Below are 50,611 nucleotides of genomic sequence, written 5' to 3'. Positions count from 1 at the left end.
CCCCCCCCCCCCCCCCCCCCCCCCCCCCCCCCCCCCCCCCCCCCCCCCCCCCCCCCCCCCCCCCCCCCCCCCCCCCCCCCCCCCCCCCCCGCCGCGGTGAATCACCGTGCTGTGCACGGGCTTTGGGCCCGTGGGGCAAGGAGCAACGGATCACTCCGGTGGTGTGGCCCACGCTCCGGGCGGCGCGAGTGCGGTCGCGACCTCGCACGCGATGTCGACGGCCCTGGCGGCGAGCGGGGAGCGGATGCGGCCGGCCCGCCAGTGCAGGTAGATCTCCCGTGGCGGCAGGGACGGCCGCAGCTCGTGGATGCGGAGCCCGTCGTCGGACGGGATGTCGGCACCGCGGACAGCGAGCCAGGGCAGCACCGCCGATCCCAGGCCGGCTCGCACCATCGCCAGCAGGGTGTCGTTGACCGCGGTGCGGAACACGATCCGCGGACGGGCACCGCTGCGGGCGACCGCCTGCTCCATCACGGGCTGATCGCAGGTCAGTGGCCAGGCCACCATGGGTACGCCGTCGAGCCGCTCCAGCGAGACCGGGCCATCGGGGAAGGTGCCGGCCCTGGCCACCAGCAGATACGGATCGTCGAGCAGCTTGCGGCGCTCGACGTCGCCGTCGATGCGGCCGTCGTAGAACAGCAGGTCGAGATCGCCGATCCGGGGCTGCTCCGGCTCCTCCTCGAACAGCCTGATGTCGCAGCCGGGTTGCTCGTCCCGCAGCCGGCGTACGACCGCCGGCAGGATCACGCTGGACACGCTCTGGAACGTGCCGATGTCGATCCGGCCGCCCCCCGCCTTGAAGCGGTCCACGGCGTGGGCCAGTGCCTCCGCGCGCTCCAGCAGTGCGCGACCGTGCTCCAGGACCAGGGATCCGAGCGGTGTGAGCCGCACGGCCTTGGGGCCGCCCGGCCGGTCGAACACGGCACCGCCGACGGCCCGCTCCAACGCGGCGATCTGCTGGCTCACGGTCGACTGGGTGTACCCGAGACGGGCGGCCGCGCGGCCGAACGAGCCCTCCTCGGCGATGGCGGCCATGGCCGCCAGATGGCGCAGCTCGACGTTGCTCACGTGTTCAGCGTAGCCATGCCTATTGCCGCAGGCGATCGAATCGATCGGAAATCATCGCTTTTCACGATGGACCCACGGGTTCTAGCGTGCTGGACATGACCTCACATCTCTCTCACGGCGAGCAACTCCTGAAGATCAACGGCGTCGAGCTGTGTGTCGAGACCTTCGGTGACCCCGCGGCCCCGGCGATCGTGCTGGTCGCCGGGGCCGCCGCCTCGATGCTCTGGTGGGACACCGACCTCTGCGAACAGATCGCCGCCCGCGGGCGGTTCGTGGTCCGCTACGACCATCGCGACACCGGCCGCTCGACCTGCTGCCCGCCGGGACGGCCGGCCTACTCGTTCGCGGACCTGACCCACGACGTGCTCGGCGTCCAGGACGCCCTGGGCATCGAGCGCGCCCACGTGGTCTGCCAGTCGATGTTCGGCGGGGCCGGACTCATCCTCGGTGTGGACCATCCGGACCGGCTCGCGTCCCTGACGTTCCTCTCGAGCACGACCGGTGCCGACGACCTGCCCCCGCCCTCCGGCGACCTGGCCATGGCGACCGAACCGGACTCCTCCGACGCGGCCGCGGTCGTCGAGTACGTCGTCGCCGGCGCCAGGGCCTACGCCGGTGGCTCGCCGTACTTCGACGAAGCCGCGATCCGAGTGCTGGTCGAGCATGACGTGGCACGCGCCAGGAACTACGCGGCAACCCTCGTCAACCACTACTCCGTCGAGCCCGAACGGCCGGTGCGAGGCGGTTTCGGCGACATCGCGACGCCGACGCTCGTGGTCCACGGTGACCACGACCCACTGCTGCCGTTGCCGCACGGTGAGGCGCTGCGCGACGCCGTCCCCGGTGCGGAGCTGCTGGTGCTCAAGGGGGCCGGACATGACCTGCCGAGGCCGGTGTGGGACGACTTCGTGGCGGCTCTGGTCCGGCACACGGAAGGGCGTCGGCCGTGAACCGGCTGCGCTCGGCGCTCTGGCTGCCCCTCTTCGACGACCTCGCCGACCCGCGGGTGGTCGCGCGTCTCGCCGCCGAGGCGGAGGAGGCCGGATGGGACGGCTGTTTCGTGTGGGACCAGCTGTGCTGGCGGACTCCGGTCCGGCAGGTCGCCGACCCGTGGATCGCGCTGGCGGCGATCGCGACCGCGACCGAGCGGCTCAGGCTCGGTCCGATGGTGTCGGTGCTCGCCCGACGACGGCCTGCCAAGGTCGCCCGGGAGACCGCGACACTGGACCGGCTCAGCGATGGCCGCCTCACCCTCGGCGTCGGCCTCGGCAGCGACCGGTTCGCCGGCGAGCTGTCCAGGACCGGCGAGCAGCTCGACGACCGGAGGCGAGGGCGGATGCTCGACGAGTCCCTGGCGATCCTGACCGCGGCGTGGTCGGGAGAGCCGGTGCGTCATCGCGGCGAGCACTACGTGGTCGACGACATCACGTTCCTGCCGCGGCCGGTCCAGCGGCCGGGTGTGCCGGTGTGGGCCGCCGGATTCCCGGGCAACGTCAAGCCGATCCGCCGTGCCGCCCGGCTCGACGGCTTCTTCCCTGCCAATCTTGAGCACCCGGACCAGCTCGCGGAGGCCGTGGGCACCCTCTCCGGTCTGCGCCGGGGCGAGATGACCTCGTACGACATCGCGGTCGGTCTGCCGCTGGGTGTGGATCCCGCACCGTATGCGAGAGCGGGTGCGACATGGTGGCTGCCGGAGCTGGATCCGGGTGTACGGCTCGACACCGTCAGGGGTGTACTCCGTGACGGTCCCGTGAGATGAGGAAGAGGTCGCATTGTTCGACTACGACTCGGAGCTCGTCCGGTACCACGAGCGGCTGTCACAGGCCCTCGGCGTCCGGCCCGGAGATCGTGTCCTCGATGTCGGCTGCGGCACCGGTCGGACCACCCGGGAGGCGGCCCGGGACGCGGCGCCTGGGAGCGCGCTCGGCGTCGACGTCTCGGGGCCGATGCTGGCGCGGGCCCGCGAGCTGGCCGAGACCGAGGGGACCCGCAATGTCCGGTTCGTTCAGGCCGATGCCCAGGACCATGAATTCCGGCCGGCGTACTTCAGTCTCGGCGTCAGTCGGTTCGGGACGATGTTCTTCTCCGATCCGGTCGTCGCGTTCGCCAACATCGGGCGAGCCCTGCGACCGGGAGCGCGCTTCGTGCAGCTTGTCTGGCAGGCCGCCGACCGCCAGGAGTGGCATGTCGCCGTCCGCGCGGCGCTCTCCGGTGGCCACGCGTCAGCGACGTCGGCCCCCGCCCAGGGCGACCCCTTCACCCTGGCCGATCCACATGTCGTCACCGATGTCCTGACCTCGGCCGGCTTCACGGCCGTGGACGTCGTCGACGTGCGCGAACCCATCTGTTTCGGGCCGGACGCCGAACGTGCACACGCTGCCGTGCTGCAACTGCGCATGGTGAAGGAACTGATCGCCGGTCTCGATGCCGCGTCCGCCGAGCGCGCACTCGGCCGGCTTCGCGTGACGCTCGACGCGCAGGACACGGACGACGGCGTGTGGTTCGACTCCCGCGCCTGGCTGGTCATCGCACACCGCCCCTGACCGCCGACAGCATCACGTCGGTTTCGCGGACCGCCGACCCCACGCCACGCAGCACGCGCCACGCGGCACAACGGTTTTAGCCGAACAGGCGCCGCTGGATCTCCCGCCGGTAGTCCTCCAGCGTCCTGTCCAGGTGCACTGCCGTGGCCTCGCCCGCCTCGTCGGGGCGGCCGTCCCGGATGGCCCGGTAGATCGCCTCGTGCTCCTCGACCGCCGACGCGGTGTGGTCGCTGAACGTGTCGTGGATGCCGATCGCGCTCGACTGTCGCTGCAGACGTCGCGCGTCGCGCACCGCGCTGACGAGGAAGGCGTTGTGCGAGGCCGCCGCCACGGCCATGTGGAAGTCCTCGTCCCCCTGGTTGAACACATCGACCTGACCGCTCGCGAACCCGTGCCGGCACTGCTGCATGGCGACTTCGACGGTGCGCAGTTCGGCGGGCGTGGCCCGGGTGGCCGCCAGGCTGCTCGCGGCGACCTCCTGAACCCTGCGGAACTCGAACAGCATGAGGACGTGATCGAGGTCCACGGGCCGGAAGAATCCTCCCCACCGGCTGGTGATCAGCATGCCCTCGTCGTCCGCGACGAACAGTCCGCGTCCCTTGTGGGCCCGGACCCGGCCGAGCGCCGAGAGGATCTTCACCGCCTCGCGCACCACTGCTCTGCTGGTGTCCAGTCGCTGGGCGAGATCGTTCTCCGTGGGCATCCGGTCGCCCGGCTCCAGCCGCGACTCGGCGATGAACTCGAGGATGCGTTCCGCCACGATCTCGTACCCGGGCCGGTAGTCACGCCGCTCTTCTTTCTCGTCGGTCTGCACAGCCGCGGCGGGAGGCGCCTGCGCAGGCAGGGCCGCTTCAGTCGCGGGCGGGTTGTCCATCTGTCCTGCCTCCGGGTGACTGCGTCGAGAGCGGCGGACCGCCGCTGAAGCCGTAGTCATCGTACCCCAGCTCATAATGTGTCGTACTCATAGGTGCCTTCCTTGCTCACGGAAACCAGCTCGGCGGTGCCCTATAAAGCGTCTTACTGGATCTACACGGGCAAATGACACCGCATGATCGACTACAAGTGGCCCAAAAGAAGCGACACATACCCTTGACGCGCCCCGCTATAGGGCGGCTAATTTCTTGGCAGCGGCAGCGCTTCAGTTGTCCGCGGTACCGACGCCCGACCGGGACGGCCCGGCGTCACCCCATCCACGCGCCACCCTCCCGATCACTCGGGGCGCCTGCAAACCAGTGGAGTCGCTCATGTCCGTCAACACCTCGCCCGGCACGACAGTGCCCAGCAGGAGACGTCCGGCCATGCTGGCCGCCTGTGCCGCCACGGTGCTGCTGGCCGTGTCCGCCTGTAGCAGCGGCACCAGCGCGACGACGAGCAAGGACGGCTTCGCCCAAGCAGCGCAGAAGGACGGCGCGTTGACCGTCTGGGTCGACTCCACCCGCCTGGCTGCGGCGAAGCAGTACCAGTCCCTGCACCCGGACGTGAAGCTGGACATCGTCAGCTACGACGGTGACGCCAACGGCTCGAACTACCTCCAGACGAAGGTCCAGCTGTTCAACCGCACCCACAAGGGCTGGCCGGACGTCGTCTTCAGCTCCCAGAACAACGAGGCCAGTTGGGCGGTCGACGCGGGCTTCGCCGCCCCCCTCAACAAGGGCCTGATCCCCTCGGCGACCCTGGGGCGGTTCGCCGAGGGCGCCAACGACGTCTGCACGGTCGACGGCACCGTCTACTGCCTGCGCAACGACCTCTCCCAGGCGGTGCTCTGGTACAACGCGCCGCTGCTGAAGAAGTTCGGCTACGCGGTGCCGACGACGTGGGAGGAGTACCAGGCGCTCGGCGAGAAGGTCGCCAAGGAACACCCCGGCTACCTCGTGGGTGACGCCGGAGACTCCTTCACCCCCGAGATCTACCTGTGGGCGAGCAAGTGCGGCGCCAACCACATCACCGGCCCCAAGGCCGTGTCGGTGAACACCACCAGCGAGGCCTGCACCAAGATGGCCACGCTCATGGACGTACTGATCAAGAAGAAGTCCATGTCCATCAGCGGCGTCTTCAGCACCGACTTCGCCAAGAACGAGGTGGACAAGGTCCTGCTGATGCCGGGTCCCGCCTGGTTCGGCGGCGCCGTGTTCAGGGACACCCTCAAGGTCCCGGCCCAGCAGATCGCGGCCGCGCCCATCCCGCAGTGGCAGGGAGACACCTCGCCCTCCACCGGCAACGTCGGCGGCGGCACCTGGCTGCTGTCCCAGCACTCCACCCACATCAAGGCCGCCACCGACTTCCTGACGTGGGTCACCACCGACAACGCCTACCAGGGCGAGAAGGCGCCCGGCTACCCGGCCTACGCGCCCGCCGCCGAGAGCTGGCTGAAGGCGCAGGACGCCGCCGGCTACTTCACCGGCGACCTCGGCGCGCTCAAGGCCGCCGCCTCCCAGGTCTGGCCGCAGTGGGGGTCGGGCCAGTTCAGCCAGGAGGCCATCTGGGCCGCCACCGTCAAGCCGGGCATGACGCAGGGCAAGTCCATCGTCTCGCTGCTGCCGGCCTGGCAGGACTCCATCGTCAAGTACGCCAAGTCCAACGGCTACAAGGTCTCCCAGTGACACTCAGCCACCCCACGGCCGGTTCTGCCCGCCGGCGCCCTCGCGGCGCCGCTCGGCAGAGCCGGGCCGGCGTCGCCTTCGTCGGCGCCTACGTACTCCTGCTGATCGCGTTCGGCATCCTGCCGACCGGTTACGCGATCTACTTCGCCTTCACCGACGCCGGGGGCACGTTCACCGGCTTCGCCAACTTCGTCAGCACGGCGCAGGACTTCCGCTTCATGGAGGCCGTGAGCCATGTCGCCCTCTACCTCGTCTTCTGGCTCATCTCACTGGTCGTGTTCGTCGTGGGTCTGGCGCTGCTGCTGCACCGCCTGGCCTCCGGCCCGCTCAGCCAGGCGCTGCGCTTCCTCTACTACATCCCCGGAGCGCTGGCCGGCGCCGCGAGCGTGCTGGTGTGGCTGTTCATGCTCGACCCGACGGTGAGCCCGGTCAGTTCACTCCTCGGCACGCTGGGATTCCACACCTTCGGCGAGGTCATCGCACCCGGCAACCTGGCCCTGCTGTTCACGATCGTCGCGTTCTGGACCGGCGCGGGCGGCTGGATCGTGGTCATGTACGGGGCGCTCAACAACATCCCCCAGGACGTCATGGAGGCCGCGCGCATCGACGGCGCCAGTGCCTGGCAGACCGCCTGGCGGGTGCAGATCCCCATGCTCCGCAAGTGGATCGTGTACATGGTGATCCTGGCCTTCGCCGGGGGTGCCCAGCTCTTCGTCGAACCGCAGCTGCTCTCCCTCGCCAGTGTGGGCGTTGCCGGACGCGACTACTCGCTCAACCAGCTGACGTACGACTTCGCCTTCCAGATGAACAACATCAACGGCGCCGCCGCGGTGTCGGTGGAGCTCCTGGTCGTCAGCGTGTCCGCGGCCTCCCTCTTCGTCGCACGGTCGGGATTCTTCGATGCCGACTGAGACCTCTTCCACGCCGGCCGCAGCCGGGGCACGTACGGAACGGGAGCCGAGCCCCATGAGCCAGACCTCCCACCGGGTTCCGAGCCGGCCCCGCCGCCCCGTCGTACGGCACCTGCCGTCCCGGCTGCTGGCCGGTTCCGTCCTGGTCGTGTTCGTGGTGTTCTTCGTGTTGCCGGTGCTGTGGCTCGTCCTCGCGGCGACCAAGACCGATCAGCAGCTGGTGCACGACAACCCGCTCTCCTTCGGCTCCTGGCACGCGCTCAAGGCCAACTGGAACGCGCTCACGGCGTTCCAGGACGACGCCGTCCTGCTGTGGCTGCGCAACTCCGCTGTCTACGCCGGGATCTCGCTGGCCATCACGCTCTGCGTGGCCGTACCTGCGGGATACGCGCTGGCGATGACCGAGTTCCGCGGCCGGCGCGCCCTGCTCATCGCGACCCTGGTCGTGATGCTGATGCCGAACGCCACGCTGGTGGTGCCGCTGTTCCTGGAGCTCAACGCCGTGCGGCTGATCGGCACGATGTGGTCGATCATCCTGCCGTACTCGTTCTATCCGTTCGGCGTGTATCTGACGTACATCTACTTCACCACCGCCGTGCCCAAGGACCTGCTGTCGGCGGCTCGGATGGACGGCTGTTCGGAGTTCGGGGTCTTCCGTCACATCGCGCTGCCGCTGGCCACACCGGTCGTCGCGCTCGTGGGCTTCTTCAGCTTCGTCGCCAACTGGACCAACTACTTCCTGCCGTACGTGATGCTCCCCGAGAGCGACCAGATGCCGATCCAGGTGGGCGTCGGCAGTCTGCTCAGCAGCGTGCCGCAGTTCAATCCGACGGTCGGCGACCTCGCGATCGAGCGGCCGCAGCTGGCCCTGGCGACATTGGTGGCCATCACACCGGTGCTGATCGTCTTCCTGTTCGCCCAGCGCTTCCTGGTCAGCGGGATGCTCGCCGGAGCGACCAAGGAATGACGCGCACGCCACCACCCCGAACGGAGAACGCTTCCATGCCCCACAGATCTGCCGACCACACCTCGGGGGAGGACGTACCGGCCTCCTCACCCGAGGTCCGGGCCACGGTTCCGCTGCTCGAACCACCCGGCTGGGCCGTGTCCCAGCGGGCCCTGTTCGACCTGCTCGACCACGCCTGGCGCCGCTTCGAGCAGGACTTCACCGGCCCGGACGGACGGCTGAACTACACCGGCCCGCTCACCACCCGTGACGGGGCGGACGACTTCTACGAGGTGTTCTTCAACTGGCCCCAGCTGTACCTGCTCGGCGGCGCCGCCGATCTGCTGCCCGCGAGTGAGAAGCACTGGGAGGGCGTGACCCGTCAACTGACCGAACTGGGCATGCTGCACGACGAGTTCGAGCGCGGCTACGACTGGTTCCACCAGGGCGAAAGCCTGCTGCTGCTGTACTTCCTGTGCATGGCCGCCCCCGAGCGCTGGTCCGAACGCGCCCTGCGCTTCGCCGAGTTGTACGTCGACCCGGCCAAGGGCAACTACGACCCCGAACACCGCGTCATCACCCGCCCGCACAACGGCAGCGACCCGGACCGCCAGGGCCTGTTCGACGATGACGTGTACCCCTGGCTGCTCAAGGAGGCGGAGACGTACGGCTATCCGCTCGACTGGATCCCCGAGGCGGCCGGCGGCCCGTTCCCCCTCGACGCGGACCCACGTCTCGGAGCGCAGATGCGCGAGCGGATGGGCGTAGGCGACACCGCGGTCAACCTCGCCGCGGCCGGACTGGTCCTCAACGCCTGGATCCTGACCGGCGAGCAGCGCTACCGCGACTGGATCGTCCAGTACGTGGGCGCGTGGCGCGAGCGGACCGAGGCCAACGGTGGGATCGTCCCCGACAACGCCGGGCCGGACGGGGTCGTCGGCAGCCTGCTGGAGGGCCGCTGGTACGGAGGCCACTACGGCTGGTCCTGGCCGCACGGCTGGCACAGCGTGGGTCACGCGGCCTGTGTGGCGGCGCTCGCGGCGGCGACGGTCACCGGGGACGACGGTCACCTCTCCATGGTCGCCACATCACTCGACGCGCTCATCGCCCGCAGCAAGGTGATGCCCCACACCGAGGCGGACTCCAGTCTCCCCTCCAAGTGGGCTGCCGAGCTCGGCCCGGACGTCCACACACCCACCCCGCACCTCCCGTTCCGCCACAACGACGAGGGCTGGTTCGACTACAACCCGGCCACCCCGCCCGTGCCGGTGGCCCTGTGGCACCACACCGCCTCCGACGCCGACCGGGCCCGGCTGGAGCGGCTGCGCGAGGCCGACGGCATCGACTGGCGGACCGTACGGCCGTTCCGGGCCAAGGAGGAGTCCGGTCACGAGAAGGCGTGGTTCGCCTTCCTCGCCGGTGACGACCCCGGCTACCCGGAGCGGATCCTCGCCGCCGCCCAGGCCCAGGTCCGGCACCGGCTGCGGCGCATCGACCGGTACCGCGACCTGGAGGTGGACGAGCCCGACATCCACGTGTGGCAGCAGTGCAACCCCGTTGCCACCGAGGCCCTCGTCCAGCTGACCTGGGGCGGCCCCCAGGTGATGTACCAGGGCGGTCTGCAGCAGGCGCGAGTGCGCTACCACGACGCAGACGCACGCCGGGCGGGCCTGCCGCCGGACGTCGCCGCGCTGGTCACCTGCATCGACCCCGAGGCGACCACCGTCGAACTGGTGAACCTCTCCCCCGGCGCGGACCGCACGCTGATCGTCCAGGCGGGCGCCTTCGCCGAGCACACCATCACCGCGGTCCGCCACACAACCTGCGTCGACGACGGCTGGATCGGGGACCTGTACGACTACGGTCACACGGAACCGGAGGTCACCGAGACGGAGACACCCTGCGACAGCGCCTACCTGACGGTCCGGCTCCCCGCGTCCACCCGCGTACGGCTCACTCTGCGGCTCCGGTTGCGCGCGGCGGCCCCCAGCTACCGCACGCCGTTCGACACGTCCCCCTCGACGACCGATCCCGGCAACTGATCCCGAAGACGAACAGGGAAGCCCCGTGAAGCGCATCGCCCAGACCATCAAGCTCCGGCCCGAGCACCGCGAGGAGTACCTGCGGCTCCACTCCGCCGTCTGGCCCGGAGTCGAAGCCGCCCTGCGCCGGGCGAACATCCGCAACTACAGCATCTTCCTGCACGGCGACATCCTGTTCGCCTACTTCGAGTACCACGGCGCGGACTTCGAGGCCGACATGGCCACCGTCGAGGCGGACCCCGAGACCCAGGAGTGGTGGAAACTCACCGACCCCTGCCAGGAGCCCTGGCCCGACCGGGGAGAGGCCCGCCAGTGGTCGGACATCCCCGAGGTCTGGCATCTGAGCAGCCCCGGCGACGACACCACCGCCTGACACATCCCGTACCGGACCGACCCGACTTGGATCCCCCAGTGACCTCGACTCCCGTACTCGTCGACGCCCACCACCACCTGTGGGATCTCGATCGGCGTCCGCAGCCCTGGCTCGACGACCCCGCCCTGGCCTCGATCCGCCGTACGTTCACCCCCGACGACCTGCGCTCCACCGCCACCCACCGCATCGCCGGCCGTCGGCTGCACACCACAGTGGCCGTGCAGTGCGTGGCGGAGGTGCCGGAGACCGGGGACCTGCTCGCGCTCGCGGAGCGGGACACGCTGATCGGGGCCGTGGTCGGCTGGGCCGACCTGGCCTCCCCGGCGATCGGCGACGTACTGGACGCACTGCTCGCCGGGCCGGGCGGCCGGTATCTGCGATCCCTGCGCCACCTCGTCCAGAGCGAGACGGATCCGGGCTGGCTGCAACGCCCCGACGTGGAACGCGGAATGCGGGCGGTCCAGGACCGCGGACTCGGCTACGACGTGCTCGTGCGCAGCCACCAGCTCGACCAGGCGATCCGGCTGGCCGAGCGTTTCCCCGACCTGCCCCAGGTGCTCGACCACGCGGGAAAGCCGTCCATCGCCCGCGGCGACCTCGCGGACTGGGAACGCGGTGTGCGTCAACTGGCTTCTCATCCCCAGGTGACCTGCAAGGTGTCGGGGCTGATCACCGAGGCCGACCACGCCACCTGGACCACCGCCGACATCCGCCCCGTCTGGGACACCCTGCTCACCTCCTTCGGGCCCGACCGGCTGATGTTCGGCTCGGACTGGCCGGTCGCCGACCTGGCGGGCGGCTGGAACCGCTGGGCCGCCACCGTCGACGAGCTGCTGGGCGCCTGCAGCGAGACCGAGACCGAGGCGGTGCTCGCCGGCACGGCGACCGCCTTCTACGGTCTGCCGCCCGTCGCCGGGGCGGCGGCCCACACCCCCACCGCGGCCCACGGCACCTGACGACACCGTCCGCGGAGCCCACGAAACCCACGACCCACAACCGGACACAGCGCCGCTGCCCTGCCACAGGGCAGCCGGCCGGCTGTGCCCGCACTGAAGGGACCCCGAGCGCACCATGCCCCTCGCCGCCCGCTACACCTCTGCCCGCACCCTGGACACGGCCCCCGTCCCGACTCCCCCGCCCGGCCCCGGCGAGGTGGAGCCGGCTCCCGCATACATCGGTATCTGCGGTACCGACCTGCACATCTTCCACGGGGACATGGACGCCCGGACGGCACGGCCCACGGCGCCCTGGTCATGACCACCCCCGGGGACGTCTCCATGGCCACCCTCACCGAGTTCGAGGCACTGGTCGCGGGCGGCTCGGCCCACGTCCGACGCTGACCGTCTCTCTCACCCGTCCCAGGAGCACGTCTTGCACCACCAGAAGATCCAGAACACGTCGGTCGCCGTCTCCGAACTCGGCTTCGGCGCCTCGGTGATCGGCAACCTCTACCGGGTGACTCCCGCCCAGGACGCGTCGGCCGCCGTCGACGCCGCCTGGAACGCGGGCATCCGCTACTTCGACACCGCACCGCACTACGGACTCGGCCTCTCCGAACACCGCCTGGGCGCAGCCCTGCGCGACCGGCCGCGCGAGGCCTACGTCGTCTCCTCGAAGGTGGGCAGACTCCTCGTCCCCAACGAACACCCGAGGGGCGTCGACGAGGAGGGTTTCGTCGTGCGCGACGACCTGCGCCGCCAGTGGGACTTCAGCCGCGAAGGCGTCCTGCGCTCCCTCGACGACACCCTGCGCCGTACCGGCCTCGACCGCCTCGACATCGTCTACCTCCACGACCCCGACGACCACTGGCGACAGGCCGCCGACGAGGCCATGCCCGCGCTCGCCGACCTGCGCGACCAGGGAGTGATCGGCGCGATCGGCGCCGGCATGAACCAGTCGGCCATGCTCGCCCGTTTCCTGCGCGAGACCGCCGCCGACGTCGTGATGCTCGCCGGGCGCTACACCCTGCTCGACCAGTCCGCACTGGACGACGTGCTGCCCGCCGCGCAGGAGCACGGCAAGAGCGTGGTCGCGGTCGGCGTGTTCAACTCCGGTCTGCTCTCCCAGGACCGGCCCGCCGACGGAATGAAGTACGACTACCAGGACGCCTCGCCCGACCTGGTACACCGCGCACTGGCGATCGCCGACGTCTGCGAACAGCACGGCACCACCCTGCCCGCCGCAGCGATCGCCTTCCCGTACACCCACCCCGCCGTCGTCAACGTCACCCTGGGCATGCGGACCCCGGAGCAGGTCGAGCGGAACGTGGAGCTCCACCGCCGGGTCGTCCCCGACGGTCTGTGGGACGCCCTCCGCGCCGAGGGACTGATCAGGCCGGACGTGCCGCGGTGACGGTCCCGGCTGATGGGTGGGCATGCCTGTCCTGTCGGACTTCTCGCAGGGGACCGGCAGATGCTCGGCCTGATCCCGGCTGTCGGTTCCGCCGGCTCCACCATCGGCAGGACGCCTCCGTGGGAAGCGCCGGAAGCTGCCCCCGCTGTAGCCGCAGGCATCCATCTGTCACGCCTTCTGAGCCTGCCCCGCTAGATCTCGGAGTTGAGCCGTCCTGAGCGGAACGGCTCGATCTGGTACGGCAGTTCGGCGAAGCCCGCTGCGGCGAGTGCTCGGGCGATCTCCGGGAGCTGCGTGACCCGGTCGACGATCGAGGCGTCGACTTCGAGGCGGGCCGTGTCGCCCAGGTCGCGGACCCGGAGGTCGCTCACGTTCAGGCCGGCGTCGGCCAGGAGCGCGCGTACGGCCACCTCGGCCCGGTCGACGCGGGCCAGGCGGTGCGGGGTGACCTCGACGCCGTAGCGGATCCGGCTGGCCAGGCAGGGGGTCGCCGGTTTGCTCCAGGTCGGCAGCGCCCAGGACCTGCTGAGTCGGCGTACGGCCGCCTTGTCCAGGCCGGTGTCGAGGAGCGGGGTGTGGATCGCGCGCTCCCGGCCGGCCCGGATGCCCGGTCGGTGGGGGTCGCGTGCGTCGTCCGCGTTGGTTCCGGTGGCCACCTGGTCGAAGCCGTGGTCGCGGGCCAGGGCGCCGATGGTGTCCAGGACCGTCGACTTGCAGAAGTAGCAGCGGTCGGGGCCGTTGGCCCGGTAGCCGGGGCTGGCGAGTTCCCTGGTGCGCGGCGTCAGGTGGGTGACGCCGAGGCCGTCGGCGAGGAGGCGTGCTCGGTCGAGTTCGCCGTCGGCGAGGCTCTCCGAGACGGCGGTGACGGCGAGCACCCGGTCCGCTCCGAGGGCGCGTACAGCGGCGGCGAGGACGAGGGCGGAGTCCGCGCCGCCCGAATAGGCCACGGCGAGCGGGCCGATGGCTCGCACACGGTCCAGCAGGCGTTGTGCCGGGCTCTGTTGTGTCATCCGTTGTCCTCCTGCTGCGCGGGGCCTCGATCACGGGCCGGCCGCAGGCGCAGGGCGCGGGCGGCGACGGCTCGCAGGGGCAGACCCAGCCTGGTGGCGGCGGCCGCGACGTCGTCGTGCTCGGGCTTGGAACCGTGGGGGCCGTGTTTGATCCGCACCGGATGACCGTCGACGTGGACGGTCTCGAAGGTGCGGGGCAGCGTGGTGCGGGTGGCGCTCACGCGGCGGATGCCGAGGCTGCCGGTCTCGGCCAGGACGAGGTCCCGCAGCCGCCGTTCCCGATGCGGAGTGGTCAGCACGTGCAGGATCTGGGCGGGACGGCCCTTCTTCATCACGGCGGGTGTGGCCCAGGCGTCGAGGGCTCCGGACTCCATCGCGCGGGCGATGGTGTGGCCGAGGACTTCGCCGGTGACGTCGTCGAGGTTGGTCTCCAGGACGACGACCTCCTGCGTCCGTTCGGCCTCCACGGGGTGGCCGAGGGTGACGGAGGCGACGTTGGGGCGGTCGGGGAGTCTTCGGGTGCCCGCCCCGTAGCCGGTGGGGCCCAGGGTCATGGCCGGCGGTGGGCCGTACGTGGCTCGGCAGGCGTGCAGCAGCGCGGCGCCGGTCGGTGTGACCGTCTCGCCGGGCAGGTCGGTGCCGGTGACCGCTGCTCCGGCGAGCAGCGCGAGGGTGGCCGGGGCGGGGCACGGCAGGACGCCGTGAGCCGCGTCGATGCGTCCCCGGCCCAGGGGCAGGGGGGAGCTGACGACCTGGGTGACGCCGAGGGCGTGCAGGGCGGCTGCGGTGCCGACGATGTCGACCAGGGTGTCGTGGCCGCCCAGTTCGTGCAGATGGACGGTGGCGGGTTCGGCGCCGTGCAGGCGGCCCTCCACTTCGGCCACCGCGCTCACGGCCGTGACCGCGAGGGCCGCCACGGGTTCGGGGACGGCCCGGGAGGCCAGTTCGATCACCTCGGCGGCCTGCCGTTCGGCGTGGGTGTCGGTGACGTTCACGTGGACGCGGGTGGCGGTCAGTCCGTGGTCGGTGACGCGCTCGGCGGTCAGGTCCCAGCCGGTCAGGCCGGTGGCGGTGATCGCCGCCCGGATCTCGTCGAGGGGTGCCCCGGCGTCGATGAGTGCGGCCAGCAGCATGTCCCCGGCCAGCCCGGTGAAGGGGTTGATCCAGCAGATCACCGGGCGCCTCCCCGGATCTGGGCGATGCGGTGGACCGCCATGGCGGCCGAGAAGCCGGAGTCGATGTTGACCACGGTCACTCCGGCGGCGCAGGAGGCGTGCATGGCGAGCAGTGCGGTGACGCCCTCCAGGGAGGCGCCGTATCCGGTGGAGACGGGGACCGCGACGACCGGTGCGCGGACCAGTCCGCCGACGACGCTCGCGAGGGCGCCTTCCATGCCGGCCACGACGATCACCGCGTCGGCAGACTGGAGTCGGCCGCGTACCTGGAGGATCCGGTCGAGGCCGGCCACGCCGACGTCGTGGACGGCCGTGGTGTCCAGCCCGACCGCCGAGGCCACCGCGACGGTCTCGGCGGCGACCGGGCGGTCGGACGTACCGGCGGCGGCGACCATGACGGCGAAGTCCCCGGTGGCGGCAGGACGCCACACCAGCAGCCGGGCCTCGGCGTCGTAGCCTCCCTCGTCCACCTGTGCCAGGACGGCCTCGGCGGCTTCCGTTTCGATGCGCGTGACGAGGACCGGTCCGGTGTTGTGCTCCAGCAGCCCGGTGACGATGCCGACGATCTGCTCCACCGTCTTGCCGGGCCCGTAGACCACCTCGGGGAGTCCCTGCCGTGCCTCGCGGGCCAGGTCGAGGCGGGCGAAGCCCAGGTCCAGTACGTCGTTCATGACCGGGCCCCTTCGATGTACGGGATGGTCTGGGGGCCCTCGGGCAGGACGCACACCCGGGCTCCGGGTCCCGCGGCCGCCAGTGCCTCGGCCACGGTCGCCGAGATGTCCCGGGTCTGTTCCAGATGGGCGGTCGCGAGGTCGGCGTCGCTGAGGAAGCCGGTGTGCATGACGACCCGGCTGTTCGACTGGATGCGTGCCTGGATCTGCACCTGCCACTGGTCGGGCACGGTCTGGGTGCGGGCGCTGATGTCGTCGAACAGCGCCTGTGGCGAGGCGGCGGAGGCCAGCACTTCGCGGTAGGAGCCGTGGTCGGGGAATCCGTCGCGGCACTCGGCGGCGCAGACGATGGTCCCGCCGGGCCGGACCACCTGGTAGGCGGCGGACATGCCCTTGACGGCCTGGTAGAGGTTCTGGTCCAGCGGGAAGCCGGAGTTGGTGGTGACGACGACGTCGAACGGCGCGTCGACCGGCCGCATCGCCATGCGTCTGGCCGTCGCGGTGGCGGCCTCGTGCATCGACGGCAGATCGCCGCCGAAGGCGGCCACGATGTCCTTGTCGCGGTTGAGCACCACGTCCAGGGAGAAGGTCACGCCGGTGGCCGCGGCGATGGCGCGTACGTCGTCGTGGACCGGGTTGCCGTGGATGACGCCCCAGGTGGCGCGCGGGTCGCCGATGCGGGCCGCGTCGTGCAGGACCAGCACGGTCTCCAGCGCGGCGAGGCCGGGGGCGACGAGTTTGGGGCCGCCCGAGAAGCCCGCGAAGAAGTGCGGTTCCACGAAGCCGGTGGTGATCCGGACGTCCGCCTCCACCCACTCGCGGTTCAGCCACACCGGTACGCCGTCGCCGTACGTCCCCATCCAGGTCAGCCGGCCGGGGTCGCGGGCGTCGTGGTTGACGATGCGTACGCCGTCGACGATCTCGTCGCCGAACATCTGGCGCAGTTCGCTGTCACTGTTGCCGCGGTGGGTGCCGGTGGCGATGAGGATGACGACGTCCTCGGGGCGGACGATGCCGTCCAGTTCGTCGAGGACGGCCGGGATCATCAGGTGGCGTGGCTGGGGTCTGGTGCCGTCGCAGGCCGAGATCGCCACGGTCTGTCCCGGCCGTACCCGCTCACGCAGCGGCGGCCCGGCGACCGGGGAGCGCAGGGCCGCGCGCAGTACGGCTCTCTGATCCGCGGCGGCCTCGTGGTGGACGGGTTCGACGACGGTCGCCCTTCTCGGGTCCACGTCGATGTCCAGTCCCGAACGCCCGTAGGCCAGACGTACGTTCACGGTGTGTCCTTCCGGGGGGCGACGTCACGGCGTACGACGGCCAGGGCCAGGGCCGGGGTGGCGAGCCTGCCGTGCGTGCGGGGGCTCAGTCCGTCCGCTGCCCGGGGCGAGGCGGCCGGGCGCGCGATGTGGTGGTGTGCGTCGATCCTGGTCATGGGCCGTCCGCTCCGAGGGCGTCGAGTTCGTCCCACAGGTCCTCCGGGATCGCGACGGTGGCGTGGGCTGTGTTCTCGGTGACTTCCCGCGGGCTGCGCGCGCCGACGACCACGCCGGTGACCGCGGTGTTCCGGAAGGGGAACTGCAGCGCGGCGGCGGCCAGTGGCACTCCGTGCGCGGCACACCGCTCGGCGAGGGCCCGGGCGCGTCGGAGCACGGCCTCGGGTGCCGGGGCGTAGTCGTAGGTGGCGCCGCGTGCGGGGGCTGCGAGGATGCCGCTGTTGAAGACCCCGCCGACCAGGACGGACACTTGCCGCTTGACGCACTCGGGCAACAGCTCGTCGGCCGCGCTGCCGTCCAGCAGGGAGTAACGGCCGGCCACGAGCACGCAGTCGAGGTCGGTCTCGGTGACGAGGCGGGTGAGCATCGCCGTCTGGTTCATGCCCGCCCCGATCGCCCGCACAGCGCCTTCGGACCGCAGCCGGGCGAGGGCCGGGTACGCTCCGCCGACCGCTTCCTCCCAGTGGTCGTCGGGATCGTGGATGAGGACGGTGTCGAAGGCGTCGAGTCCCGAGCGCTCCAGGCTCTCCGCCAGCGAGCGGTAGACGCCGGCGGTGCTGTAGTCGCGGATGCGTACGACCCCCGGCTCTCCGTGGAACGCCTCGTCGCCCGGGGCCGCTTCGCCCGCCACCAGCAGGCGGCCGACCTTCGTGGACACGGTGAATTCCCCGCGCGAGCGCTCGGGCCCGGCGAGGAATTCGCCCAGCCGTCGTTCCGCGAGCCCCGCGCCGTAGTGCGGGGCGGTGTCGAAGTAGCGGATTCCGGCGGTCCAGGCGGCGTCGAGGGTGGCGGCGGCCTGCTCGGCACCGACCGCCGAGAACAGGCCGGCCAGGGGCGCGGTGCCCAGGCCGAGACGGCTCACGGTGACGCCGGAGCCGCCGAGCGGGACCCGCTCGGTGTACCAGGGCGGGCCGGGGGAGGTCATCAGGCCTGTCCGATGACGTGCCGCTGACGGCCGAGCCGGTCGATCTCCACCTCGACGACGTCGCCGGCCCGCAGATACGGGAAGTCGTTGGCGCCGAAGGCCACGCCGGCCGGGGTCCCGGTGTTGATGACGTCGCCGGGGTCCAGCACCATGAACTGGCTCAGGTACCAGACGATGTGACGCACCCCGAAGATCATGTTCTTGGTGTGGCCGTCCTGGCGCAGCTCGCCGTTGACCCACAGCCGCGTCGCGAGCCCCTGCGGGTCCCCCACCTCGTCGGGGGTCACCAGCCAGGGTCCGAGCGGGTTGAACGTCTCGCAGGACTTGCCCTTGTCCCACTGCCCGCCCCGCTCGTGCTGGAAGGCACGCTCGGAGACGTCGTCGGCGACGGTGTACCCGGCGATGACGCCGTCGGCGTCGTCCGGGGAGTCGAGGTAGCGGGCGGTGCGGCCGATGACCACGGCGAGTTCGATCTCGTAGTCCGTCTTGGTGCTGGTGCGCGGGATCAGCACGGTGTCGTCGGGGCCGACGACGGTGTTGGAGGCCTTCATGAAGACCACCGGCTCCGCGGGCGGCGGGGTGTCTGTCTCGGCGGCGTGGTCCACGTAGTTGAGGCCGACGCACACGACCTTGCCGGGGCGGGCGACGGGTGCGCCGATCCGCTGCCCGGTGATCTCGATGCGCGGCAGCAGCCCTTCGCCGAGGGCGGTCCGGGCCCGTTCAAGGCCACCGTCGGCGAGAAAGGCGCCGTCGATGTCGTCGGTGAGCGAGGTGAGGTCGTGGGCGCCGCCGTCGGCGTCCAGGACGGCGGGGCGCTCCAGGCCCGTCGGGCCCACACGCAGAAACTTCATCGGGTACTCCTGAATGCTCAGAGCGATCGGACGAGTTGAGAAGGCACGGGTCCCACGCGCGAAGGCGAGGTCGACCGGGTCAGCGGTTGCCCCCGGCGGCATCCTGCGGAAGGGCGTTGGCCTCGCGGTCCCAGTGCTCGCGCAGCCACCGCTCCGTGGTGGTGACGTGCAGAAGCGCGGCGGCCTGCGCGAGTACGGCGTCCCGGTCTGCCAGCGCCTGGTAGATGGCCTCGTGCTCGGCGACGGTGCGGGCCGCGACGTTGTCGTCGACCAGTCCTCGCCAGATGCGGGCGCGCACGGTGCGGCTGGAGATGCCCTCCAGCAGGGTGGCGAGGGTGGCGTTGCCGGTGGCCGCGATCACCGTGCGGTGGAAGGCGGCGTCGTGCTCGTTGAGCCGCTCGACGTCGTCGTGGGCGGCGCGCATCGCTTCGAGATGCCGTCCCACCTCGGCGAGCTGGGCGGCCGAGATCCGGGGCGCGGCCAGTGCCGTGGCGAGCGGTTCCAGCAGCCGGCGTACCTCGGTGAGCTCCAGCAGGGTGTCGCCGTGCAGCAGTTCGACTGCCGATCCGATGCCGCTCAGCAGCAGTTCCGGTTCCAGGCTGGTCACGTAGGTGCCGTCGCCGCGCCGGATCTCCAGGACCCGCGAGACGACCAGCGCCTTGACCGCCTCCCGGGTGAGGTTGCGGGACAGCCCCAACTCGGCGGCGAGCAGCTGCTCGGGCGGCAGCTTGGCACCCGGGGACAGCTCACCGGACTGGATGAGCTCCCTGATGCGGTCGATGGCCTTGTCGGTCAATGACATACGTGGCTGTTCCCTCCGGTGCGTGCCCACGGCACCGTAGCAATACATCCCATGGATCCGGAAGAGATGGGACGGCTCGCCCCGTCGTCACCATCGTCTCGTTGTTCACATAACCGCAGGTCGTGCGAGTTCGCGCCAACAATCTTCACTCCGACTATGGACATCGACGTCGAACCCACCCTTAAATCCATCCCATGTCCGATACCTGTTGTTGCGCAGGGGACATGTCTACGACTCATGACGACAGGTGGTTTGCCATGACCCCGAACAAACCTCGCGGCCCCCGGCCCGGAACGGCCGGGCACCATGACTGAGCTGATCAGCTCCGTCGAGGCGGTGGACGTGCGGTTCCCGACGTCACTCGAACTCGACGGTTCCGATGCCATGAACCCCGAACCCGACTACTCCGCCGCCTATGTGACGATCCGTACGACCGGCGGCGAGGAGGGCCACGGACTCGCCTTCACGGTGGGACGCGGCAACGACGTCGAGGTCGCCGCCGTACGGGCCCTCGCCCCCCTGGTGGTGGGCCTGCCGGTGGAGGAGGTCCTGGGTGATCTCGGCGCCTTCTCCCGGCGGTTGACCGGCGACAGCCAACTGCGCTGGCTGGGACCGGAGAAGGGCGCCATTCACATGGCCGCGGCGGCGGTCGTCAACGCCGTGTGGGACCTGTACGGGCGCCGGACCGGCAAGCCCGTCTGGCAGCTGCTGTCCGAGCTGTCCCCGGAACAGCTGGTGGACCTGGTCGACTTCCGCTACCTGGAGGACGCCCTCACCCGTGAGGAGGCGCTGGACATCCTGCGCCGCGCCGAGCCCGGTCGCGCGGAACGCACCGCGCACCTGCTGGAGCACGGCTACCCGGCCTACACCACGACTCCCGGCTGGCTCGGCTACGACGACGAGAAGCTGGTGCGGCTGTCCAAGGAGGCGGTCGCCGACGGTTTCTCGCAGATCAAGCTGAAGGTCGGTGCCGACCGCGAGGCCGACGTACGCCGCATGCGGCTGGCCCGTGAGGCGGTCGGACCGGACATCCGGATCGCCGTCGACGCCAACCAGGCGTGGGGAGTCCGGCAGGCGATCGAGTGGATGCGCGCCCTCGCCCCCTACGACCCGTACTGGATCGAGGAGCCCACCTCACCCGACGACATCCTCGGGCACGCCGCCATCCGCAAGGCGGTGGCGCCGGTCAAGGTGGCCACCGGCGAACACACCCACAACCAGGTGATGTTCAAGCAGCTGCTGCAGGCCGAGGCGCTCGACATCCTGCAGATGGACGCCAGCCGTACCGCCGGCGTCACCGAGAACGTCGCCATCCTGCTGCTGGCCGCCAAGTTCGGCGTCCCGGTCTGCCCGCACGCCGGCGGCGTCGGTCTGTGCGAGATGGTCCAGCACCTGGCGATGTTCGACTACGTGGCCGTCAGCGGAACCACCGAGAACCGCGTCATCGAGTACGTCGACCATCTGCACGAGCACTTCACCGACCCGGTCCGCATCCGGGACGGCCACTACCTCGCGCCGGCCGCCCCCGGTATCGGTGCCGAGATCCACCCCGCCTCCGTCGCCGCACACCGCTACCCGGACGGGCCCGTGTGGCAGGAGACGACCGCCTCATGAGCCTCATGACCCTCACGAGCAGGGACGAGTTCTCCGGTCTCAAGGCCGTCGTCACCGGCGGCGCCTCCGGCATCGGCCTGGCCACCGCACAGCTGCTCGCCGGCCGCGGGGCACACGTCGCCTGCCTCGACCTGAAGCCCGACGACCTCCCCGCACCGCTGGCCGGCGTACAGGCCGACGTGACCGACGACGCCGGCGTACGGTCGGCGATCGACGAGGCGGCACACCTGCTCGGCGGGATCGACATCCTGGTCAACAACGCCGGGATCGGCGCCCAGGGCGCGATCGAGGACAACCCCGACGACGAGTGGCGCCGGGTCTTCGACGTCAACGTCTTCGGGATCGTCCGGGTCACCAGGGCCGCCCTGCCCCATCTGCGCCGCTCCCACAGCGCGGCCATCGTCAACACCTGCTCCGTCGCGGCGACCGCGGGACTGCCCCAGCGGGCGCTGTACTCCGCGACCAAGGGCGCCGTCCTCTCCCTCACCCGGGCAAGCGCCGCCGACCTCGTGCGCGACGGCATCCGCGTCAACTGCGTCAACCCCGGCACGGTCGACACCCCGTGGGTCGGCAGGCTCCTCGAACATGCCGAGGACGCGGAGGCCGAACGCACCGCCCTCGAAGCCCGCCAGCCCCTGGGACGGCTGGTCGGCGCCGACGAGGTCGCCGCCGCCATCGCCCATCTCGCGAGCCCGCTGTCCGCATCCACCACCGGCACCGACCTCGCTGTCGACGGCGGCATGCAGGGACTCCGGCTCCGCCCGCGCAACTGACCCCCGGCACCCTCCTCATCCACCAGGTTTCACCAGCAGGGAGAAGAGCAATGACGCTCGGACACACCCGCTACGCCGCCCTCGCCGCCCTCGCCGCACTGGCCGTACCCGCTCTCGCCGCGTGCGGGGGCTCCGGCTCCAGCACCGCCTCGTCCGGCGGCGGCAAGCCGGTCGTCGGGGTCGACTACCCGCGCTCCGACACCGACTTCTGGAACTCGTACATCAAGTACACCCCGCAGTACGCGAAGGAACTCGGGCTCGACCTGAAGACCACCAACTCGCAGAACGACGTCGCCAAGCTGACCTCGAACGCCCAGACGTTCATCAGCCAGGGCGTCAAGGGTGTCGCGATGGCCCCGCAGGACACCGCGGCCATCGCGCCCACCCTGGCCCAGATGGGGGCGAAGAAGATCCCGGTCGTCACCGTGGACACCCGCCCCGACACCGGCAAGGTCTACATGGTCGTCCGGGCCGACAACCGGGCGTACGGCGAGAAGGCCTGCCAGTACCTCGGCACCAAGCTCGGCGGCAAGGGCAAGGTCGTGATGCTCCAGGGCGACCTGTCCTCCATCAACGGCCGTGACCGCACCGAGGCGTTCAACGAGTGCATGAAGTCGGACTACCCCGGCATCAAGGTGTTCGGTGAGGCCGCCAACTGGGACGGCGCCGTCGCGGCACAGAAGCTGCAGACCGACCTGACCGCGCACCCGGACATCAAGGGCGTCTACATGCAGTCCAGCTTCGCGCTGGCCGGCACCCTCCAGGTCCTCAAGCAGAAGGGCCTGCTGGTGGGCCCGGACGACAAGAAGCACGTGTTCGTCGTGTCCAACGACGGCATCCCCGAGGAGCTCAAGGACATCGGGGCCGGGCAGATCGACGCCACCGTGTCCCAGCCGGCCGACCTCTACGCCAAGTACGCCCTCTACTACCTGAAGGCGGCGATCGACGGCAAGACCTTCAAGCCCGGCAAGACCGACCACGGCAGCACGATCATCCAGGTCCGTCCCGGCCTGCTGGAGGACCAGCTGTCCGCTCCCCTGGTCACCTCCGACGGCGGCACCTACGGCGGCGTCTCCAGCCTCAAGAGCGACGACACGTCCCTCTGGGGCAACAACCTCGGCTGACCGGAAGGCGATTCGCAGACATGGTTACGGCACCGCCCGTCGCCGAGGCGGCGGGGATCACGAAGCGGTTCGGCTCCACGGTCGCTTTGAGCGACGCGCGGATCACGATCGCCCCCGGGCAGACACACGCGCTGGTCGGACGCAACGGCGCGGGCAAGTCGACCCTGGTCTCCATCCTCACCGGCCTCCAGACACCCGACGAGGGCACGGTGACCTTCGGCGGCGAACCGGCTCCCCGGCCCGCCGACCGGGACGCCTGGCGGCGACGGGTGGCCTGCGTCTACCAGAAGTCCACGATCATCCCCGAGCTGACCGTCGCGGAGAACCTCTTCCTGAACCGGCACGACCGCGGCAAGGGCGGCCTGATCAGCTGGCGGACCCTCCGCCGCAAGGCAGAGGCCCTGCTGCAGACCTGGTCGGTCGACGTGGACGTGCGCACTCCCGCCCGTGAACTGGACGTCGAGCAAAGGCAGTTCGTCGAGATCGCCAGGGCGCTGTCCTTCGGTGCCCGCTTCATCGTCCTCGACGAGCCGACCGCCCAACTCGACGGAGCCGCCATCACCCGGCTCTTCGGCCGGATCGAGGACCTCCAGCAGCAGGGCGTCACCTTCCTGTTCATCAGCCACCACCTCCAGGAGATCTACGAGATCTGCGACACGGTCACGGTGTTCCGCGACGCCCGGCACATCCTCACCGCGCCCGTCGCCGACCTGCCCCGCACCGACCTCGTCGCCGCGATGACGGGTGACAGCGCGACGGAGTCCTCGCCCAACCGCCGCCGCCCGGCGGACACAGCGGCCCCGAGCATCCTCACCGTCGACGGCGCGTCCCTCGACGACACGTACGACGACGTGTCGTTCGCCATCGGCGCCGGCGAGATCGTCGGTCTCGCCGGCGCCGCGAGCAGCGGCCGTATCGAGGTCGCGGAAACGGTCGTGGGACTGCGCGGTGCCACCACCGGCACGGTGGAGATCGCGGGCACCCGGCCCCGGCCGGGCAGCGTCCCCGCGGCGCTGCGGGCAGGCGTGGGATTCGTCCCGCAGGACCGTCACCAGCAGGGCTTCGTACCCGGCATGTCCATCGCGGACAACGGCACCCTGACCATTCCCGAGCGGCTCGGGCCGCCCGGGTTCATCGACCGGCGGCGCCGCGACGTCCTCGCCAAGTCCATGATCGAGAACCTGGCCATCAAGACGCCGGGCCCCGAACTGGCCGTCTCCGGCCTCTCCGGAGGCAACCAGCAGAAGGTCGTCATGGCGCGCGCCCTGGCCAACGACCCCAGGCTGCTGGTGCTCATCAACCCGACCGCCGGTGTCGACGTGCGGTCCAAGGAGTTCCTCCTCGCCAAGGTCGAGGAGACCGCCGAGTCCGGCACGGGGGTGCTCATCGCCTCCGACGAACTCGACGACCTGCGCATGTGCGACCGGGTCCTGGTGATGTTCCAGGGCCGCGTGGTCGCCGAGAAGCCCAGCGGCTGGCACGACCACGAGCTCGTGGCCGCGATGGAAGGAGTGGAACTCGATGCCTGAGACCGCGACCGCGGCCGCCGCGAAGACCCCGGCCGGTGAACAGCAGGCCGCCGCACGGGCGGGAGGGCGCAGGATCGCCTTCGCCCGGCTGCGCGACCTCGCCCTCATCCCCGCGATCATCGTCATCGCGATCGTCGGGCAGATCGTCAACCCGGTGTTCCTGCAGACCGACAACCTCATCAACGTCCTGCAGACGATGTCCGAGATCGCACTGCTGGTCCTCGCCCAGACCCTGGTGCTGATCGTCAAGAAGATGGACCTCTCGCTGGAGTCCACCGTCGGCCTCGCCCCCGGGGTCGCCGCCTGGCTCACCGTCCCGGCGGGCGCCACGCACGGCCTCGGGCTGCTCCCGGGCGCCTGGTCGGTCCCCGTCACGCTGGCCGTCGGCCTGCTGATCGGCGTGGTCAACGCCCTGTTCATCATCCGGTTCGGCCTCAACGGCTTCATCGTGACGCTGGGCATGCTGATCGTGCTGCGCGGCATCCTCACCGGCATCTCCGGCGGCCAGACCTTCTTCCAGCTGCCCGGCTCGATGCTGTACCTCGGGACGGTGCAGTGGCTGGGCATGCCGGCGTCGGTGTGGGTGTGCCTGCTCCTGTTCGCCATCGGGATCGTGGTGCTCGGGTTCACCAGCTTCGGCCGTTCGCTCTACGCCATCGGCGGCAACGTCGACGCGGCGAAGGCGGCCGGTATCCGCACCGACCGGGTGCTGTGGATCGTCATGGTGACCGCGAGCCTGCTCGCCGCGCTGAGCGGCCTGCTGCTGTCCGGTCGGCTCGCCTCGGTGGCCTCCGCGCAGGGCAACGGCTACATCTTCACGGTGTTCGCCGCGGCCGTCATCGGCGGCATCAGTCTCAACGGCGGCAAGGGCACCGTGTTCGGCGCCTTCACCGGCATCCTGCTGCTCTTCCTCATCCAGAACGTCCTCACCCTCGGCGGCGTCCCCGCGCAGTGGATCGGCGCTCTCAACGGCGCGATCATCCTCATCGCCCTGGCGCTGTCCCGGGTCACGGGAGGCAAGGTCCAGGACTAGGGGGTGCGTGATCGCCCCGTCGCACCCAGCCTCACCCCACCGCCGCCCGGTCCGCACCGCACCGGGCGGCGGTTCTGTGAACCCAGCCTTTAAATGAGTCGTACTTATTAAAGAGACTGCACGAGGCAGCAAGGGGCCACGCTCGTACCTGAACGCCACCACCTGCGCTTTCTCCCACATCCATTCCATGCCCGTTACGCCTGCGAAAATTAATTCTATCCATTACCTTGACGCGACCCCGGGTGACCGCCGATAAATGCTACTCATAGCGGGGGCTACAGGAGGGACACCCACATGCGACCCCTACGCGCCTGCGCGGGGCTGTACAAGGCGCTCGCGGCAGCCGCCGTCGTCTTCGCGGCCGTGCTGCCCGCTCAGCCCGCCTACGCGGCCACGACGAACTTCTACGTCGACCCCGTCAACGGCAGTGACAGCAACTCGGGAACCAGCACCGCCGCCGCGTTCAAGACCATCCAGGCGGCCCAGGCGGCGGTCCGCGGCGTCAACGCGAACATGTCCGACGACATCGCCGTGAACCTGCGCGGGGGCACCTACTCCCTCACCAGCCCGATCACGTTCGGCGCGAGCGACTCCGGCACGAACGGCCACACCGTCGTCTACCAGGCGTACAACGGCGAGACCCCCGTGATCAGCAGCGGCAGGACCATCAGCGGCTGGACCGCCACCGGCAACGGCGAGTACAAGGCCTCCGTCGGCACCCTGAACTTCCGCCAGCTGTACGTCAACGGCGTCCGCGCCACCCGCGCGCGCTTCCCCGATCTCGGCTCGGACTTCCAGCTGCAGGGCAGCGACAAGACCAACAAGCTGCTGAAGGTGCTCAGTTCACAGGTCTCCGACTGGGGCAACCTCAGCCAGGTCGAGATGGTGCTGGAGACGCAGTGGGCGGAGAACTACCTACGGCTCAAGTCGTTCACCTCCGCCAACGGGCTGGCGAACGTGTCCATCCAGGACCACGAAGCGGGCATCCTCTTCCAGCGCCCCTACCCGGTCCTCGCCAACGGCTCCCCGCTGCACTTCGAGAACGCCCATGAGTTCCTCGACGAGCCGGGCGAGTTCTACGTGGACACGGCCGGGCAGACGGTCTACTACAAACCGCGCTCCGGCGAGGACATGTCCACGGCCACCGTGCAGGCGCCCACTCTGAGGACGCTCGTCGACGTCAAGGGCGGCAGCCTCGACGCCCCAGCTCATGACCTGCGTCTCTCCGGCATCACCTTCACGCAGACCACCTGGATGGAAGCGACCGACAACGGCCTGCTCAACGGCCAGGGCGGCAACTACAACCTGTCCGCCGACACCTCGAACCACCAGTACGTGGGCCGTCCGCCGGCCGGGGTCCAGGTCGCCGACGCCGACCGCGTCTCCTTCACCGGAAACACCTTCACGCAGATGGGGGCCACCGCCCTCGACCTGTCCCACGGTGTCCACGACAGCAGCGCGACCGGCAACACCGTCTACGACATCGCCGGCAACGGGATCATGGTGGGCAAGTTCTCCGACCCCACGGTGGAGTACCACACCGTCTACAACCCGCCGACCTCCCCGGCCGGTGAGGATCCGCGCGAGGTCGTCAAGAACGTCACGGTCAACGACAACCTGATCACTCGCATCGGCGAGGACTACCTGGGCACCGCCGGCATCAACGCGGGCTTCGTCAACAGCACCACCATCAACCACAACGACATCACCGACGCCCCGTGGGCGGGCATCTCACTCGGCTGGGGCTGGCAGGCCGCCGCCAACGCCGAGGGCAACAACAGCATCAGCTACAACCGGATCGGCAACGTGGTGAACCGGCTGTGCGACACCGCCGGCATCTACCACCTCTCCAACGACCCCGGCACCGTCGTCAGCGGCAACTACGTTCACGACGCGGTGCGCACGCCGTCCGCCTGCGGATCCGCCGTATCCGGCCTCTACATGGACGAGGGGTCGAACAACATGACTCTCTCGAACAACGTGCTGTCGCGCACCGACGGTTTCATCAACCAGAACGCCAACGGCTCCAACATGACGCTCACCGGCAACGCCACCACGGGCACCTCGGTGATGAAGGCGTCCGGGCTGGAGCCCGCATACCAGGGCCTGTCGGCGAAGCTCAACCTCGCGTACAACAAGCCCACGTCGGCCTCCTCGGTCTTCAACTCCAGCTGGGCGGCGTCCCGCGCCGACGACAACGACGGTTCCACCGGCTGGTCTCCCACCGGGAGCGACACCTCTGCCTGGTGGCAGGTCGACCTGGGCCAGGCGTACCGGCTCGGGCAGTACTCCCTGACGACGCGCCAGGACATCGACCAGCCCGAGACCCGCAGCGGGTTCGAGATCCGGGCCTCCAACGACCCGTCCTTCGCCACCTACACCGTGCTGGGACGCCAGGACGCCGCCACCCTGCCGCTCGCGTCGACGCTCACGGGTGACATCGACACCCGCCAGAAGTTCCGCTACGTACGGGTCGCCAAGACCGACGGCGCGTACTTCTTCATCGCCGACTTCAGCGTGCAGCAAGCGGGCGGCGCGCTGGAGGACTCGACCGCTGCACCGAACGTCAACCCCTCGACGTACTACACGCTCAAGAACGCCAACAGCGGGCAGCTGGCCGACGTGTACCAGGCCTCCACCGCCGACGGGGCGAGCGTGGTCCAGTGGCCGGGCAACGGCGGCACCAACCAGCAATGGAACATCGTGCGGGTCAGCGGCCGGCTCTACAAGATCGTGAACAGGAACAGCGGCAAGGCCCTGGACATCGATCAGTCGAGCCACTTCAAGGGCGTGAAGCTCGAGCAGAACACCTACAGCGGCAGCAACAGCCAGTTGTGGTACTTCGAGCCGACCACCGGTGGGTACGTCATCCGCAACTTCGGGAGCAGGCAGGTCCTGGAGATCGGCGGCGCCTCGACGGCCGACGGGGCCGCCATCGATCAGTGGATGTCACTGAACCAGCCCAACCAGGCGTGGACGATCCAGTGACCGGGTGATCCGACGCTGAGAACCCGTACTGAAGGGGCCGGGAATTCGCCACCTTCCGGCCCCTTCAGTTGTCCTTCGTCCTGGCGCGGTGGGCGGCGATCAGGTCCCGGTACCAGTGGTAGCTGTCCTTGGGGGTGCGGGTGCTGGTGTCGTAGTCGACGTGGACCAGGCCGAACCGTTGGCCGTAGCCGCGAGCCCACTCGAAGTTGTCGAGCAGCGACCAGAGGTAGTAGCCGCGCACGTCGGCGCCGGCGTCGACGGCGTCGGCGAGCGCCTGGAGGTGGTCGGCGAGGTAGCGGGTCCGGTCGGGGTCGTGGACCTGGCCGTCCGGGGTGCGGGTGTCGGCCTCGGCGGAGCCGTTCTCCGTGATCCAGACCGGGGGCAACCCCGGGTAGCGGTCGCGGAGTTGGTGGAGCAGTTCGGTGAGTGCGGAGGGGACGACCGGCCAGCCCATGGTGGTGTGCCGGGTACCGTAGGGGTCCACCTCGGCCACCCCGATGTCGACCGCGGTGCGCTGCTCGGGATCGGACTCCCGGTGGGTTGCCGCGGTCACGCAGATCGGCCGGTAGTAGTTCAGGCCGACGAAGTCCAGCGGGGCTCCGATCACGGTCAGGTCGTCCCCTCGGCGCCAGGGGCCGTCGGCGAGCCCGGCCCAGGTCTCGGCCTCGTGCGCGGGGTAGCGGCCGGCGAACAGCGGCTCGGCCCAGATGTCGTTGTGCAGGGTCTCGGCACGGCGGCGGGCCGCCATGTCGTCGGGCCGGTCCGAGGCGGCGTGGATCCGGTCCAGGTTGAGGGTGATGCCGACGTCCAGGGCACCCGCCGCCCGCAGCGCCCGTACCGCGAGTCCGTGGCCGACGAGCAGGTGGTGGGCGGCCGCCAGGGCGCCGCGGCCCTCCTGCGCGCCGGGCGCGTGCCGGCCCTCGGCGTAACCGACGAAGGCGGAGCAGTACGGCTCGTTGAGAGTGATCCAGCGCTGGACCCGGTCGCCGTAGCGTTCGGCGGCGAGCGTCGTGTAGGCCGCGAAGGCCTCCGCGGTGTCCCGGACGCGCCAGCCTCCCCGGTCTTCCAGGGGCTGCGGCAGGTCCCAGTGGTAGAGGGTGACGGCGGGTGCGATGCCGGCGGCCAGCAACTCGTCGATCAGGCGGTCGTAGAAGTCCAGCCCCTTGGCGTTGGCCCGGCCGGTGCCCTCGGGCAGCAGGCGGGACCAGGCGATCGAGAACCGGTAGGTGTCGACACCGAGGCCGCGCAGCAGCGCGACGTCCTCGCGGTAGCGGTGGTAGTGGTCGGTGGCCGTGTCGCCGGTGGCACCGCCGAGCGTACGGCCCGGGGTGTGGCTGAAGGTGTCCCAGATGGAGGGGCCGCGGCCGTCCTCGTCGTGGGCGCCCTCGATCTGGTAGGCGGCGGTGGCGACGCCGAAGCGGAATCCGGGAGGCAGCGCCGGGAACGCGGGGCCGGTCATACGGCCGTCTCCTGCGACGAGTTGAAGGAGAAGGAGGAGATGCGGAAGTCGCCGTGCAGGGTCAGCCGCAGGTCGTGGACGCCGTCGCCGGGTGCCGCCACGTCGACGCTCACCGTGGTCCACGCGTACCGGCTGCCGGTGACCGGTGCGGCGAGCTCCGCCAGGAGCCGGTCGCCGGCCCGGATCTCAAGGCGTGCCTCGCCCGTGCCGGTTCCGCCACGCGCGACGTCCGCCTCGAACCGGTTGACGCCGGACAGGTCGAGGGCCTTGAACACCAGCGTCGCGGGGGACGTGGGTTCGGTCGGGGTGACCGCGTCGCCCGCGCTGCGGGTGGCGTCGACGAGGGTGACGTCCGTGTAGTCGTCGAAGTCGGCGGCCAGGACGCGCCGGCCGACCACCACACGGGGTGCGGGTGCGGGCCCGGTCACCGTCAACGGCGCGGTCAGGACGACGTGTTCCGCGGAGCGGGCGACGAGGATCTCGTGGGCACCGGGGTCCACGGTGAACGCGCCCGTGGCGACGTCCCAGTGCGCGAACCGCTCGACGGGCAGCCGGAAGGTCACCTCGCGGCTCTCCCCGGGCTCCAGCCGCACCTTGCGGAAGTCGGCGAGCTTGAGCCGGGGCGCCTCGTAACGGGCGTCCACGGCACGGACGTAGAGCTGGATCACCTCGGTGCCGGACCGCGCCCCGGTGTTGGACAGCGTCACCGAGACGTCCAGCTCACCGTCCTGCGGCACCGTCGCCGTGGACAGCCGCAGGTCGCCGTAGGTGAAGTCGGTGTAGGACAGGCCGTGGCCGAAGGCGTACAGGGGTGCGTCGCGGTGGTACTGGTAGGTCCAGCCGGCCTTGATCACGTCGTAGTCCAGTGGGTGCGGGAGTTCGTGGTCGCCGCGGTACCAGGTCTGCGGCAGCCGGCCCGACGGGTCGGCCTCGCCGAGCAGTACGGCGGCCAGCGCTCCGCCTGTTTCCTGCCCGCCGTGGGAGGTCCACACCACGGCGGGCAGGTGCGCGTCGGCCCAGTCGACGGCGTAGGGGTAGCTGCTCATGACGACCAGCGCGGTCTCCGGGCGCACCGCGGCCACCTCTCGCAGCAGGGCCTCCTGGGTGGCGGGCAGTGCGGTGCCCGTGCGGTCCTCGGTCTCGCGGCCGTTGATGAGCGGGTGGTTGCCGAGGACGACGACGGCGACATCGGCCGCCGCGGCGGCGCTGCGGGCTTCGGCCGTGCCGTCGCGCAGCAGTTCGCGCTGCCAGCGTTCGGCTTCCTGCGGGGTGGCGGCGGTGATGGTGACCGTGCCGTCGGAGGGGTCGACCGCGGCGTAGCGGCCGGTGCGGACGTTGCGCAGGAGCACCGTGTCGGCGTCGCCGCGAGGATCGGGTTCCAGCAGGAAACTCTCGTCGATGAACCAGGTCTTGATCACCTCCCGGTCGGCGGTGAGCGAGTCGTCGTCCTTGCGGGTGAGGTGGCGGCCGGTCTCCGCGTCGCGCAGGGTCAGCACCCCGTCGCCCCATTCGGTGACGTCGTACGCGGTCCCGCCGAGTGGCTCTCCCGTGGTGCGGGAGCGCAGGGCGATCCGGTCGGCGCCCTCCACGGTCACGACGTCGCCCGCCTTCGCGCGCAGCCCGGAGGCGATGCCGACCTGGTAGGGCAGGGTGGCGCTGTACCAGTCCTCGTACAGGCGGTCGGCGTGCGGGCCGATAACGGCGATCCGCGGTGAGCGCTCCGCCGTCAGGGGCAGCAGACCGTCGTTCTTGAGCAGCACCACCGACTCGGTGGCGGCGCGCAGGGCGAGGGCGCGGTGCTCGGGGCTGTCGATCGCCTCCGGGCCGATTCCGGTGTACGGGTCGAGGTCGGGGTCGAACTCGCCGAGCCGGAAGCGCAGTTGCAGCTGGCGCCGGACCGCGCGGTCGATGTCGTCCTCGTCGATGAGGCCGCGCTCCAGGGCTTCGCAGAGCCGGCCGACCGTGATGTGGCTGTCCTCGTTCTGGTCGGTGAAGCTGTCGATGCCGGCCCTCAGCGCGGCGCCGTGGCCCTCGGCGTGGTCGGCGAAGTAGTGCTCCTGCTCGACCAGGTTGGAGGGTGCTTCGGCGTCGCTGACGACGAACAGCTCGTGCCCGGTCGGCGCGGCCCAGTCGCGCAGTTCGTCCAGGAGCGGACTGACGTGGCAGGGGCGGCCGTTGACGAGGTTGTAGGCGGCCATCGCACCGGTCGCCGCGCCCGAGGCGATGATCGGGCGGAAGGCCGCCAGGTCGTACTCCCGCAGGACACGGGGGCGCAGGCCGGAGGATGTGGTGCAGCGGTCGTCCTCGTTGTTGTAGGCGAGGAAGTGCTTGAGCACACCGGCCGCACGCAGGTAGGTCGGATGGTCTCCGGCCAGGCCGCGGCAGTAGGCCGTGCCGAGCCGTGCGGTGTGCACCGGGTCCTCGGAGTAGCCCTCCTCGTTGCGGCCCCAGCGCGGGTCGCGCAGCAGGTTCACCACGGGCGCCCAGGCCTGCAGGCTGTTGACGCCGACGCCGTTCGCCGTCGGGCGGTGGTGGTGGAAGGCACGCAGTTCGACCGAGACGGCGTCGGCCACCTCGCGCACGAGGTCCTCGTCCCAGGTCGCACCCAGCCCCACGGCCTGCGGGAAGACGGTCGCCTCACCGAGCCAGGCCACGCCGTGCAGTGCCTCCGTGCCGGTGCGGAACGCGGCGACGCCGAGGCGCTCGACAGCCGGTGCGTACTGGTGCAGCAGCGCGATCCGCTCGTCGGGCGTGAGCCGGCCGAGCAGATCGTCGACACGCTTGTCGATCGGCAGCGCGGGGTCGCGGAACGGAAGCCGATCGGCGGTGGACAGGGAGGCAGAACCCACGAGCGATCCTCTCTGCAGGCTGGTCGGGTCTGCAGGCTGGTCGGGAGGAATTGAAGCGCTTCGACGCTGCCATCGGCTCGATGGGGCTGTCAACGACCAGGCAGTAAGAAAGTTTCTCGTTTTCATTTCTCTTGTTTCGCGAGAAAACCGTGAATACCCTTCACCGCCAGGTGAAGCGCTTCGACGCGCTTCGAACGCACCGATTCTTCCCATCTGTGAGGACTTGACCGAGTGTCAGAACCACTGCGTGCGGTCGCCGGCCCGGCCAACCCCGTCATCCCCGGCTTCCACCCCGACCCCAGCGTCTGCCGCGTCGAGGACGACTACTACCTCGTCTGCTCCAGCTTCGAGTATTTCCCCGGCATCCCCGTCTTCCACAGTCGGGACCTGGTGCACTGGACGCAGATCGGCAACGCCCTGGACCGGCCGAGCCAGTTGCGGCTGCCTGCCGACATGCCGTCCTCGGGCGGGATCTACGCCCCCACCCTGCGCCACCACGACGGTCGCTTCTGGCTGATCGTCACCAACTGCAGTGAGGGCGGCGGCAATCTGATCGTCACCGCCACCGACCCCGCCGGACCGTGGTCGGACCCCGTCCCGGCACCGGGGGTCCCCGGCATCGACCCCGATCTGGCGTGGGACCGGGACGGCACCTGCTGGTGCACGGTCGCGGGCGTCTCGCAGGTCCGCATCGACCCGAACACCGGGCAGACCTACGGCACCCCCCACAGAGTCTGGTCCGGCGGCCCCGGCGCCAAGGCCCCCGAGGCACCGCACCTGTACCGGATCGGCGCGTACTGGTACCTCCTGATCGCCGAGGGCGGCACCGAACGCGGCCACGGCGTGTCGATCGCCCGCGGCACCACGCCGGACGGACCGTTCGAGCCGTGCCCGGACAACCCGGTCCTCACCCACCGCGGCACCGACCACCCCATCCAGAACACCGGGCACGCGGACCTCGTCCAGGCTCCCGACGGCTCCTGGTGGATGGTCCTGCTCGGCGTACGACCGCGCGGCGGCACCCCCGGCTGGCACGTGCTCGGCCGGGAGACCTTCCTGGTACCCGTGACCTGGGTGGACGACTGGCCGGTCGTCGGCGAGGTGCCGTCCGTCCTGCCCGTGCCCGCCTGGCCGCTGGTCCCCGGCCCCGCCGAGGAGGTCCGCGACGACTTCGACCTCGGCGAACTGCGCCCGCAGTGGATCTCCGTGCGTGACCGCCCCGCCGAGAACTGCACCACCAAGGAGCGGTCCGGCTGGCTGACCCTGCGTGCCCGCGGCGGCTCCCTGGACGAGCCCGACGTCGTGTTCGTCGGCCGCCGTCAGCAGCATCCGACCTGCCGGGTGCGCACCCGGACCGATCCGGCCGAGGGCCGCGGTGGGCTCGCCGTCCGCCTGGACGAGGAGCACCACTACGAGATCGAGGCGTCCGAGGGCGAGGTGCGCGTCGTCGGCCGGGCCGGACCGCTGCGCACCGTCGTGGCATCCCGGCCCGTGCCCGCCGGACCCGTGATCCTCGGCCTCGACGTCTCCGACACCACTCCCGACAGCCCCCGCACCGGCCCCGACATCATCACGTTCGGCATCGAGGAGCCGGACGGCACGTTCTGCGCACTCGGCGAGCTCGACGGCCGCTATCTGTCGACCGAGGTGGCCGGCGGCTTCACCGGCCGGGTCATCGGTATGTACGCCGCGGCCGGCACCGTCCACTTCGACTGGTTCGACTACGAGCCGCTCGCGCCCTGAACCAGGGCCCGCTGTCGTCCACGGACGGCCTGTCCTGTCTCGACCGCCATTCCCCCCACGGGCGGAGCGTCCGCTCGGCCGACAGAGAAGGGTCAAGGACATGAAGGGAACGCACGACCGCAGAGGCCGCCCCGGCCGCCTGCTCGGCCTCCTCGTGGCACTGATCGCCGCGATCGGGCCGGCCGGCACCACCGCCTTCGCGGCACCGGCCCACCAGGACGGGTCCGCGGCACTCGGGTACAAGGCGCTGAGCCCCATGAGCGCGGTGGCCGCGATGCAGCCCAGCTGGAACCTCGGCAACACCCTGGACGCCATCCCCGACGAGACGTCCTGGGGCAACCCGGCTGCCACCAAGACCCTGTTGGACACCATCAAGGCCCAGGGCTTCCGCAGCGTCCGCATCCCCGTCACCTGGAGCGGCCACCAGTCCTCCACCGCCCCGTACACGATCGACGCGACCTGGATGAACCGCGTCAAGCAGGTGGTCGACTGGGCCCGGGCCGACGGCCTGTACGTCGTGCTCAACGTCCACCACGACTCGTGGCAGTGGATCTCCTCCATGCCCACCGACCACGACAACGTCCTGGCCCGCTTCAAGGCCACCTGGACCCAGATAGCCGCGAAGTTCAGGGACTCCCCCCAGACCCTGCTCTTCGAGAGCAACAACGAGCCGCAGTTCAACAACACCACCGACGCCCAGGGCATCCAGTACAACGACGAACTGAACACCGTGTTCCACACCGTGGTGCGTCAGTCCGGCGGCAACAACGCGACCCGTCTGCTCGTCCTGCCCACCCTCCACACCAACTCCGGCCAGACCTTCCTGGACGCCCTGTCCAGCGAGATGAAGTCGTTCAACGACCCCAACCTCGTGGTCACCGTGCACTACTACGGCTACTACCCGTTCAGTGTGAACGTCGCGGGCGGCACACGCTTCGACGCCACCTCGCAGCAGGACATGACCGACAACTTCAACCGGCTCCGCGCCACCTTCACCTCCAAGGGAATCCCCGTCTACCTCGGCGAATACGGCCTGCTGGCGTACCCCGACCAGAACCACCCCTCCCGCGTGGAACGGGGTGAGGCCTTCAAGTACTTCGAGCAGTTCGGCAGCGACGCCCGCGCCGCCGGCGTGACCACGGCCCTGTGGGACCCCGGGACCTTCGCCTTCCTCAGCCGCACCACGCTGCAGTGGACCGACCCCGAGCTGATCAACCGGATCAAGTCGAGCTGGACCACCCGCTCGGGAACCGCCTCCTCGGATCAGGTCTTCCTCGCGAAGGGCGGCGCGATCACAGCCCGGACACTCACCCTCAACCCCAACGGCCTCACGTTCCAGGGCCTTTGGCAGGGCAGCACGAAACTCGCCCAGGGCCGGGACTACACCGTCTCCGGCAACCAGCTCACCCTCACGGCCTCCGCGCTGACCCGGCTGGCCGGCAACCGCGCCTACGGGACCAACGCGACGATCGAGGCCAGGTTCTCCGGCGGTCTCCCCTGGCCGATCCGCGTGATCACCCACGACCGTCCGGTGCTGTCCAACGCCGGCGGCAACACCAACGGTCTCACCATCCCGACCCAGTACCGCGGTGACCAGCTGGCGACCATGGAGGCCACCTACGCCGACGGCACCAACGCCGGCCCGGTCAACTGGAGCCCCTACCAGGAGTTCAACGTGTCGTTCAGCCCCGACTACCCGGGCAACGGCCTCGGTCTGACCGCCGACTTCCTCAACTCGCTGCGTGACAACGCGCAGGCGACGCTCGTCTTCCACTTCTGGAGCGGCGCCACCGTGACGTACCGCGTGACGAAGTCCGCAAGCTCGGTGACCGGCACCGTCGGCTGACGGTCACGCCTCGGGTGCCGGACCCGGCGCCCGGGTCCCGGTCAGCTCTTCGGCGGGGCCGTGCTCTCGCGGATGGTGAGGGTGGTGGCGATCTCCACTCCCACCTGGGGCACGTCCTCGCCACGGCCCAGCGCCAGGGCCAGCTCGGTGGCGGCCACCGCCATGTCCGCCAACGGCTGGTGAACGGTGGTCAGCGGCGGGTCCGCCCAGGCCACGGCGGGTACGTCGTCGAAGCCCACCACGCTCAGGTCCTCGGGGATGCTCAGCCCGACCTTGCGTGCGGCCTGGTAGACGCCGAGGGCCTGCATGTCGTTGGCGGTGAAGACGGCGGTGGGGCGGTCGGACCGGGAGAGCAGATCGAGCGCGGCCTCGCAGCCGTGCTCACGGGTGAGGAAGGTCTTGACCACGAGGTCCGGATCCACCGGCAGACCGGCCTCCACGAGAGCGGAGGAGTAACCGCCCTGGCGCGCACGGCAGAAAGGATGGTCGGGTCCGGTGATCATGGCGATGCGCCGGTGTCCCAGGTCGACCAGGTGCCGGGTCGCGGCGTGACCGCCCCTCCAGTTGGTGGCGCCGACGAACGGCACGTCGTCGGGGAGCTCCTCGTTCGGATCGAAGACGACGAACGGGATGCCCTTCGCCCTCAGTTGGTCCCGTTCCCTCTCCGACAACTGGGACACGGACAGCACACACTGCGGGCGCCGTCCGACCGTCTCGTCGATCGTCCTGGTGGGGGTGTCCTGGAGGCCGAACTCCGACACCAGGACACCGATCTTGTTCCGGCGGGCCGCGCGTTCGACACCGCGGATGATCTCCACGGCCCACATGCTCTCCAGCTCGCGGAACACCAGCTCCACGAGATTGCTGCGGCTCTTGGGAGGTTTGCGGTAGCCGTACCGGCTGATCAGTTCCTCGATACGGGCACGGGTCTCGTCGGACACTCCGGACCGGCCGTTGAGCACCTTCGACACGGTGGGCACCGACACACCCGCGGACTCGGCGATGTAGGCGATGGTCACCGCTGCCGGTCCGTCGCCGCGACCGGTCCGCTCCTCGGTGTCCTGCGCGTCATCCGTCGGAGGTGTTTCTGATCGGTTGTCCGGCACGGTCGCCTTTCCCCATCCCCTCGCCCGTTGAAGCCGTCATTCTGGCACCCCGCGCCATCGATGCCGCGAGACCGCGTCCTTGCACGCCCATCAGCGATGCTTTCGCTGCGCAGGTGGAGCCACCGGACTCTCCGGTTCCCGGCCGTGGGGCTGGACGGGACCGACGGCTCCCGGCGTCCGTGAACGCCGGGAGCCGGCCGCCGCGATCTACTTCTCGGCGCGAGCGACCGCCTCCGCGAGGAGGGCGACGACCTCCACGGCGTGCGAGAGGTGCGGGGAGTGCCCGGAGGGAACACGCAGGCTGTGGGCGGCGCGCGCGGCCCACTGTTCCTGGACCGCGGGCGGGAGCGCCGGGTCCTCGGTGGCCACGACATACGTCAGCGGAACGTCGGTCGGTGCGGCGCCCAGCGTCTCGGTGAAGGCGCGCATGCCCTGCCAGTTGAGGCGCTTGACGGCCTCTGCGGTCAGGACGGGATCGACCCCGCTGAAGATGGACTCCTCCGCGTCACCTGCCTTGACGGCGAGCCCGTCGGCGGAGTGGATCCAGGTGGGCGGGAAGCCTCCGCCCATCCACTCCGTCATCGAGGTACCGGCGTCCAGCGCGAAGGCGGCTATGTGGACGAGTTCGGCGACCCGGTCCTCCTCGGCGGCGGCCCAGGTGGCGGGCACACCGCCGTAGGAGTGGGCGGCGAGCACGACGGGCCCGTCGACGGCCTCGATCGCGGCGCGGACCACGGCGACGTCCTCGGTCAGGCCCTGGGCGGCGGCGCTGTCGGGGTTGCTGCTGGCAGCTGCACGGCGCGGGAGGTGATACCGCGGGCGGTGGACCGCTCACACAGCGGGTCGAAGATCCACGGGGTGTGCATCGCGCCGTGGACCAGTACGACGGTCGGGTTCATCAGGTGCGTCCTCAGGTACGAGCGGTGGTGCGGGGTGGGGTGGTGTGGTCAGGGGTTCATGGCGTCGCGGACCAGGGCGGTGTCGACGAACTGCTCGAAGCGCACGATGAGTCCGCCGCGTACGACGAAGTGGTGCGCGACCCGCACATCGATCGCCTTGCCGGTGGCCTTGTTGGCCGCCGTGTAGCGCGCCAGCACCACGACGTTCTCCCCCTCCACGACATACCTGTCGTCATGCGCCGCCCAGCCCTCCCACTCCTTGCCCAGCTGCTCCATCACGTTGGAGGTGACCCCCTCAGGGGTGCGGTAGGTCCCGGCCAGCGGGAACCCGGCCATCTCCGTCCACTCCACATCCGGCGCCAGCGTGGCCCGCAACGCCTCCAGGTCCCCGGCCGCCGAGGCAAGGTACTGACGGCGCACGACATCAGCCGGCGCCGACGACACGGCGAACTCACTCACGGTCAGCCCCACTTCATCTCCCCCTTGGCGACCTTCGCACCGATCTGCGCGGCGATCAGCATGCCGTTACCGGGATAACGCTTGACCAGCGCCTCGGTCAGCGCCGCACCGTCGGCCGCCGCCGCCAGCTCCTCCTCGAACGCGACCAGGTACTCACGGGTCGCCGAGATCGCGGACACATCCGCGGGCGTGTTCGGCAGCCGGTGACCGGGCACCACCAGCTCCGGGTCCAGGGCGGCCATCTCGTCCAGCAGAGTGATCCAGGCGGCGCGGTCACCGGGGGTGGGGGTGTCGGCGACCCAGACGTGCTCCTGCTGAAAGAGCAGCACCCCGCCCAGCAGGGCGCGGGACTCCGCCTGCCACAGGTAGTGCCGGTCGGGCAGACCGGCCGGGCCGCCCCTCAGCTCGAAGAGGTGGCCCTCCAGGGTGAGGTCGCCGGTGAGCGGGGTGAGGGCGACCAGACGGGTGGGCAGGTTCGCACCCAGCGCCGACCACGCCTTCAGCTTGCCCTCGTAGGAGTCCTGGATGTGCTCGATGACCAGCGGGGTCGCCACGAACACCGCGTCGGGAAACGCGTCCGCGATCACCTCGGCACCGAAGTAGAAGTCGGGGTCGGCATGGCTGACGAAGACCGTGCTCAACGTCTTGCCGGAGTCCAGGATCTCGGCCGCCAGCCGGTGACCGTCCGCGCGAGTGAACGCGGCATCCACCAGCAACGCCTCACTCTCACCGGTGACCAGCGTCGCGGTCTTGTTCCTGGATCCAGCCGGAAAGTCCAGATCCAGGACCTTGAAGGACAGGGTGCTCATGCTCGGCTCCTCGCAGCGAAATGGTGGGACGGTTCCAGGAAAGGGCCGCCGGCCGCCGGCCGCACCTCGGAGGGGGCTCATGAGACCAACCGCAGGCGGCGTCAGAGGCCTCGGGAAAATCCGCACCGCGGACGCCTTTCCGGAACGGCATCCACCATTTCCCTCGGCACCATGGCCCGCAAGGTGGAAGCAGGACACGCGGTGGTGAAACGACGACAGACACGTCGAGGGGGAAGCAGCACCGCAGGGAGTCACCCCGGAGACGACCGCACCGAGGCGGCGTACCTGACCTTCTCCTTCGCCCGGCAGATCGTCCGGGTCACTCCCGGCGGCCGACCGCACGTCCTGGCCACGCTGCCCGCCCCGGCCAAGGCGAGCACCCCCAACCTGGGCAGGGCATTCGTCGGAGGCATCGCCCGCGCCGACGACGGCACCCCGTACGTCACCTACGCCACCGGCACCGCCGACCTCACCGGCATCTGGGCCGTACGCCCCGGTGGCCGCCCGCACCGCATCGCCGCCCTGCCCGCCGACGGACTGCCCAACGGCCTCGCCCTCGACCAGCACGCCAAGAAGGTCTACGTCACGGACTCCGTGCCCGGTGTCATCTACCGGCTGCCCGCACACGGCGGAAAGGCCACCGTCTGGGCCGAGGGCACGCAGCCGATCCTCGCCCCCGTGCTCGGCGCCCAACTGCTGCGCCTGACCTCCTGGCGCGGCGTGTTCGTCACCCTCACCCTGCTGGGCCTGATCGTCCTGGCGGCCACCGCCGCGCTGCTGACCGAGACCCTGCCGGCCGGCCGGCGCCGTCGAGGGGGACTTCCCGACACCCTGCGCACGATGCGCGGCCTCGTCGGCGACGGGCGCTTCTCGGGCTATCTGCTCACCGGCAGCCTCGGCTTCGCCGCCCTGTTCGCCTACATCGCCGGCTCTCCCTTCACCCTGCAGGAGGTCTACGGCGCCTCCCCGCAGACGTACAGCCTGCTCTTCGCCCTCAACTCGGTCGGCATGGTCGCCACCGGGCAGCTCAACGGCAAGTGGCTCCTCGGACGCTTCCCCTCGTTCCGCATCCTGGCGACGGGACTTGCCGTGTGGTCGCCGCGGGCACCGCCCTGGTCGTCCTGGCCGCCTTCACGCATGCGGGCCTGCCGTGGATCGCCACCGCGCTGTTCTTCGCGGCCTGCCCGGTCGGCATGATCCTGCCCACCACCACGGCCCTGTCCCTTCAGCGTGCCCCGCACGCCGCGGGCAGTGCATCGGCACTCCTGGGCACCACACAGTTCCTCATGGGCGCCGTCGCCCCGGCCCTGGCCGGTCTCGGCGGCCAGGGCACCGCACTGCCCATGGCCCTGTCGGTGCTGGGCCTCGCCCTGGCCGCGGCGGGCTGTTTCCTGGTCCTGTGCCGCCCGTGGCGTCCGGCTGCGGACCCGGTGAGCTGGAGGAGCGGGCCGCCCTGTCGCACTCGTTCGCGTCTATGCCCACCTCGGGGCGATGACGCACTTCCCGTTCTTTTTCTCCGCTTTTGGGAGATGCAGGGGCGGACATATTGGATCCACCGCATCCGCCCTTTCCCCCAACTCACGTGCGGCACCTGGACCTTGGGGTCAAATGATCATCGATTTCGAAGCGCCCGAATCCGTCCCCCCTTCCCGGCACTTGGTCACCATTTCCAATAGACCAGCGAGCTACCGTCGGTAACATTTCGAATTCCCAAGACTTTGAAGATGAGTCAGTGGAAGTTCTTGTTTCCTGTGTGGCGTACATGCGAAGGTGAGGCTCCCCTTAGGGCAGCCGCGGCTTGACCAGCCGAACAGGCTGCCCTGCAGGTATGCACCAATCACTCCCCGCTTTCCGACAGGGCGTCAATTGGCATGCCATTCTGCGCCTGGAAAGGAAATTGGTTACGTGCCGTCCCCCTACCCCCCACGCCCGCCGCACCCGCCCCGCCCCGGACTGACCCCGGGAGAATCGGACCGGGACCTCTTCACCCAACTGAGCGGCCAGGACACCGAACGACAGCACGCCACGGCCCTACTCCTCGCCCGGCACTGGTCGTCGGCCCGCGACTACGCCCTGCTCTGCCTGGCCACCGCGACAGCCGCAGCCCCGCTCGCGGCGACCAGCGCCTTCCACCAGGTACTCAACCGGTTCGAGGACGGCACCCCCGACGGAGCACTGCGCCCGCAACTCCTCGTGGCCGTGCGCGAGACCGTCCGCGCCTGGGCCGCGGACGACGGAGCCTGCGCGGCCATGCCGGAGCTCCGCAAACCCACCGGCGGCCGCGGTCTGCACACGGCGAAACCCGGGGTAGCCACGAGCCGGAAACTCGCGGAACGCGCCTTCGTGGCGCTGCCCGCAATTTCCCAATGCCTGTTGTGGCACACCGAGGTCGAGGCTGAACCCATAGACATACCAGCCGGTTTGTCGGGATTCGACACGGTCACCGCGACCAGTGCGTTGGGGCAAGCCCGCGAACAATTCCGGGCGGGTGTCGTACGCGCGCACAGGGAACTGGCACCGTCCTCGGAATGCCGCTTCCACAACCGTCTCATCGACGTCGCCGCGCGCAGGGACGGCACACTGCCCACCGATGCCCGTCTGCATCTGGGGCAATGCCCGCACTGCCGGCATGCTCTTGAGCAACTCGCTTGTTTCGAGGGCGGTTTGGAAGTTCTGCTCGCTGATGCCGTGCTCGGCTGGGGCGGTCGCCGCTATGTCGCCTCACGGCCGGGCCGCAGCAACCCCGCGGACTGGTCGGCCACGGAGGCGACGGCCACCTCGACGGCCGGCCGCCGGCACCGGACCGGAGCGGACGGCAGACACCGTACGGCGGCGGCCGTCGGTGCGGGTCTCACCTCGCTCGCCCTGCTGGCGGTCGTCCTGGCCGCGCGGGGCTGGTCCGACGACGGCCAAGGCATGCCCGGTGTCCCCGACTGGGGGGTCCCCGCCGGCGTCTCGACGAGCCCCGACCCCAGCGCGCTGCCCGTCGACGCAGCCCCGTCCTCCGCTTCCCTGTCGGAGCCCGGGACGACCACCGACGGCAGTCTGCGCAATGCCGCCACCGGGCTCTGCCTGGACGTGGCCGGCCCGGTCGACTCCGGGGCCGAAGCCCGTCTGGCGCGGTGTTCGTCCGCCGTGTCCCAGCAGTGGTCGTACGAGTTCGACGGCACGCTGCGCAGCGGCGCCGACCCGTCCCTGTGCCTGGCCACCGACCCCGGCGGTCCGCGCGTGCGCCTCGCTTCCTGCACGGACCGGCCCGACCAGGTGTCGTACGTCCTGACCGGCAGCGGGGAACTCCTGCCGGACCGCCACCAGGGTCTCGCCCTGGCCGCCGAGTCCGGTACGGAGACCCGGCACGTGGTGGCGACGCCTCGCGACGGGTCGGGGGAACAGCAATGGGCGTTCCAGGAGGCACGTCCGGAAAGCGGCTCCGACTCCCTTACGTAGCAGGCTGGTTGGGGACCGCCAGATGCTCGTTCTGGTCGCGGAGACCCAGTGGCCGCCCGCGGTGTCCTTCCGCGCGGGCGGCCGCCTGTAGCACCGGAGTGCGCCTCACAGGGCGGTGAAGGTCCACATCAGGTTGGTGCTGCCGTCGTACGTCCACTGCTTGGTGAGGGAACCCGAGGCCACGTTGCCGCCCCCGTCGAGGACCAGACCGGTGGTGCGGTTGGCGATCGAGTAACGGCCGTCGCCCCGATGGGTGATCGTCCACTGCTGGTTGCTGCCGCCGTTCCACGGTGCCTGGCGAGCGGCGGCGCCGTCGGCCGCGTCACCCCAGCCGTCGGCGACCATGCCGTTGGCGACGTTGACCAGCTTGTAGTAGCCGTCACCGGCCTCGACCGCCCGCCACTGGAGGTTGGGGCTACCGTCCCAGGCCCACTGCTTGAGGTTCGCGCCCGACGCGACGGCGCCGCCACTGTCCAGGGCGAGCCCGTCCGTGACGTTGGTGATCCGGAAGGAGGTGGACGGGCTGAACTGCACCTTCAGCGAGACGATCTTGTTGCTGCCGGTGGTCCGGAGATCGCGGGTGTCGGCGGTGAACGTCCAGGAGGTCCCGGTGAAGTCGTCGCCGGAGAAACCGATCACCTGGTAACCCGGCGCGAGCCGCAGGGAGGAGAGGCTACGGCGGTCCAGACCGGCGAGTCGCAGGTCGTCGCTGCCGTACTCACCGGCGGCAAGGACCGCGCCGACCCCGCGGTAGTCCGCCTCGGGAAAGGCCACGGCGCCGCGCAGCGGCCGCAGCCCGGGAATGCCGTCGGAGAACCGGAACTTCAGGACGTACGCCTGCGCGCTGAAGGGCGCCGCCGACGGCAGCGTCACACGCAGCCCCGTGGAGTCCTGCACCGGTTCGGCCAGGGTGACACAGCGCCCCTTGTCGGCATGGAGCAACTGCACCGACTTCAGCGACTTCAGGTCGATACGGTCCGAGTTGAGGGTGCTGATCGTCAGGGAACTGCCGGGCCACCCCAGGACGGTGGCGTACAGAACGGTGTTGGCCTTGTCACGGGTGAAGCGGATGTCCTGGGGTGTACCGGCGGTCGGCTTGGTGAAGGCGCCGCCGCCCATCTTCGTCGGGCCCTCGCCGTACGCCGTCCAGGCCCGGGTCCCGTACACCGACTCGCCGAAGTGCTTCAGGTAGTCGCCGATGCCCAACAGGACGTCCTTCTGCGCCTGGGGGATGGTGCCGTCGGTCTTCGGCGCGATGTTCAGCAGTACGTTGCCGTTCTTGCTGACCCGGTCGATGAACGAGTGGAGCATCTGCTGGACGCTGTAGTAGCCGATGCCCTGCGTGTAGCACCAGCTGGAATCGGAGATGCTGTCGTCGGTCAGCCAGTAGGGGGCGGTGAGGTCGGCCGGGCCGCCGCGCTCGTAGTCGAAGACCTCGCCCTTCCCGTTCATCCCGTCCTTGTAGGTGGCGACGACCTGCTTGCCCCACTTGTCGGCCTGGTTGTAGTAGTACGACAGGAAGTTCAGCCGCTGCTGTTCGTCGACCTTGTCCAGCGTGAAGTCCTGCCAGATGATGTCGGGCTTCGCCCGGTCGATGACCTCTTTGAGCTTGTCGAACCAGAGCTGGTTCTCCGCCGCCGAACCGAGTTGCCCGTAGAGCTTTTTCAGGCTGGGGTCGGTCTGTGCGGGCACGTGGTCGTAGAAGCCGTTCATGTTGTACGCGTGGTGCATCGCCACCAGCAGCTTCAGCCCCTTGGCGCGAATTGCCTTGGTGAACAGGTGCAGCAGGTCGAGCTTCGGTCCCTTGGCCACCGAGTTCCACTCGTTGACCCGGCTGTCCCACATCGAGTAGCCGTCGTGGTGCTCGGCGACGGGGCCGGCGAATCGTGCGCCCGCGTCCACGAACAACTGCACCCACTCGTCGGGGTCGAAGTTGCCGCCCGCCGACTTCAGCCTGGGCGCGAACTGCGCGGTGTTGCCCGCGAGGTCCTTCGCCCCGTTGATGAAGTCGTGGTACGGCCAGACCGAGGGTGGGCCGTAGGTGGCTGTGTGGTGGGTGTTGGCCGCAGTGCCGTCGATGTACATGTTGCGCGGGTACCACTCGTTGTCGTAGGCCGGCACGGCGAAGACACCCCAGTGGAAGTAGATGCCGAACTTTGCATCCTTGAACCACTCCGGAGCCGGCGGGTGCTGGTCCACCGAGTCCCAGTCGGGCGTGTAGGTCGGGGGCGCTGCCTGGGCGTCACTGATGCCGATCACTCCTCCTGCGACTGTCGCCGCGGCCACGCCTGTCGCGCCGGCGAGGAACTGGCGCCTGTTGGTCGAACTCGACATGAGCATCCCTGGTGCGGAGGGGAAGGGGGTGCACTCGACGGGCTGGATCGCCCCGGTGCCACGAATGAAGTTCGACCATGCCGACCACTCGTGTCAACAGCCGCGCATGCGATTGATGGGATGGATTTCTTCCAGTCGCACATTGTCGGTATCGAAATAGCTCACTCTGCCCGTATCCTGCCGTCGATCCCGCCGACGCTGGCCACTGGTCGGCGGTAAACCTTGTCACACATCCCATGTCTCGACCGGCCCGAAGAGCGTTGGCCTGCCTCCCGCCCCCTGGACTTCGCGACTTCCCCGCACCAGGTACGCCCGCCCGGCCTGTCAATCGAGGCGTACGACCGCCTCAGTGGCCGTCCGGCGGGGCGGCAAGCTCGAGGATCCAGGCGCTCCAAGCCGTGTCCGCCCGGCGCTCGGGAAGTTCGAGCAGCTCGGAGACCGTCAGGACCAGACCGGTGGCGAAGAACGTGCGCACCTGCAGCCCGTCCGCCCCCGTCAACCGCGCGACGGACGCCTGGAGGTCCATCTGGCGCCGCCGCACCTCCAACCGGACCGTCTCGTCGGCGGCCGCCGCGTAGGCCTACGCCCCACGGTGTGTTCACGCCGCAGCAGGCGTCGGTACGCGTCACCGAGCGCCGACAGAGTGGGCTCGGCCCCGGCGAACGTCACGTCGACGCGATCGAAGGCGGCGTGCACGACCGCGAGAAACAGGCTGCGCTTGGAGCCGAACATCTGCACGACACGCGGATGCGAGATGCCCACTCGTGCGGCGATGGCCTCCAGCCGCGTACCCGCCAGGCCGTTCACCGCGAACTCGACGCCGGCCGCGTCCATGATCTCGGTGCGGCGCTGCCACGCCGGCTTGCGTACACGGGGGGCCTCGTTCACGCCGGGACCGGCGTCGACGCGGCTTCGATCTGGGCCGGCACGGACTTGTGGTCGTACAGGCACCGGTAGGCCCGGATGAGGCCGTCCTCACCCAGTTCCACCCGGTCGTCGCCGTGGAACTCCACGCGCTGGCCGGTGCCCGCGAGCGTGCCGGAGAAACGCCAGGCGACCAGCACCGCACGACGGGTCACCTCCCCGTACAGGCCCACCGAGTGAAGGCGTAGTCCGGGAACAGGGCCGCCATGTGATGGACGAACCCGCGGAAGAGTTAGGGCACTTGTACAAGCTCACCCGGCCGCCCTCGCCGACGTTCACCGCCGGTCACTGTCACCGATCACGGACAGCAGTCACCGGGGGCCCTGGCCGCACGGAGCCCCACCTGACACCACGACCAGACACGCAGTCCCTCAGTCCGCCCCAGTGGAAGTGGTCAACTTTTTTCCCTCCCGCAGAACAGGCCACACCGAGGCAGCCCTCGCGGGCCTGAGCTGCGCACTCCGCCCAACGGTCGGGGCGGGCCGACACCACCTGCGCGACTCGGAGTGTGAATCCCATGTGTCCGTCTCTTGACGCCCACGTTGTGACCGCTCACAATCCTGGCATGCATGTGACCGGTCACAAAGATGCGACAGGCCTCTCCTGCTCCTCCACGTCGCGGTTCGTCGAGGGACACGCGAGCGTGAACGAAGAGCCCCAGGAGCAGGCCCGGACAGCCGTCGGGGCGCTGGGCTGCAGTCGCGACGCGACCGCCCTCGCACCGTTCGCCGACGTGACCCGGTCCGCCAGCGTCCTCGTGTCCGGCATCGGCCCCGCTGGCTGCGCGACCACCCGGCAGGGCCCTGTGGTGGCACCCCGCAGCACAGAACAGCGACGGTTCCTGGAAGCCGCCTGCGCCTCCCCTCCCCCGCTGTCCGGCAGGAGCCGGGGCCCGGAGGCCGGCACGAAGGTCACCAGGAAGCAGTACGTCACCACGGTCATGAGCATCAGTGCCGGTGAGAGCGACGACCTCGCAGCCATCGCCCTCGCCATGCCACCCCCCACCCCGCCCCCGGCGACCTGGATGCGGTGCCCCGGCCGCTCAGCCGCACCCAGGTCGCCGGCCCCCAGCCTTACCTCGGCCACCGGCATCTGAGCTCCGCCCACGCGGTGGCGACGAGCCCTACACGGTGTTCGTCCTCGTCACCCTCCGGCGCCGCGCCGTCTCCGGCATCACCAGCGGCACCGTCAAGTACCCCCGGCCCACGCCGGATCCACCCAGCCCCGCACGCCTCCCGCAACGCCGCGGGAGGAGGAGGACCGTCATGCCTCGAACAGCCAGCAGATCCGGACGCTTCCGCACCCTCGTGGGCGTGGGCGTCGTCGCCGCAGCCCTCGCGGGTACGGCTCTGACCATCCCCGCCGCGCAAGCGGCGACACCCCAGCTGACGGTGGACCTCGGCCGGACCACCGGCGCCGTCATGCACGGCGCCAACGGAACCCTCTACGGCCTCAGCGACGACGGCGTTCCCGGCGACAGTCTGCTCGACCCTCTGCACATGACCTCGATCGTGCAGAAGGCGCCCGACGGCCTGCAGCACCCCAACGGCGACGCGTTGACGGTCAAGCCCGCCTACGACCGTGCCGGTGGCGGCGAGGTCCAGATCTACATGCAGGACTACTACTCCCAGTGGCCCTACGAGAACCTCGGCCTGGCCGACTACCTGGCCAAGGTCGACACCATGGTCCGCAAGGTCGCCGCCCGCCCCGACGCGGACGACTTCGTGTGGGTGCCGTTCAACGAGCCCGACGGAATCTGGTACCAGGGCCTGGGCAGCTCCGACACCGCCACGTACACCAGCACGCGTGACAGGTTCGAGAGCGACTGGGCCACCGTCTACAAGAAGATCCGCTCGATCATCCCGGACGCCCGGATCGCCGGCCCCAACGAGACCCACTACGACGCCCGCCTCATGGCCGACTTCTACCCGTGGGCGAAGGACAACAACGTCCTGCCGGACGTCACCACCTGGCACGAGCTGGACCCCGGCTCCCTGGCCAACTTCGAGTCCAACCTCGCCGCCTACCGGACCATCGAGAAGAACGCCGGCATCACCGCGCGGCCGGTCAGCATCAACGAGTACGCCAACCGGCGCGACCAGTCCGTCCCCGGGCAGATGGTCCAGTGGCTGTCGATGTTCGAACGGAACAAGGTCTACGCCGACCAGGCGTACTGGAACGTCGCGGGCAACCTCAACGACAACGCCGTCCAGACCAACATCCCCAACGGCAGCTGGTGGCTGCTGCGCTGGTACGCGGGCCTGACCGGCAAGACCGTCGCGACGACCCCGCCGCAGGCCAACACCATCGACACCCTGCAGGGCATCGGGTCACTGGACACGCGCCGCAAGCAGGCCCAGGTCCTCCTCGGCGGCACCTCCGGCTCCGTCGACACCGTGCTCCAGCACATACCGGCCTCCTTCGGACACAAGGTCGACGTGACCGTGGAGCGCGTCGGCTGGAGCGGCTACGAGGGCGCCGCCGCACCGAGCGTGGTCTCCCGCGCCACCCTCGCCGTCAGCAAGGACCACGGTGTCACCGTGCCGCTGACCGGCCTGGACCCCATGGCCGCCTACCGCGTCACCGTCAACCCGGCCGGCCACGGCACGCCCACCACGGCGAGCCTGCCCTGGTCGGCGTCGTACGAGGCCGAGAACGCCACGATCACAGCGGGCACGGTCTACTCCCAGGGTTCGCGTTCCAACCCGTACGGCTTCGCGACCTCCGGCACCAAGGACGTGGGCAGCCTCAACCAGCCGAACAGCAAGGTCGCCTTCACCGTCACCGTGCCGAAGGCGGGCACGTACGACCTGGACGTCTTCTACGGCAACCAGTCCGGCACCCCCTCCACCCAGACCCTCACGGTGGACGGCGACTCCCCGGTGGACCTCACCTACGGGTCCACCCTGAACTGGACCTACCGCTCCATCGTGCGCACCCCGGTCACCCTGTCCGCCGGCACCCACACCCTGGCCCTGGCCAAGGGCACCAGCGAGGTCACCCTCGACAAGATCGACCTCACCGCGTCGCAGACACCGCAGGCCGTCTACCCGGCGACATACGCCGACATCACCGGCTCGCCGTCGTACGACTACTCCACCTCGGGCGTCAGCGGCGCCGGCGCCCTGGTGTTGCGCAAGGGCGACAAGGCCGTCTTCGACGTCAGCGCACCGGCCGACGGGTACTACACGGTGCGGGCCGACTACACCGGCCGCGGCACCCTGAGCCTCGACGGTGCCACCGCCGCCACGCTGACACCGGCAAAGGGGAAGGACACGGGCAAGCCCCTGAGGCTGTACCTGTCGGCGGGCAACAACCGCATCACCGCCGCCGCCCAGGGCTCCGACCGGCTCTCCCTGCGCGACCTGCGTGTCACCGGCGCGCCGAGCACGGAGGGCGTGACCGCCTACGAGGCCGAGGACGGCACCCTCGCGGGCAACGCGGCCGTGGCCGGCAATGCCTGGACCTCGGGCGGCAAGTACGTCGGCGACATCGGCAACGGCTCGGGCAACACTCTCACCCTGCCCGTGAAGGCCACCAAGGCCGGCCGGTACGTGCTGAGTGTCCGCTACGCCAACAACCAGGTCTCCGGCTCCGGGAACTACAACACCAACGTCGTCTCCCGGGCGGCCGACATCACCGTCAACGGCACCACGCAGACGGTCATGTTCCGCAACAGCTACAGCTGGTCCAACTACTGGTACCTGCCGGTTCCGGTCACCCTCAAGGCCGGCACCAACACCGTCTCCTTCGGCAACGCCTCGGCGTACGCGCCGGACATCGACCGGATCACGGTCGCACCGCTGAACGGCTGACGCCGTCGGGCCCGGGGGGGGGGGGGGGGGGGGGGGGGCGGGGGGGGGGGGGGGGGGGGGGGGGGGGGGGGGGGGGGGGGGGGGGGGGGGGGGGGGGT

The 50,611-nt window shown here is 70.2% G+C and carries 43 protein-coding genes and 2 pseudogenes; 24 read left to right on the top strand and 21 right to left on the bottom strand.

Features of this window, described 5'->3' with window-relative positions:
* Positions 1 to 150: 150 nt before the first annotated feature.
* Positions 151 to 1,068: a LysR family transcriptional regulator gene (locus tag ACZ48Z_RS41480; protein ID WP_468741110.1), complete on the bottom strand. Its 918-nt coding sequence runs from the start codon at positions 1,066 to 1,068 to the stop codon at positions 151 to 153.
* A 95-nt stretch (positions 1,069 to 1,163) separates the two neighbouring features.
* Here ACZ48Z_RS41480 and ACZ48Z_RS41475 point away from each other — a divergent pair, with 95 nt between their 5' ends.
* The 3 genes from ACZ48Z_RS41475 to ACZ48Z_RS41465 are packed head-to-tail and all read left to right on the top strand — an operon-like array spanning position 1,164 to position 3,611.
* Entirely contained in the window at positions 1,164 to 2,018 is an 855-nt protein-coding gene (locus tag ACZ48Z_RS41475) for an alpha/beta fold hydrolase (RefSeq protein WP_468741109.1), read from the top strand.
* On the top strand, positions 2,015 to 2,827 hold the full coding sequence (locus ACZ48Z_RS41470) for an LLM class flavin-dependent oxidoreductase (RefSeq protein WP_468741108.1): 813 nt from the start codon (positions 2,015 to 2,017) through the stop codon (positions 2,825 to 2,827). Before ACZ48Z_RS41475 ends, ACZ48Z_RS41470 begins: the two co-directional genes overlap by 4 nt.
* A gap of 13 nt (positions 2,828 to 2,840) precedes the next feature.
* A complete protein-coding gene (locus tag ACZ48Z_RS41465) occupies positions 2,841 to 3,611 on the top strand; it encodes a class I SAM-dependent methyltransferase (protein WP_468741107.1) in 771 nt (256 codons plus the stop codon).
* 76 nt (positions 3,612 to 3,687) lie between these two features.
* On the opposite strand, the gene ACZ48Z_RS41460 is transcribed toward ACZ48Z_RS41465, so the two are convergent.
* A complete protein-coding gene (locus tag ACZ48Z_RS41460) occupies positions 3,688 to 4,485 on the bottom strand; it encodes a FadR/GntR family transcriptional regulator (RefSeq protein WP_468741106.1) in 798 nt (265 codons plus the stop codon).
* A 370-nt stretch (positions 4,486 to 4,855) separates the two neighbouring features.
* Between ACZ48Z_RS41460 and ACZ48Z_RS41455 the strand changes: the two genes are divergently transcribed.
* The 9 genes and pseudogenes from ACZ48Z_RS41455 to ACZ48Z_RS41415 all read left to right on the top strand — a co-directional run bounded on the left by ACZ48Z_RS41455 (position 4,856) and on the right by ACZ48Z_RS41415 (position 12,835).
* Positions 4,856 to 6,211: an ABC transporter substrate-binding protein gene (locus tag ACZ48Z_RS41455; RefSeq protein WP_468741105.1), complete on the top strand. Its 1,356-nt coding sequence runs from the start codon at positions 4,856 to 4,858 to the stop codon at positions 6,209 to 6,211.
* Complete coding sequence (locus ACZ48Z_RS41450) at positions 6,208 to 7,122, top strand: carbohydrate ABC transporter permease (protein ID WP_468741104.1); 915 nt, start codon at positions 6,208 to 6,210, stop codon at positions 7,120 to 7,122. The genes ACZ48Z_RS41455 and ACZ48Z_RS41450 overlap by 4 nt, the downstream gene beginning before the upstream one ends.
* 55 nt (positions 7,123 to 7,177) lie before the next feature.
* Positions 7,178 to 8,089, top strand: coding sequence for a carbohydrate ABC transporter permease (locus tag ACZ48Z_RS41445; RefSeq protein ID WP_468741103.1), 912 nt, complete (start codon positions 7,178 to 7,180; stop codon positions 8,087 to 8,089).
* Between the two features lie 35 nt (positions 8,090 to 8,124).
* Entirely contained in the window at positions 8,125 to 10,110 is a 1,986-nt protein-coding gene (locus tag ACZ48Z_RS41440) for a DUF8034 domain-containing protein (RefSeq protein ID WP_468741102.1), read from the top strand.
* Between the two features lie 25 nt (positions 10,111 to 10,135).
* Positions 10,136 to 10,483, top strand: a complete 348-nt coding sequence (locus ACZ48Z_RS41435) for an L-rhamnose mutarotase (protein WP_468741101.1) — start codon at positions 10,136 to 10,138, stop codon at positions 10,481 to 10,483.
* Between the two features lie 38 nt (positions 10,484 to 10,521).
* On the top strand, positions 10,522 to 11,439 hold the full coding sequence (locus ACZ48Z_RS41430) for an amidohydrolase family protein (protein WP_468741100.1): 918 nt from the start codon (positions 10,522 to 10,524) through the stop codon (positions 11,437 to 11,439).
* A 115-nt stretch (positions 11,440 to 11,554) separates the two neighbouring features.
* Positions 11,555 to 11,722 (top strand): annotated as a pseudogene (locus ACZ48Z_RS41425) (Zn-dependent alcohol dehydrogenase); the annotation flags it as partial.
* Positions 11,713 to 11,823 (top strand): annotated as a pseudogene (locus ACZ48Z_RS41420) (sugar kinase); the annotation flags it as partial. The pseudogenes ACZ48Z_RS41425 and ACZ48Z_RS41420, both read left to right, overlap by 10 nt.
* Before the next feature lie 31 nt (positions 11,824 to 11,854).
* Complete coding sequence (locus ACZ48Z_RS41415; protein ID WP_468741099.1) at positions 11,855 to 12,835, top strand: aldo/keto reductase; 981 nt, start codon at positions 11,855 to 11,857, stop codon at positions 12,833 to 12,835.
* Positions 12,836 to 13,026: 191 nt separating this feature from the next.
* On the opposite strand, the gene larE is transcribed toward ACZ48Z_RS41415, so the two are convergent.
* The 8 genes from larE to ACZ48Z_RS41375 all read right to left on the bottom strand — a co-directional run bounded on the left by larE (position 13,027) and on the right by ACZ48Z_RS41375 (position 19,762).
* Positions 13,027 to 13,845, bottom strand: a complete 819-nt coding sequence (gene larE / locus ACZ48Z_RS41410; RefSeq protein ID WP_468741098.1) for an ATP-dependent sacrificial sulfur transferase LarE — start codon at positions 13,843 to 13,845, stop codon at positions 13,027 to 13,029.
* Positions 13,842 to 15,020 carry a nickel pincer cofactor biosynthesis protein LarC gene (gene larC, locus ACZ48Z_RS41405; RefSeq protein WP_468741097.1) on the bottom strand — a complete coding sequence of 393 codons (1,179 nt, stop codon included), beginning with the start codon at positions 15,018 to 15,020 and terminating at the stop codon, positions 13,842 to 13,844. The genes larE and larC overlap by 4 nt, the downstream gene beginning before the upstream one ends.
* Entirely contained in the window at positions 15,017 to 15,691 is a 675-nt protein-coding gene (gene larB / locus ACZ48Z_RS41400; protein ID WP_468741096.1) for a nickel pincer cofactor biosynthesis protein LarB, read from the bottom strand. Before larB ends, larC begins: the two co-directional genes overlap by 4 nt.
* On the bottom strand, positions 15,688 to 16,968 hold the full coding sequence (larA, locus tag ACZ48Z_RS41395) for a nickel-dependent lactate racemase (protein WP_468741095.1): 1,281 nt from the start codon (positions 16,966 to 16,968) through the stop codon (positions 15,688 to 15,690). The genes larB and larA overlap by 4 nt, the downstream gene beginning before the upstream one ends.
* The gene (locus tag ACZ48Z_RS41390) at positions 16,965 to 17,123 is read right to left on the bottom strand and encodes a hypothetical protein (protein ID WP_468741094.1); all 159 of its coding nucleotides are present in this window, start codon (positions 17,121 to 17,123) and stop codon (positions 16,965 to 16,967) included. Before ACZ48Z_RS41390 ends, larA begins: the two co-directional genes overlap by 4 nt.
* Positions 17,120 to 18,109 carry an aldo/keto reductase gene (locus tag ACZ48Z_RS41385; protein ID WP_468741093.1) on the bottom strand — a complete coding sequence of 330 codons (990 nt, stop codon included), beginning with the start codon at positions 18,107 to 18,109 and terminating at the stop codon, positions 17,120 to 17,122. Before ACZ48Z_RS41385 ends, ACZ48Z_RS41390 begins: the two co-directional genes overlap by 4 nt.
* Positions 18,109 to 18,960, bottom strand: coding sequence for a fumarylacetoacetate hydrolase family protein (locus ACZ48Z_RS41380; RefSeq protein ID WP_468741092.1), 852 nt, complete (start codon positions 18,958 to 18,960; stop codon positions 18,109 to 18,111). Before ACZ48Z_RS41380 ends, ACZ48Z_RS41385 begins: the two co-directional genes overlap by 1 nt.
* 79 nt (positions 18,961 to 19,039) lie before the next feature.
* Entirely contained in the window at positions 19,040 to 19,762 is a 723-nt protein-coding gene (locus tag ACZ48Z_RS41375) for a FadR/GntR family transcriptional regulator (protein WP_468741091.1), read from the bottom strand.
* Positions 19,763 to 20,068: 306 nt separating this feature from the next.
* Here ACZ48Z_RS41375 and ACZ48Z_RS41370 point away from each other — a divergent pair, with 306 nt between their 5' ends.
* The 6 genes from ACZ48Z_RS41370 to ACZ48Z_RS41345 all read left to right on the top strand — a co-directional run bounded on the left by ACZ48Z_RS41370 (position 20,069) and on the right by ACZ48Z_RS41345 (position 28,823).
* Positions 20,069 to 21,376, top strand: a complete 1,308-nt coding sequence (locus tag ACZ48Z_RS41370) for an enolase C-terminal domain-like protein (protein WP_468741090.1) — start codon at positions 20,069 to 20,071, stop codon at positions 21,374 to 21,376.
* 5 nt (positions 21,377 to 21,381) lie between these two features.
* Positions 21,382 to 22,149 (top strand): SDR family NAD(P)-dependent oxidoreductase, encoded by a 768-nt coding sequence (locus tag ACZ48Z_RS41365; RefSeq protein ID WP_468741111.1) that lies wholly within the window; start codon positions 21,382 to 21,384, stop codon positions 22,147 to 22,149.
* A gap of 50 nt (positions 22,150 to 22,199) precedes the next feature.
* Positions 22,200 to 23,273, top strand: coding sequence for a sugar ABC transporter substrate-binding protein (locus ACZ48Z_RS41360; RefSeq protein ID WP_468741089.1), 1,074 nt, complete (start codon positions 22,200 to 22,202; stop codon positions 23,271 to 23,273).
* Between the two features lie 20 nt (positions 23,274 to 23,293).
* A complete protein-coding gene (locus ACZ48Z_RS41355) occupies positions 23,294 to 24,802 on the top strand; it encodes a sugar ABC transporter ATP-binding protein (protein WP_468741088.1) in 1,509 nt (502 codons plus the stop codon).
* Complete coding sequence (locus ACZ48Z_RS41350; RefSeq protein WP_468741087.1) at positions 24,795 to 25,835, top strand: ABC transporter permease; 1,041 nt, start codon at positions 24,795 to 24,797, stop codon at positions 25,833 to 25,835. The genes ACZ48Z_RS41355 and ACZ48Z_RS41350 overlap by 8 nt, the downstream gene beginning before the upstream one ends.
* A gap of 294 nt (positions 25,836 to 26,129) precedes the next feature.
* Positions 26,130 to 28,823 carry an RICIN domain-containing protein gene (locus ACZ48Z_RS41345; protein ID WP_468741086.1) on the top strand — a complete coding sequence of 898 codons (2,694 nt, stop codon included), beginning with the start codon at positions 26,130 to 26,132 and terminating at the stop codon, positions 28,821 to 28,823.
* Between the two features lie 64 nt (positions 28,824 to 28,887).
* Here the strand turns inward: ACZ48Z_RS41345 and ACZ48Z_RS41340 are convergent, their stop codons facing one another.
* Both ACZ48Z_RS41340 and ACZ48Z_RS41335 read right to left on the bottom strand, forming a co-directional pair.
* Positions 28,888 to 30,282 (bottom strand): GH1 family beta-glucosidase, encoded by a 1,395-nt coding sequence (locus ACZ48Z_RS41340; protein WP_468741085.1) that lies wholly within the window; start codon positions 30,280 to 30,282, stop codon positions 28,888 to 28,890.
* Positions 30,279 to 33,131: a glycoside hydrolase family 3 C-terminal domain-containing protein gene (locus ACZ48Z_RS41335; protein ID WP_468741084.1), complete on the bottom strand. Its 2,853-nt coding sequence runs from the start codon at positions 33,129 to 33,131 to the stop codon at positions 30,279 to 30,281. The genes ACZ48Z_RS41340 and ACZ48Z_RS41335 overlap by 4 nt, the downstream gene beginning before the upstream one ends.
* Before the next feature lie 231 nt (positions 33,132 to 33,362).
* Between ACZ48Z_RS41335 and ACZ48Z_RS41330 the strand changes: the two genes are divergently transcribed.
* Together ACZ48Z_RS41330 and ACZ48Z_RS41325 are read left to right on the top strand one after the other, a co-directional pair.
* Positions 33,363 to 34,874 carry a glycoside hydrolase family 43 protein gene (locus ACZ48Z_RS41330; RefSeq protein ID WP_468741083.1) on the top strand — a complete coding sequence of 504 codons (1,512 nt, stop codon included), beginning with the start codon at positions 33,363 to 33,365 and terminating at the stop codon, positions 34,872 to 34,874.
* A 100-nt stretch (positions 34,875 to 34,974) separates the two neighbouring features.
* Positions 34,975 to 36,720 carry a cellulase family glycosylhydrolase gene (locus ACZ48Z_RS41325; protein ID WP_468741082.1) on the top strand — a complete coding sequence of 582 codons (1,746 nt, stop codon included), beginning with the start codon at positions 34,975 to 34,977 and terminating at the stop codon, positions 36,718 to 36,720.
* Positions 36,721 to 36,761: 41 nt separating this feature from the next.
* Here ACZ48Z_RS41325 and ACZ48Z_RS41320 read toward each other — a convergent pair whose 3' ends face one another.
* The 5 genes from ACZ48Z_RS41320 to ACZ48Z_RS41300 all read right to left on the bottom strand — a co-directional run bounded on the left by ACZ48Z_RS41320 (position 36,762) and on the right by ACZ48Z_RS41300 (position 39,993).
* On the bottom strand, positions 36,762 to 37,739 hold the full coding sequence (locus ACZ48Z_RS41320; protein WP_468741081.1) for a LacI family DNA-binding transcriptional regulator: 978 nt from the start codon (positions 37,737 to 37,739) through the stop codon (positions 36,762 to 36,764).
* A 294-nt stretch (positions 37,740 to 38,033) separates the two neighbouring features.
* The gene (locus ACZ48Z_RS41315) at positions 38,034 to 38,561 is read right to left on the bottom strand and encodes an alpha/beta fold hydrolase (RefSeq protein WP_468741080.1); all 528 of its coding nucleotides are present in this window, start codon (positions 38,559 to 38,561) and stop codon (positions 38,034 to 38,036) included.
* 14 nt (positions 38,562 to 38,575) lie between these two features.
* Positions 38,576 to 38,725, bottom strand: coding sequence for a hypothetical protein (locus tag ACZ48Z_RS41310; RefSeq protein ID WP_468741079.1), 150 nt, complete (start codon positions 38,723 to 38,725; stop codon positions 38,576 to 38,578).
* Positions 38,726 to 38,773: 48 nt separating this feature from the next.
* Complete coding sequence (locus ACZ48Z_RS41305; RefSeq protein ID WP_468741078.1) at positions 38,774 to 39,196, bottom strand: nuclear transport factor 2 family protein; 423 nt, start codon at positions 39,194 to 39,196, stop codon at positions 38,774 to 38,776.
* Positions 39,187 to 39,993 carry an MBL fold metallo-hydrolase gene (locus ACZ48Z_RS41300; protein WP_468741077.1) on the bottom strand — a complete coding sequence of 269 codons (807 nt, stop codon included), beginning with the start codon at positions 39,991 to 39,993 and terminating at the stop codon, positions 39,187 to 39,189. The genes ACZ48Z_RS41305 and ACZ48Z_RS41300 overlap by 10 nt, the downstream gene beginning before the upstream one ends.
* Positions 39,994 to 40,164: 171 nt before the next feature.
* Here ACZ48Z_RS41300 and ACZ48Z_RS41295 point away from each other — a divergent pair, with 171 nt between their 5' ends.
* Positions 40,165 to 41,190: an MFS transporter gene (locus tag ACZ48Z_RS41295; RefSeq protein ID WP_468741076.1), complete on the top strand. Its 1,026-nt coding sequence runs from the start codon at positions 40,165 to 40,167 to the stop codon at positions 41,188 to 41,190.
* Positions 41,191 to 41,898: 708 nt separating this feature from the next.
* Positions 41,899 to 43,440, top strand: coding sequence for an RICIN domain-containing protein (locus ACZ48Z_RS41290; RefSeq protein ID WP_468741075.1), 1,542 nt, complete (start codon positions 41,899 to 41,901; stop codon positions 43,438 to 43,440).
* Between the two features lie 105 nt (positions 43,441 to 43,545).
* Here ACZ48Z_RS41290 and ACZ48Z_RS41285 read toward each other — a convergent pair whose 3' ends face one another.
* The 4 genes from ACZ48Z_RS41285 to ACZ48Z_RS41270 all read right to left on the bottom strand — a co-directional run bounded on the left by ACZ48Z_RS41285 (position 43,546) and on the right by ACZ48Z_RS41270 (position 46,853).
* Positions 43,546 to 45,774 (bottom strand): alpha-L-fucosidase, encoded by a 2,229-nt coding sequence (locus tag ACZ48Z_RS41285; protein WP_468741074.1) that lies wholly within the window; start codon positions 45,772 to 45,774, stop codon positions 43,546 to 43,548.
* A gap of 346 nt (positions 45,775 to 46,120) precedes the next feature.
* A complete protein-coding gene (locus tag ACZ48Z_RS41280) occupies positions 46,121 to 46,300 on the bottom strand; it encodes a hypothetical protein (protein ID WP_468741073.1) in 180 nt (59 codons plus the stop codon).
* Positions 46,270 to 46,662 (bottom strand): TetR/AcrR family transcriptional regulator, encoded by a 393-nt coding sequence (locus ACZ48Z_RS41275; protein ID WP_468741072.1) that lies wholly within the window; start codon positions 46,660 to 46,662, stop codon positions 46,270 to 46,272. Before ACZ48Z_RS41275 ends, ACZ48Z_RS41280 begins: the two co-directional genes overlap by 31 nt.
* The gene (locus ACZ48Z_RS41270; protein WP_468741071.1) at positions 46,659 to 46,853 is read right to left on the bottom strand and encodes a nuclear transport factor 2-like protein; all 195 of its coding nucleotides are present in this window, start codon (positions 46,851 to 46,853) and stop codon (positions 46,659 to 46,661) included. Before ACZ48Z_RS41270 ends, ACZ48Z_RS41275 begins: the two co-directional genes overlap by 4 nt.
* A gap of 488 nt (positions 46,854 to 47,341) precedes the next feature.
* On the opposite strand from ACZ48Z_RS41270, the gene ACZ48Z_RS41265 reads away from it, so the two are divergent.
* Positions 47,342 to 47,794 carry a hypothetical protein gene (locus ACZ48Z_RS41265; protein ID WP_468741070.1) on the top strand — a complete coding sequence of 151 codons (453 nt, stop codon included), beginning with the start codon at positions 47,342 to 47,344 and terminating at the stop codon, positions 47,792 to 47,794.
* Positions 47,795 to 47,963: 169 nt separating this feature from the next.
* Complete coding sequence (locus ACZ48Z_RS41260) at positions 47,964 to 50,513, top strand: CBM35 domain-containing protein (protein WP_468741069.1); 2,550 nt, start codon at positions 47,964 to 47,966, stop codon at positions 50,511 to 50,513.
* Positions 50,514 to 50,611 lie beyond the last annotated feature (98 nt).

It is taken from the genome of Streptomyces sp. NPDC031225 (genome assembly GCF_055570355.1).
Note: the sequence above shows the minus strand (reverse complement) of the source record. Positions and strands in the feature narration are given on the sequence as shown.

Bases quoted from the DNA above. Each gene is read 5' to 3' on its own strand.
- ACZ48Z_RS41375 (WP_468741091.1), bottom strand. From the start codon at position 19,762: ATGTCATTGACCGACAAGGCCATCGACCGCATCAGGGAGCTCATCCAG.
- ACZ48Z_RS41300 (WP_468741077.1), bottom strand. From the start codon at position 39,993: ATGAGCACCCTGTCCTTCAAGGTCCTGGATCTGGACTTTCCGGCTGGA.
- ACZ48Z_RS41475 (WP_468741109.1), top strand. From the start codon at position 1,164: ATGACCTCACATCTCTCTCACGGCGAGCAACTCCTGAAGATCAACGGC.
- ACZ48Z_RS41325 (WP_468741082.1), top strand. From the start codon at position 34,975: ATGAAGGGAACGCACGACCGCAGAGGCCGCCCCGGCCGCCTGCTCGGC.
- ACZ48Z_RS41385 (WP_468741093.1), bottom strand. From the start codon at position 18,109: ATGACCTCCCCCGGCCCGCCCTGGTACACCGAGCGGGTCCCGCTCGGC.
- ACZ48Z_RS41370 (WP_468741090.1), top strand. From the start codon at position 20,069: ATGACTGAGCTGATCAGCTCCGTCGAGGCGGTGGACGTGCGGTTCCCG.
- larB (WP_468741096.1), bottom strand. From the start codon at position 15,691: ATGAACGACGTACTGGACCTGGGCTTCGCCCGCCTCGACCTGGCCCGC.
- ACZ48Z_RS41440 (WP_468741102.1), top strand. From the start codon at position 8,125: ATGCCCCACAGATCTGCCGACCACACCTCGGGGGAGGACGTACCGGCC.
- ACZ48Z_RS41260 (WP_468741069.1), top strand. From the start codon at position 47,964: ATGCCTCGAACAGCCAGCAGATCCGGACGCTTCCGCACCCTCGTGGGC.
- ACZ48Z_RS41345 (WP_468741086.1), top strand. From the start codon at position 26,130: ATGCGACCCCTACGCGCCTGCGCGGGGCTGTACAAGGCGCTCGCGGCA.
- ACZ48Z_RS41280 (WP_468741073.1), bottom strand. From the start codon at position 46,300: ATGGACCTCCAGGCGTCCGTCGCGCGGTTGACGGGGGCGGACGGGCTG.
- ACZ48Z_RS41460 (WP_468741106.1), bottom strand. From the start codon at position 4,485: ATGGACAACCCGCCCGCGACTGAAGCGGCCCTGCCTGCGCAGGCGCCT.
- ACZ48Z_RS41310 (WP_468741079.1), bottom strand. From the start codon at position 38,725: ATGAACCCGACCGTCGTACTGGTCCACGGCGCGATGCACACCCCGTGG.
- larE (WP_468741098.1), bottom strand. From the start codon at position 13,845: ATGACACAACAGAGCCCGGCACAACGCCTGCTGGACCGTGTGCGAGCC.
- ACZ48Z_RS41340 (WP_468741085.1), bottom strand. From the start codon at position 30,282: ATGACCGGCCCCGCGTTCCCGGCGCTGCCTCCCGGATTCCGCTTCGGC.
- ACZ48Z_RS41445 (WP_468741103.1), top strand. From the start codon at position 7,178: ATGAGCCAGACCTCCCACCGGGTTCCGAGCCGGCCCCGCCGCCCCGTC.
- ACZ48Z_RS41455 (WP_468741105.1), top strand. From the start codon at position 4,856: ATGTCCGTCAACACCTCGCCCGGCACGACAGTGCCCAGCAGGAGACGT.
- ACZ48Z_RS41360 (WP_468741089.1), top strand. From the start codon at position 22,200: ATGACGCTCGGACACACCCGCTACGCCGCCCTCGCCGCCCTCGCCGCA.
- ACZ48Z_RS41355 (WP_468741088.1), top strand. From the start codon at position 23,294: ATGGTTACGGCACCGCCCGTCGCCGAGGCGGCGGGGATCACGAAGCGG.
- ACZ48Z_RS41295 (WP_468741076.1), top strand. From the start codon at position 40,165: ATGGCCCGCAAGGTGGAAGCAGGACACGCGGTGGTGAAACGACGACAG.
- ACZ48Z_RS41380 (WP_468741092.1), bottom strand. From the start codon at position 18,960: ATGAAGTTTCTGCGTGTGGGCCCGACGGGCCTGGAGCGCCCCGCCGTC.
- ACZ48Z_RS41390 (WP_468741094.1), bottom strand. From the start codon at position 17,123: ATGACCAGGATCGACGCACACCACCACATCGCGCGCCCGGCCGCCTCG.
- ACZ48Z_RS41285 (WP_468741074.1), bottom strand. From the start codon at position 45,774: ATGTCGAGTTCGACCAACAGGCGCCAGTTCCTCGCCGGCGCGACAGGC.
- ACZ48Z_RS41365 (WP_468741111.1), top strand. From the start codon at position 21,382: ATGACCCTCACGAGCAGGGACGAGTTCTCCGGTCTCAAGGCCGTCGTC.
- ACZ48Z_RS41350 (WP_468741087.1), top strand. From the start codon at position 24,795: ATGCCTGAGACCGCGACCGCGGCCGCCGCGAAGACCCCGGCCGGTGAA.